This is a genomic window from Rhizobium sp. USDA 4016, assembly GCF_056279705.1.
Genome location: NZ_JBWCCY010000002.1, coordinates 227,108 through 282,853, shown reverse-complemented (window position 1 = coordinate 282,853; position 55,746 = coordinate 227,108). Strand labels below are relative to the sequence as shown.

The 55,746-nt window shown below is 58.4% G+C and carries 55 protein-coding genes, 6 pseudogenes and 1 riboswitch (2 of these 62 only partly in view); of the genes and pseudogenes, 36 read left to right on the top strand and 25 right to left on the bottom strand.

Annotated elements, in window-relative coordinates:
- Both ACZ9DP_RS02280 and ACZ9DP_RS02275 read right to left on the bottom strand, forming a co-directional pair.
- Positions 1 to 434, bottom strand: partial view of an FAD binding domain-containing protein gene (locus ACZ9DP_RS02280; protein WP_476200044.1) — the 5' portion only. 550 nt of this gene lie to the left of the window's left edge; 434 of the gene's 984 nt are visible here — the first part of the coding sequence; its start codon is at positions 432 to 434; the stop codon falls past the left edge of the window.
- Complete coding sequence (locus tag ACZ9DP_RS02275; RefSeq protein ID WP_476200042.1) at positions 431 to 907, bottom strand: (2Fe-2S)-binding protein; 477 nt, start codon at positions 905 to 907, stop codon at positions 431 to 433. The genes ACZ9DP_RS02280 and ACZ9DP_RS02275 overlap by 4 nt, the downstream gene beginning before the upstream one ends.
- A 312-nt stretch (positions 908 to 1,219) precedes the next feature.
- On the opposite strand from ACZ9DP_RS02275, the gene ACZ9DP_RS02270 reads away from it, so the two are divergent.
- The 7 genes and pseudogenes from ACZ9DP_RS02270 (at position 1,220) to repC (ending at position 6,619) form a co-directional block, all read left to right on the top strand.
- A complete protein-coding gene (locus tag ACZ9DP_RS02270; RefSeq protein WP_476202167.1) occupies positions 1,220 to 1,786 on the top strand; it encodes a TetR/AcrR family transcriptional regulator in 567 nt (188 codons plus the stop codon).
- A 167-nt stretch (positions 1,787 to 1,953) separates the two neighbouring features.
- Positions 1,954 to 2,133 (top strand): hypothetical protein, encoded by a 180-nt coding sequence (locus ACZ9DP_RS02265; RefSeq protein ID WP_476200041.1) that lies wholly within the window; start codon positions 1,954 to 1,956, stop codon positions 2,131 to 2,133.
- A 121-nt stretch (positions 2,134 to 2,254) separates the two neighbouring features.
- Complete coding sequence (locus ACZ9DP_RS02260; protein ID WP_476202165.1) at positions 2,255 to 2,446, top strand: type II toxin-antitoxin system VapB family antitoxin; 192 nt, start codon at positions 2,255 to 2,257, stop codon at positions 2,444 to 2,446.
- Positions 2,446 to 2,535, top strand: a pseudogene (locus ACZ9DP_RS02255) (type II toxin-antitoxin system VapC family toxin); the annotation flags it as partial. The gene ACZ9DP_RS02260 and the pseudogene ACZ9DP_RS02255, both read left to right, overlap by 1 nt.
- Positions 2,536 to 2,894: 359 nt before the next feature.
- Positions 2,895 to 4,109 (top strand): plasmid partitioning protein RepA, encoded by a 1,215-nt coding sequence (gene repA / locus ACZ9DP_RS02250; protein ID WP_040116398.1) that lies wholly within the window; start codon positions 2,895 to 2,897, stop codon positions 4,107 to 4,109.
- Positions 4,110 to 4,160: 51 nt separating this feature from the next.
- Positions 4,161 to 5,207: a plasmid partitioning protein RepB gene (gene repB, locus ACZ9DP_RS02245; RefSeq protein WP_476200039.1), complete on the top strand. Its 1,047-nt coding sequence runs from the start codon at positions 4,161 to 4,163 to the stop codon at positions 5,205 to 5,207.
- Between the two features lie 149 nt (positions 5,208 to 5,356).
- The gene (gene repC / locus ACZ9DP_RS02240; RefSeq protein ID WP_476202163.1) at positions 5,357 to 6,619 is read left to right on the top strand and encodes a plasmid replication protein RepC; all 1,263 of its coding nucleotides are present in this window, start codon (positions 5,357 to 5,359) and stop codon (positions 6,617 to 6,619) included.
- A 717-nt stretch (positions 6,620 to 7,336) separates the two neighbouring features.
- Here the strand turns inward: repC and ACZ9DP_RS02235 are convergent.
- The 4 genes from ACZ9DP_RS02235 to ACZ9DP_RS02220 form a co-directional block, all read right to left on the bottom strand.
- Positions 7,337 to 8,101 (bottom strand): ABC transporter ATP-binding protein, encoded by a 765-nt coding sequence (locus ACZ9DP_RS02235; protein WP_372418052.1) that lies wholly within the window; start codon positions 8,099 to 8,101, stop codon positions 7,337 to 7,339.
- On the bottom strand, positions 8,098 to 9,075 hold the full coding sequence (locus tag ACZ9DP_RS02230; RefSeq protein WP_476202161.1) for a FecCD family ABC transporter permease: 978 nt from the start codon (positions 9,073 to 9,075) through the stop codon (positions 8,098 to 8,100). Before ACZ9DP_RS02230 ends, ACZ9DP_RS02235 begins: the two co-directional genes overlap by 4 nt.
- A 59-nt stretch (positions 9,076 to 9,134) precedes the next feature.
- Entirely contained in the window at positions 9,135 to 10,175 is a 1,041-nt protein-coding gene (locus ACZ9DP_RS02225) for an ABC transporter substrate-binding protein (protein WP_476200037.1), read from the bottom strand.
- Between the two features lie 251 nt (positions 10,176 to 10,426).
- Positions 10,427 to 10,661, bottom strand: a riboswitch (cobalamin riboswitch).
- 39 nt (positions 10,662 to 10,700) lie between these two features.
- The gene (locus ACZ9DP_RS02220) at positions 10,701 to 11,915 is read right to left on the bottom strand and encodes a hypothetical protein (RefSeq protein WP_476200036.1); all 1,215 of its coding nucleotides are present in this window, start codon (positions 11,913 to 11,915) and stop codon (positions 10,701 to 10,703) included.
- Positions 11,916 to 11,939: 24 nt separating this feature from the next.
- On the opposite strand from ACZ9DP_RS02220, the pseudogene ACZ9DP_RS02215 reads away from it, so the two are divergent.
- From ACZ9DP_RS02215 to ACZ9DP_RS02185, 7 genes and pseudogenes are all read left to right on the top strand, one after another.
- Positions 11,940 to 12,336, top strand: a pseudogene (locus tag ACZ9DP_RS02215) (helix-turn-helix domain-containing protein).
- Positions 12,337 to 12,530: 194 nt separating this feature from the next.
- A complete protein-coding gene (locus tag ACZ9DP_RS02210) occupies positions 12,531 to 12,788 on the top strand; it encodes a type II toxin-antitoxin system Phd/YefM family antitoxin (protein WP_239602403.1) in 258 nt (85 codons plus the stop codon).
- Entirely contained in the window at positions 12,785 to 13,168 is a 384-nt protein-coding gene (locus ACZ9DP_RS02205; protein ID WP_194730290.1) for a type II toxin-antitoxin system VapC family toxin, read from the top strand. The genes ACZ9DP_RS02210 and ACZ9DP_RS02205 overlap by 4 nt, the downstream gene beginning before the upstream one ends.
- 6 nt (positions 13,169 to 13,174) lie before the next feature.
- Positions 13,175 to 13,534 carry a restriction endonuclease subunit S domain-containing protein gene (locus ACZ9DP_RS02200; protein WP_476200035.1) on the top strand — a complete coding sequence of 120 codons (360 nt, stop codon included), beginning with the start codon at positions 13,175 to 13,177 and terminating at the stop codon, positions 13,532 to 13,534.
- A 98-nt stretch (positions 13,535 to 13,632) separates the two neighbouring features.
- Entirely contained in the window at positions 13,633 to 13,818 is a 186-nt protein-coding gene (locus ACZ9DP_RS02195; protein WP_372418058.1) for a hypothetical protein, read from the top strand.
- 147 nt (positions 13,819 to 13,965) lie between these two features.
- Positions 13,966 to 14,140: pseudogene (locus ACZ9DP_RS02190) on the top strand (IS630 family transposase); the annotation flags it as partial.
- A 47-nt stretch (positions 14,141 to 14,187) separates the two neighbouring features.
- Positions 14,188 to 14,676, top strand: a complete 489-nt coding sequence (locus tag ACZ9DP_RS02185; protein WP_476200034.1) for a hydrolase — start codon at positions 14,188 to 14,190, stop codon at positions 14,674 to 14,676.
- Between the two features lie 229 nt (positions 14,677 to 14,905).
- On the opposite strand, the gene ACZ9DP_RS02180 is transcribed toward ACZ9DP_RS02185, so the two are convergent.
- On the bottom strand, positions 14,906 to 15,403 hold the full coding sequence (locus ACZ9DP_RS02180) for a YciE/YciF ferroxidase family protein (RefSeq protein ID WP_074071038.1): 498 nt from the start codon (positions 15,401 to 15,403) through the stop codon (positions 14,906 to 14,908).
- 229 nt (positions 15,404 to 15,632) lie between these two features.
- On the opposite strand from ACZ9DP_RS02180, the gene ACZ9DP_RS02175 reads away from it, so the two are divergent.
- The 3 genes from ACZ9DP_RS02175 to ACZ9DP_RS02165 all read left to right on the top strand — a co-directional run bounded on the left by ACZ9DP_RS02175 (position 15,633) and on the right by ACZ9DP_RS02165 (position 16,988).
- On the top strand, positions 15,633 to 15,863 hold the full coding sequence (locus tag ACZ9DP_RS02175) for a DUF6894 family protein (protein ID WP_194730293.1): 231 nt from the start codon (positions 15,633 to 15,635) through the stop codon (positions 15,861 to 15,863).
- A 17-nt stretch (positions 15,864 to 15,880) separates the two neighbouring features.
- The gene (locus tag ACZ9DP_RS02170) at positions 15,881 to 16,462 is read left to right on the top strand and encodes a cysteine hydrolase family protein (protein WP_476202159.1); all 582 of its coding nucleotides are present in this window, start codon (positions 15,881 to 15,883) and stop codon (positions 16,460 to 16,462) included.
- A 295-nt stretch (positions 16,463 to 16,757) separates the two neighbouring features.
- Complete coding sequence (locus ACZ9DP_RS02165) at positions 16,758 to 16,988, top strand: hypothetical protein (protein WP_476200032.1); 231 nt, start codon at positions 16,758 to 16,760, stop codon at positions 16,986 to 16,988.
- A 16-nt stretch (positions 16,989 to 17,004) separates the two neighbouring features.
- Here ACZ9DP_RS02165 and ACZ9DP_RS02160 read toward each other — a convergent pair whose 3' ends face one another.
- Positions 17,005 to 17,943 (bottom strand): hydrogen peroxide-inducible genes activator, encoded by a 939-nt coding sequence (locus ACZ9DP_RS02160; protein WP_194730295.1) that lies wholly within the window; start codon positions 17,941 to 17,943, stop codon positions 17,005 to 17,007.
- A gap of 233 nt (positions 17,944 to 18,176) precedes the next feature.
- Between ACZ9DP_RS02160 and katG the strand changes: the two are divergent.
- Positions 18,177 to 20,379 (top strand): annotated as a pseudogene (gene katG / locus ACZ9DP_RS02155) (catalase/peroxidase HPI).
- A 143-nt stretch (positions 20,380 to 20,522) separates the two neighbouring features.
- Here katG and ACZ9DP_RS02150 read toward each other — a convergent pair.
- Together ACZ9DP_RS02150 and ACZ9DP_RS02145 are read right to left on the bottom strand one after the other, a co-directional pair.
- Positions 20,523 to 20,773, bottom strand: a pseudogene (locus ACZ9DP_RS02150) (EF-hand domain-containing protein); the annotation flags it as partial.
- A gap of 20 nt (positions 20,774 to 20,793) precedes the next feature.
- Positions 20,794 to 21,432: a pyridoxamine 5'-phosphate oxidase family protein gene (locus ACZ9DP_RS02145; protein ID WP_476200029.1), complete on the bottom strand. Its 639-nt coding sequence runs from the start codon at positions 21,430 to 21,432 to the stop codon at positions 20,794 to 20,796.
- A 175-nt stretch (positions 21,433 to 21,607) separates the two neighbouring features.
- On the opposite strand from ACZ9DP_RS02145, the gene ACZ9DP_RS02140 reads away from it, so the two are divergent.
- Positions 21,608 to 22,069: an NUDIX hydrolase gene (locus tag ACZ9DP_RS02140; protein WP_476200028.1), complete on the top strand. Its 462-nt coding sequence runs from the start codon at positions 21,608 to 21,610 to the stop codon at positions 22,067 to 22,069.
- Between the two features lie 331 nt (positions 22,070 to 22,400).
- On the opposite strand, the gene ACZ9DP_RS02135 is transcribed toward ACZ9DP_RS02140, so the two are convergent.
- Entirely contained in the window at positions 22,401 to 23,504 is a 1,104-nt protein-coding gene (locus ACZ9DP_RS02135) for a saccharopine dehydrogenase family protein (protein ID WP_476200026.1), read from the bottom strand.
- A 138-nt stretch (positions 23,505 to 23,642) separates the two neighbouring features.
- Between ACZ9DP_RS02135 and ACZ9DP_RS02130 the strand changes: the two genes are divergently transcribed.
- On the top strand, positions 23,643 to 24,074 hold the full coding sequence (locus tag ACZ9DP_RS02130) for an Lrp/AsnC family transcriptional regulator (protein ID WP_476200024.1): 432 nt from the start codon (positions 23,643 to 23,645) through the stop codon (positions 24,072 to 24,074).
- Positions 24,075 to 24,409: 335 nt separating this feature from the next.
- Here the strand turns inward: ACZ9DP_RS02130 and ACZ9DP_RS02125 are convergent, their stop codons facing one another.
- Entirely contained in the window at positions 24,410 to 25,480 is a 1,071-nt protein-coding gene (locus ACZ9DP_RS02125; RefSeq protein ID WP_476200023.1) for an ABC transporter ATP-binding protein, read from the bottom strand.
- 99 nt (positions 25,481 to 25,579) lie between these two features.
- On the opposite strand from ACZ9DP_RS02125, the gene ACZ9DP_RS02120 reads away from it, so the two are divergent.
- The 8 genes from ACZ9DP_RS02120 to ACZ9DP_RS02085 all read left to right on the top strand — a co-directional run bounded on the left by ACZ9DP_RS02120 (position 25,580) and on the right by ACZ9DP_RS02085 (position 33,289).
- Positions 25,580 to 26,257, top strand: coding sequence for a GntR family transcriptional regulator (locus ACZ9DP_RS02120; protein WP_476200021.1), 678 nt, complete (start codon positions 25,580 to 25,582; stop codon positions 26,255 to 26,257).
- Positions 26,254 to 27,234, top strand: coding sequence for an alpha/beta hydrolase (locus tag ACZ9DP_RS02115; RefSeq protein ID WP_476200020.1), 981 nt, complete (start codon positions 26,254 to 26,256; stop codon positions 27,232 to 27,234). Before ACZ9DP_RS02120 ends, ACZ9DP_RS02115 begins: the two co-directional genes overlap by 4 nt.
- A 32-nt stretch (positions 27,235 to 27,266) precedes the next feature.
- On the top strand, positions 27,267 to 28,469 hold the full coding sequence (locus ACZ9DP_RS02110; RefSeq protein WP_476200018.1) for an ABC transporter substrate-binding protein: 1,203 nt from the start codon (positions 27,267 to 27,269) through the stop codon (positions 28,467 to 28,469).
- A 67-nt stretch (positions 28,470 to 28,536) separates the two neighbouring features.
- Positions 28,537 to 29,460 (top strand): carbohydrate ABC transporter permease, encoded by a 924-nt coding sequence (locus ACZ9DP_RS02105; protein WP_476200017.1) that lies wholly within the window; start codon positions 28,537 to 28,539, stop codon positions 29,458 to 29,460.
- Positions 29,457 to 30,290, top strand: a complete 834-nt coding sequence (locus tag ACZ9DP_RS02100) for a carbohydrate ABC transporter permease (RefSeq protein WP_476200016.1) — start codon at positions 29,457 to 29,459, stop codon at positions 30,288 to 30,290. Before ACZ9DP_RS02105 ends, ACZ9DP_RS02100 begins: the two co-directional genes overlap by 4 nt.
- 57 nt (positions 30,291 to 30,347) lie before the next feature.
- A complete protein-coding gene (locus ACZ9DP_RS02095) occupies positions 30,348 to 31,229 on the top strand; it encodes a sugar phosphate isomerase/epimerase family protein (RefSeq protein WP_476200014.1) in 882 nt (293 codons plus the stop codon).
- Positions 31,226 to 32,221, top strand: a complete 996-nt coding sequence (locus tag ACZ9DP_RS02090; protein WP_476200013.1) for a Gfo/Idh/MocA family protein — start codon at positions 31,226 to 31,228, stop codon at positions 32,219 to 32,221. The genes ACZ9DP_RS02095 and ACZ9DP_RS02090 overlap by 4 nt, the downstream gene beginning before the upstream one ends.
- A 147-nt stretch (positions 32,222 to 32,368) precedes the next feature.
- A complete protein-coding gene (locus ACZ9DP_RS02085; RefSeq protein ID WP_476200012.1) occupies positions 32,369 to 33,289 on the top strand; it encodes an alpha/beta fold hydrolase in 921 nt (306 codons plus the stop codon).
- A gap of 171 nt (positions 33,290 to 33,460) precedes the next feature.
- Here the strand turns inward: ACZ9DP_RS02085 and ACZ9DP_RS02080 are convergent, their stop codons facing one another.
- On the bottom strand, positions 33,461 to 33,616 hold the full coding sequence (locus ACZ9DP_RS02080) for a hypothetical protein (protein ID WP_476200011.1): 156 nt from the start codon (positions 33,614 to 33,616) through the stop codon (positions 33,461 to 33,463).
- A 306-nt stretch (positions 33,617 to 33,922) separates the two neighbouring features.
- Here ACZ9DP_RS02080 and ACZ9DP_RS02075 point away from each other — a divergent pair, with 306 nt between their 5' ends.
- Genes ACZ9DP_RS02075 through ACZ9DP_RS02060 form a run of 4 tightly spaced genes read left to right on the top strand, consistent with a single transcriptional unit; the run spans position 33,923 to position 39,319 of the window.
- Entirely contained in the window at positions 33,923 to 34,669 is a 747-nt protein-coding gene (locus ACZ9DP_RS02075) for a Tll0287-like domain-containing protein (protein WP_476200010.1), read from the top strand.
- Between the two features lie 38 nt (positions 34,670 to 34,707).
- Positions 34,708 to 37,380 carry a response regulator gene (locus ACZ9DP_RS02070; protein WP_476200009.1) on the top strand — a complete coding sequence of 891 codons (2,673 nt, stop codon included), beginning with the start codon at positions 34,708 to 34,710 and terminating at the stop codon, positions 37,378 to 37,380.
- Between the two features lie 14 nt (positions 37,381 to 37,394).
- Positions 37,395 to 37,760: a response regulator gene (locus tag ACZ9DP_RS02065; protein WP_074071048.1), complete on the top strand. Its 366-nt coding sequence runs from the start codon at positions 37,395 to 37,397 to the stop codon at positions 37,758 to 37,760.
- Between the two features lie 35 nt (positions 37,761 to 37,795).
- On the top strand, positions 37,796 to 39,319 hold the full coding sequence (locus ACZ9DP_RS02060; protein ID WP_476200008.1) for an adenylate/guanylate cyclase domain-containing protein: 1,524 nt from the start codon (positions 37,796 to 37,798) through the stop codon (positions 39,317 to 39,319).
- Positions 39,320 to 39,494: 175 nt separating this feature from the next.
- Here the strand turns inward: ACZ9DP_RS02060 and ACZ9DP_RS02055 are convergent.
- Positions 39,495 to 40,535: pseudogene (locus tag ACZ9DP_RS02055) on the bottom strand (IS481 family transposase); the annotation flags it as partial.
- A 65-nt stretch (positions 40,536 to 40,600) separates the two neighbouring features.
- Positions 40,601 to 41,008, bottom strand: a complete 408-nt coding sequence (locus ACZ9DP_RS02050) for a hypothetical protein (protein WP_476200007.1) — start codon at positions 41,006 to 41,008, stop codon at positions 40,601 to 40,603.
- A 315-nt stretch (positions 41,009 to 41,323) separates the two neighbouring features.
- Between ACZ9DP_RS02050 and ACZ9DP_RS02045 the strand changes: the two genes are divergently transcribed.
- On the top strand, positions 41,324 to 41,854 hold the full coding sequence (locus ACZ9DP_RS02045; RefSeq protein ID WP_476200005.1) for a hypothetical protein: 531 nt from the start codon (positions 41,324 to 41,326) through the stop codon (positions 41,852 to 41,854).
- 183 nt (positions 41,855 to 42,037) lie between these two features.
- Here ACZ9DP_RS02045 and ACZ9DP_RS02040 read toward each other — a convergent pair whose 3' ends face one another.
- Positions 42,038 to 42,607 carry a hypothetical protein gene (locus ACZ9DP_RS02040; RefSeq protein WP_476200003.1) on the bottom strand — a complete coding sequence of 190 codons (570 nt, stop codon included), beginning with the start codon at positions 42,605 to 42,607 and terminating at the stop codon, positions 42,038 to 42,040.
- Between the two features lie 522 nt (positions 42,608 to 43,129).
- Here ACZ9DP_RS02040 and ACZ9DP_RS02035 point away from each other — a divergent pair.
- The gene (locus ACZ9DP_RS02035; protein ID WP_476200002.1) at positions 43,130 to 43,732 is read left to right on the top strand and encodes a hypothetical protein; all 603 of its coding nucleotides are present in this window, start codon (positions 43,130 to 43,132) and stop codon (positions 43,730 to 43,732) included.
- Between the two features lie 333 nt (positions 43,733 to 44,065).
- On the opposite strand, the gene ACZ9DP_RS02030 is transcribed toward ACZ9DP_RS02035, so the two are convergent.
- Both ACZ9DP_RS02030 and ACZ9DP_RS02025 read right to left on the bottom strand, forming a co-directional pair.
- Complete coding sequence (locus ACZ9DP_RS02030; protein ID WP_476200001.1) at positions 44,066 to 45,064, bottom strand: hypothetical protein; 999 nt, start codon at positions 45,062 to 45,064, stop codon at positions 44,066 to 44,068.
- 323 nt (positions 45,065 to 45,387) lie between these two features.
- Entirely contained in the window at positions 45,388 to 46,221 is an 834-nt protein-coding gene (locus ACZ9DP_RS02025; protein ID WP_476202157.1) for a helix-turn-helix domain-containing protein, read from the bottom strand.
- 291 nt (positions 46,222 to 46,512) lie between these two features.
- Here ACZ9DP_RS02025 and ACZ9DP_RS02020 point away from each other — a divergent pair, with 291 nt between their 5' ends.
- Complete coding sequence (locus ACZ9DP_RS02020) at positions 46,513 to 47,418, top strand: helix-turn-helix transcriptional regulator (RefSeq protein ID WP_476200000.1); 906 nt, start codon at positions 46,513 to 46,515, stop codon at positions 47,416 to 47,418.
- Between the two features lie 167 nt (positions 47,419 to 47,585).
- On the opposite strand, the gene ACZ9DP_RS02015 is transcribed toward ACZ9DP_RS02020, so the two are convergent.
- From ACZ9DP_RS02015 to ACZ9DP_RS01985, 7 genes are all read right to left on the bottom strand, one after another.
- Positions 47,586 to 48,422: an alpha/beta fold hydrolase gene (locus tag ACZ9DP_RS02015; protein ID WP_476202155.1), complete on the bottom strand. Its 837-nt coding sequence runs from the start codon at positions 48,420 to 48,422 to the stop codon at positions 47,586 to 47,588.
- A 292-nt stretch (positions 48,423 to 48,714) separates the two neighbouring features.
- Complete coding sequence (locus ACZ9DP_RS02010) at positions 48,715 to 50,310, bottom strand: MFS transporter (protein ID WP_476199998.1); 1,596 nt, start codon at positions 50,308 to 50,310, stop codon at positions 48,715 to 48,717.
- Positions 50,307 to 50,747 carry a DoxX family protein gene (locus ACZ9DP_RS02005; RefSeq protein ID WP_476202153.1) on the bottom strand — a complete coding sequence of 147 codons (441 nt, stop codon included), beginning with the start codon at positions 50,745 to 50,747 and terminating at the stop codon, positions 50,307 to 50,309. Before ACZ9DP_RS02005 ends, ACZ9DP_RS02010 begins: the two co-directional genes overlap by 4 nt.
- 207 nt (positions 50,748 to 50,954) lie before the next feature.
- Complete coding sequence (locus ACZ9DP_RS02000) at positions 50,955 to 52,937, bottom strand: amidohydrolase (protein WP_476199996.1); 1,983 nt, start codon at positions 52,935 to 52,937, stop codon at positions 50,955 to 50,957.
- The gene (locus ACZ9DP_RS01995; RefSeq protein ID WP_476199995.1) at positions 52,937 to 53,227 is read right to left on the bottom strand and encodes a XapX domain-containing protein; all 291 of its coding nucleotides are present in this window, start codon (positions 53,225 to 53,227) and stop codon (positions 52,937 to 52,939) included. The genes ACZ9DP_RS02000 and ACZ9DP_RS01995 overlap by 1 nt, the downstream gene beginning before the upstream one ends.
- 71 nt (positions 53,228 to 53,298) lie before the next feature.
- A complete protein-coding gene (locus ACZ9DP_RS01990; protein ID WP_074071065.1) occupies positions 53,299 to 53,988 on the bottom strand; it encodes a hydrolase in 690 nt (229 codons plus the stop codon).
- Between the two features lie 107 nt (positions 53,989 to 54,095).
- Complete coding sequence (locus ACZ9DP_RS01985) at positions 54,096 to 55,028, bottom strand: VOC family protein (protein ID WP_476199994.1); 933 nt, start codon at positions 55,026 to 55,028, stop codon at positions 54,096 to 54,098.
- Between the two features lie 119 nt (positions 55,029 to 55,147).
- Between ACZ9DP_RS01985 and ACZ9DP_RS01980 the strand changes: the two genes are divergently transcribed.
- On the top strand, positions 55,148 to 55,746 hold the 5' portion of the coding sequence (locus tag ACZ9DP_RS01980; RefSeq protein WP_476199993.1) for a LysR family transcriptional regulator. 301 nt of this gene lie beyond the right edge of the window; the window shows 599 of its 900 coding nt (coding positions 1–599); it begins with the start codon at positions 55,148 to 55,150; its stop codon lies off the right edge, out of view.

Below are 55,746 nucleotides of genomic sequence, written 5' to 3'. Positions count from 1 at the left end.
ATTCCGCCGATCGCCGAACATCCCGAACCCGGCTCGCGCTTGTTGCAGGCCGTAAAGACCGCCGGGTCGCGGAAATACGGACAGCGGGTGCGCTGCAGGAGGTTGCCACCAATCGTCGCCATGTTGCGAAGCTGGGCGGATGCCGCCAGCGACAGCGATTGCGAGATCGCAGGGAACGCTTCTTTTATGACCCGATGCTCGGCGACCGCGCTCATCTTGGCAAGCGCGCCGATGGTAACGCCTGTCTCGGTCGACGAGATTGCGTCCAGCCCGGAAAGAAATGTGATATCGACGACCGTTTCCGGCGCGGCAATGCCGCATTTGGCAAGATCGAGCAGGGTGGTGCCGCCTGCAATGACCATCGCCCCTTGCCGGGCGGCCGCCTCACGGGCTTGATCGGCCGACGATGCGCGCAAATAGGAAAACTCTTTCATCGCGCCATCTCCGCAGCTTCGCGCACCGCCGCTACGATGCTGTTATGGGCTCCGCACCGACAGAGATTGCCGGACATATATTCACGGATCTCGCTATCGGAGCCCGTGTGACCCTCGCCAATGCAGGCAACCGCCGACATGATCTGGCCCGGCGTGCAATAGCCGCACTGGAAAGCATCATGCTGAAGAAACGCCGCCTGCACCGGATGAAGGGTGCCGTCTGCCGCGGCGAGGCCTTCGATTGTCGTGACTTGCCGCCCCTCGGCCTGGGCCGCAAGCGTGAGACAGGCAAGGACGCGCCTGCCGTCGATATGGACGGTGCAAGCGCCGCACTGCCCGTGGTCGCAGCCTTTCTTCGTGCCGGTCAGCGCCAGATGTTCACGCAATGCATCGAGCAGCGTCACGCGTGGATCGACAGCAAGCGCGTGCTTTGCACCGTTGATATCAAGCCTGAGGTTGATTGTCCGGGTCATGGTTTTCTCCTGCCTCGACGGAGGAATTTTACGCCGTCATTGAAAATAGCCGGGTCTTGAATTGCAAAGCGCCTGCGCCAGCTAAAATCTGGTTTCGGTCTCTGCGGGATTTGCTTTCACCTCGTGGCGCCTGCGCAATTGAGACATGACATTCCGCCTCTTTCTGCGATAACAGGTGCAAGGCGCTCAAGTTAAACGGAGGCGCCTCCGATTAAACTAGCGGCTTGCGCGGCAGCGTCAAGTCCCCATCCGCAGGAGAGGCTTTTGACCGGAAAGGCAATAGCCGGAAGCGAGACGAAGCCCGAAAGACGCATGCGTGCCGATGCGTTACGCAACCGCGACAAACTCATTGCTGTTGCCGCCGACGTCTTCGCCGATCATGGCGTCGAAGGTTCGCTGGAGGAGGTCGCTCGGCGTGCCGGCGTCGGTATCGGAACGCTCTACCGGCACTTTCCGACGCGCGAACATCTGGTCGAAGTTGTCTATCGGCGGGAGCTGCAGAATTTGGCGACGGCCGCCAGCGATCTGGCGGCAACACATCCGGCGGACCAGGCCCTTGAAGAATGGATGCACCGTTTCGTCAACTACATTGCCGCCAAGCGCGGTATGGCACAAAGCCTGCGCATTTTGCTGAATTGCAACTCGGAGCTCTTTGCCGAAAGCGCCGGCATCATCTCCGGGGCTCTTCGACAGTTGGTGGACAACGCTGCTGCAAAGGGCGTGATCCGCAGCGACGTGGAGAGCACCGACCTCTTGCATGCGCTTTCCAGCATCTATTCGATGCCCGACTCGCCGGAATGGCGGGAACGCTCGCGCAGGCTGATCCGCCTGTTGATGGATGGACTTAAATGGGGTGTAAAAATGGGGCCGGCCGATTAGGTCGGAAGCGACTCGGTTAAGTGGGGCAGAAACAGGTGGCAAGGGGAGACCTTTGCATCGCTGAACGATGCTGTGGGTAGCGCCGATCCTCGATTGCATTGGCCGGATTTCGGAGCGACGATTGACCTGGACGGGGCCCTAAAATGCACGGGACAGACCCTGGAGACTTGAATGAAGCAGAGGTGATCGCATCGCACGATGCGGTCGTTGATCGGCTGCACTTTCTGCATCAGCAAAAGACAGCGCACGCCCTGCTCGAATTGGCGATCGGCGAACGCGTGGTGTTCGAAGACAATTACGGCCAGCCGCGGGCCGGGATTGCAATGAGCGCCGCCGCGGAGTTTTGACAGCGATGAAATTTAGGGTAGAAATGCCTCAAAAGGTAGAAATATCGGAGCTGTCATGTCGCTCAATATCAAAAACCCCGCCACAGTCGCTCTCGTTGACGAGCTTGCGCGGCGGTAAGGTATCAGCAAGACCGCAGCCATTCATCAGGCTTTGACGGAGCGTCTACATCGCATGGGATACGGCGATGTGGCGCAGGAGCGTCTGCTCACCGAGATGCAGGCGATCCGTGGGCGAGTGTCGCGATTGCCCGAACTCGACAGCCGAAGCGATGAAGAAATCATCGGCTTCGATGAGCATGGAATTCCGAACTGATGGTGATCGATACCTCTGCGATTGTCGCGATCCTGCGCAGTGAACCAGAGGCCGCAACGCTCGAGAGAACGGTCGTCGCCAACCCTATTTATCGGGCTCAACGTCGGGCGCGACCAGACCGAGGACGGGCGCGGCTGGTTAATTGAAATCCGAAAGCAAAAGCGACAGCCACCTTATCTGCCCGCGTACCCGATTCGGCTGGTGCAGAACCTTGGCGCTTTCCAGCTAATGCGCTGATATGATTTGTTTCCCGTTCATTACTGAAGTTAAAAAGAGGTTCATTTCCGCAAGCCATGTTTCGGTGACTCGGGTAAGTATTGCGCGAAAAAGCCCGTTTAGAAGGTGCTTAACCGCCTGTTAAGCCAGCGGCCTTGCAAGAAAATGAGAATCGGCGCTAAATGCGGTTTCATTGGCCTCACGGCGTTAAAATCGCATTTTCGAGATTTCCATGAATATGGCACCTACAATTGGTAAAGCAATTTCTGATGTCGACCAGCTGATCATCGGCCAGGCACAGGAACTGTCCGACAAGTTGAAGCAGCATCGCCTGGAAATGTTTCCGCCCCGTGCGATGAAAAGCCTGCGCGAATTCCAGCTTGCCGAGGTGGCGCGTTTCCTTGGCGTCACGAGCGGCTATCTTCGCAATCTTTCGCTGGAGGGCAAGGGGCCCCTTCCGCAGGTGACGCCATCCGGGCGCAGATCCTATACCGCCAGGCAGATGGATGAAATGCGGCTGTTCTTGGATCAGAATGCCAGAGGCAGCACGCGTTACGTCCCGCACCGCACGGGCAATGAACACCTGCAGGTCATCGCCGTCGTGAATTTCAAGGGCGGCAGCGGCAAAACCACGAGTGCTGCCCATCTCGCCCAGCATCTGGCGCTGACTGGCCACCGCGTTCTTGCCGTCGACCTCGACCCGCAAGCCTCGCTTTCGGCGATCCACGGCTTCCAGCCGGAATTCGACGTCGACGAAAACGAGACGCTTTATGCGGCAATCCGTTACGACGACGAGCGGCGACCGCTTAAGGAAATCATTCGCAAGACCAATTTTCCCAATCTCGACCTTGTTCCAGGCAATCTCGAATTGATGGAATTCGAGCATGATACGCCGCGCGTGCTTGCCCAGGGCAAAGCGAGCGACTACGGCCGCATCTTCTTTGCCCGCCTTGACGAGGCGCTGTCTTCCGTCGCCGACGACTATGATGTCGTCGTCATCGACTGCCCTCCCCAGCTCGGCTTCCTGACGATGAGCGCCATCTGCAGCGCAACCGCCGTGCTCATCACCGTTCATCCGCAAATGCTCGACGTGATGTCCATGTGCCAGTTCCTGCAGATGCTGGGCGAGGTGCTGAACACGCTGAAAGGCGCCGGCGGCAACATGAATCTCGACTGGTTGCGCTATCTCGTGACGCGCTACGACCCGCAGGATGGGCCACAGACGCAGATGGTCGCCTTCATGCGCTCGATGTTCCGCAATCACGTGCTCACAAATCCCATGCTGCGAAGCGTGGCGATTTCGGATGCTGCCATGACAAACCAGACCCTCTACGAGGTGGAGCGCAATCAGTTTACCCGCGCGACCTATGACCGCGCCATGGAGGCCATGAGCGCCGTAAATGGCGAAATCGCCGAGCTCATCCATAAGGCATGGGGGCGCAGATGACGGCGCACCGATTGACAGCAACCAACCGTTCAACCGCCAGGAGGAGAAAGAATGGCACGTAAGAATATCCTCTCGGGCCTGATGGACGATTCCAAGAAGTTTACTGCCGTAAACAGCGAGCCCGTAAACGACCCCGATAAGCAGCAGATGAACTTCAAGGGAATTGGCGCGCTCGGTGCCGTTACCCGCAGTATCGATGCCCTTGCTGCAAGGGCTGACGCTGCGCGCGAAATCGAAGAAAGGCTCGCCCATGGCGAAACCGTGATTGATCTCGACACGGCACTCATCGAAGATTCCTTCGTCAGCGATCGTCTCGGGCACAATGATGAGCAGTTTCAGGAATTGGTGGAAGCCATCCGCCTGCGAGGGCAGGATTCACCCATTCTTGTCCGCCCGCATCCGGAAAAGGATGGAAAGTTCCAGATCGCCTTCGGCCATCGCCGCGCGCGCGCTGCCAAGGAACTTGGGCGGCCGGTTCGCGCCGTCGTCAAGAAGCTTGCCGATCGTGATCATGTAATTGCCCAGGGACAGGAAAACTCCGCACGCGCGGATCTCTCCTTCATCGAACGGACGATGTTTGCCGACAAACTCGACAAGCTCGGCTTCGATCGGGAGACGATCATGGCAGCGCTCAACGCTGACAAGACGACCATCTCCAAGATGCTGTCGGTCACCCGGCGCATTCCGGCCGAGATTCTTTCGGCAATTGGCGCAGCACGCGCAACCGGCCGCGACCGTTGGCATGACCTTTCGGCGAAATTCGAAGAAGACAACGCTGCCGAGCGGGCGATGCTGTTTATCGAAACGCCAGCCTTTGAAGCTGCCGAGCCGGATGCCCGGTTCGACATGCTTGGCGCATTCCTCAGCAAAAAGCCGGCATCAGCCGTCCAGACCGCAACGCCGTCCTCGGCCGTGACCCAGTGGCAGCACAGGGACGGCTCCGTCAAGGCGAAGATCAAGGATGACGGGAAGCAATTCACCATCGCGCTGAGGGCAGGGAAGGCGTCGGCCTTCGGCACCTATATCGCGGATAATCTCGATCGGCTCTACGAGGCGTTCGAGGATAACAGGACGACAGGAAAGAACGGAGATCATTAGCAAAAGAAAAGGCCCCCGAACGTTGCCGTAGCGGAAGCCCTCTCTGATCTAGACACCCAGAGAATCACATTTCCGCACAACATAGTCAAGAGTCTCCGGCACCTATTTTCGGTGAGCTGATATCTTTTGCCTTGAAGAAGGCGAAGAAAATGGAAAGCGGAAGTGTGACGACGCCTTTTGGGCGGCGGCCGATGACACTTGGCATGCTCGCAAGTCAGGTCACCAGCCAAAAAATTGAGCCAGGCGCCTCAATCGATAAATGGAAAATCTATCGTGCGCTTTGTGAAGCCAAGCCTCTGCTCGATATATCCGACAGAGCGCTCACGGTATTGAACGCGCTTTTGAGCTTCTACCCGAAAGGCGAGCTTGCTGCAGATGACAGTCTTGTCGTCTTTCCCTCCAACACGCAGCTCTCGCTTCGCTGCCATGGCATGGCCGAGCAAACGATCCGGCGGCATATGGCCGTCCTCGTCGCTGCCGGCCTCGTGATCCGCAAGGACAGCCCCAACGGAAAGCGCTACGCTCGCAAGAACCGCAATGGCGGGATCCACGAAGCTTTTGGCTTCTCACTCGCCCCTCTGCTTGCGCGCGCCTGCGAAATCGAACGCCTGGCCGCGAAAGTCTCTGCCGACCGCCTCTACATCCAAACGCTCAAGGAACGTCTCACGCTCACCCGCCGCGACATCTCAAAGCTTGTCCACGCAGCGATCAGTGAAGAGCTTCCCGGAGACTGGCAAGCGGTCAACACACGCTTTCACGATATCCTGAACCAATTGCCGCGCGCAGCTGGTGCCCATGCGGTTGCGTCCACCTTGGATCTCCTCGACGCATTGCGCGATGAAATCGTCAAGCGACTGGAAATACAAATTAAAACGGACAATCTGAGCGCCAATGACTCACAAAATGAGCGGCACATACAGATAACAGAATCCGAATCTAATCTTGATTCTGAAGCCGATGTTGAAACTGGAACCCCTGAGTTGACTGCAGTAAACTCGCCAATGATCGATCCGGCAAACGACAGCGACACTGAACTCCGTCAACCTCAGGCAAGAACCAACACCGTATCGACGATATTTCCGCTCTCCCTCGTCCTGCAGGCATGCCCGGAAGTGCGTAGCTATGGTCCTGCCGGAACTGTCAGAACCTGGCAGGACCTCATTGCCGCAGGAGCTATCGTCAGTTCAATGCTTCATATCAGTCCCTCAGCATACAGAGACGCTTGCCGTGTCATGGGTCCGCAAGCTGCCTCAGCCGTGCTGGCCTGCATTTTCGAGAGGTCGGGGACGATCAATTCAGCCGGCGGTTATTTGCGCGACCTCACGCGGCGCGCCCAACGCGGCGAGTTTGCGATCGGATCGATGTTGATGGCGATTGCAAGGACACGGGAACATCATGACGCCCATCATTGAGTTGACTGCAGTAAACTCACACTTGACCGGCCCAAAACGACAGCCCCGCAACCTTCGTCAACCGACGCCGCATCCACGTTACTTTGGCTCTTCCTCGTTTGCCGGCACGCCCAACGCTGCGCGTTACGGCCCGGTCGAAACGATCAAAGCCTCGTAGGACATAATGCCCGCCGACGCGCTGATCGGCCAGACGCTGCAATCAATACTTCAGATCCAACCATGCTGCTTCCTCGGGTCTGCAATAGGCAAGTGTACCCGCCTCCTTGATGCGGCAGGAGCGATCAACGGAGCCGACGGTGCGACCCTAAACAGCCTGAGGCACCTGATGGAGTTGCGATAGGATCGAAATTCGGAAGTCCGGCAGGGGTCGAGAAGCCGCAGGAGGCGCGTCACTCGTTTAAGCCCGAGAAATCAAGGCATCGCAAGGCCTGAAACAGGGGCCGCAGTGACCGAACGAAATGTCGTGATTGTTTCCGTTAGATGTTGAATAGTCTGTGATAACAAACTGTTAGAGATCGACTAAACTTGATCTGATCTCCCGGAAATCATGCTGCTATGGTACCTAAACGGCGCCTTATGGTCAAGGAAAGCATGTCGTCCAGCGCCGGAGATCGGCAAGATGCGACATCGAAGTATCCTTGCGGCAAAACCGTGCGGGATGGATGGACAGGTCGGCGCCAGCCTGGAAGCGGACATCGCTTCAGACGAGGGCCGTCCTTAACGGGTGAGATATTGGATGTAATGCCTGCCGTGAACCGCCGACTTCTCGATATGAGCCCGAACCCCGAATACATCCCGAACGAGCTCTTCGGTCAGAACCGCTTCGGGCGGCCCGGCAGCAACCACGCGGCCGCTATGCAGGACGGCCAGGCTATCGCAGAACATTGCCGCCAGATTGAGATCATGCAATGCGATGACGCTGGTGACCGGAAGCGTCGTGACGAGATCCAGCAGCTCCAACTGATGCTGGATGTCGAGATGATTGGTTGGTTCATCAAGCAGCAGTTCGGTCGGCGTCTGCGCAAGGGCGCGAGCGATGTGCGTGCGCTGACGCTCCCCACCTGACAGTGTGCGCCACAGCTGTAAAGCCTTGGCCGTCATGCCGACCTGTTCCAGCGCCGCATTGACGGCGTCTTCGTCCGTCCTATCCCAGGGGGAGAGCGCGCCTCGATGCGGTGTTCGCCCGAGGCGGACAACATCCTTTACCGAAAGGTCCGCATCGGTTGTCGCTTGCTGTTCGACCAGTGCGATACGCTGGGCAATCTCGCGACGCGCCATTGTGCTGATATCGCTCTCGCCCAGTCTGATGACGCCGCTCTCAACCTGCCGCAGCCGGCAGATGAGACGCAGCAGGCTCGACTTGCCAGAGCCATTGGGTCCGAGCAGACCAAGCGTCTTGCCCGGCGCAACATCAAGGCTGACGCCATCGACGATCACTGTGCTGCCGGCGCACCAGGCGACGTTGCGCATCGATATACTCATACCGGCCTCCTTGCCTTGTAGAGGATGAGGGCGAAGACAGGCGCGCCGAAAAGTGCCGTGACCACGCCAATTGGAAGCACCTGCTGCGGGATGATCGTGCGCGAGACGATATCGGCAAGTACCATGAAGATCGCCCCGATCAACGCTGTTGCCGGCAGTAACCGCTCGTGAGCGGGTCCGACCAGAAAGCGCGCCGCGTGCGGAATGACAAGACCAACGAAGCCGATCGAACCGACGATGCTGACGACGGCAGCGGTCATCACCGCCGTCAGTCCAAGAAGGGTAAGACGCACGCGCCGCACCGGTACGCCGAGCGCTGCGGCAGAGTCCGTACCGAAGGCAAAGGCATCCAGCACACGTGCGTGAAGCATGCAGATAACAAAGCCGCCGCCGGCAATGGGGGTAACGAGAAAAACATCCGTCCAGCGCACGCCGCTGAGGCTGCCGAGCAACCAAAACATGATACCCCTTGCCTGCTCGGCATCGGCCGAGGTCGTGACGATGTAGGACGTCAACGCATTGAAGAGCTGCGAACCAGCAACGCCTGCCAGGATGATCCGATCGGCGCCGCCGCCTGCGCCTGCGGCCAAAAGGGAGACGAGACCGAAGGCTGCCACCGCACCGAAAAAAGCACCGGTGGAAAGCGTCAGCACGCCGGACCCGATGCCGAGGATCATGATGGCGACCGCGCCGGTCGAGGCGCCCGCCGAAATGCCAAGCACATAAGGTTCGGCAAGCGGATTGCGAAGCAGGGCCTGCAGCATGGCGCCCGTCATCGCAAGAGCCGCGCCGGAACTTGCAGAGACCAGGGCGCGGCTCAGCCGATAGTCCCAGATGATACCCTCATGGATCGGCTTGATTGCGAAGGAGGTGCCGAACATTCGATTGGCAATAGCTTGCGCAATCGTCCGCAGCGGTATGACGATCTCGCCGATCGACACGGCGAGGCCTATCGCCAATGTCAGTGCGGCCATTGAAAGCAGGGACAAGGCGGCAAAGCCGCCCCATCCGTTACGTTGCCCGGCGTCTTTGCTCACTTCGCCAGTCCAAACTGCCGTATGGCTACTGCAAGCGTCTCGATGCCGTCGACAAGGCGGATCGATGGGCTCATTGCCTGCGAGTCCATGACGACCACCTGCTTCTTTTCCACAGCGCTGATCCTGCTTGCCACAGGATCGGTGTTCAGAAACGTAAGCTTGATGGCCGGATCGTCGGCCACGTAGCGGCGACGATCCATCCCGGCGATGACGATGATTGCGGGATTGAGGCCGGCGACCGTTTCCCAGCCGACCAACGGCCATTCCTCGTTCGTGGCAATCACGTTCTTTGCCCCAAGGGCCTGCATGATATAGGCGGGCGCGCCGTTGCGGCCGGCCATGAAGGCTTCCCCGTCGACTTCCTTGCTGGAGAACCAGAATACGACCGGGATATCCCTTACCCTTGCCCCGGCAACGGATGCAATCGCCTTATCCTCACGTTCCTTCAGCCTTGCGACCAATGCCTCGCCGCGGTCCTGAACGTTAAAGATCGCGGCAAGTTCGGCGATCTCCTGATAGATGACCTCGGTCTTCAGCATTTCCTTGCGGACACCATCACCACCCGTCGTATTATCCTTGGCGGCGCAATCGGCCGGCGCGACATAGGTGTTGATGCCAAGCTTCGAAAACTGATCGTAGGTTCCAACCGAGCCGTTCGGGCCGACATGCCACTCGAACTCGGCAGCAACCAGGTCGGGGCCGGTTCCGACCACCGCCTCGAAGCTCGGATCATTGTCGGCGAGCCGCTTGATTTTGCTGTTTTCCGCATCGAATTGTTTGAGCACTGGGCTGAACCAGACAGCCGTGCCGGCGATGCGATCGGCAAGGCCGAGCGACAGCAGGATTTCGGTCATCGCCTGGCCGATCGATACCACCTTGTCCGGCACTCTATCGAAGGTGATGGATCGGCCGCAATTGGCAATTGTCAGGGGGTAGGTGGTCGAAGCGGCAAAAGCAGGTGCAGAAATCGCTGAGGTTGCCAATACCGCGAAGGCAAGGCGCAGAATGAACCGCCGAAGTTTTGGATCGGATGACATGAAAACACTCATAGGGAATTGAGGATGCGTCGGCACGGCGGCCTGATCGCTTCGATGTTGATGGGAAACGCTTAAGGTGGTCACCGGCCATACGCGCGGGCGAGCCGTCCGGCACGACGGGCTTACCTGCAGCGACTATGGTTTATTGAAAAGAGCGATCTGTTCCGTCTCACGCGGAAGGGGGCTGCGCCGATTAGGGGCGTCAAAAGAAATCATCTCGTCTCCTGTTCCGGGCAACCCCGCCCGTTCAATTGGATCTCTCTTTGACGGCAGGTCTCCTGGCTCGCGGATATACACCGGACCATCTGCCTTCCCATGAGAACGAGCTCACAGTGGCATGGCGCTTGGCGCCACGAGGATGATCGGCAATCCGCTTACAGTTGCGGGGGCAGCCACGGTCTTGGTCCCTTTTTGGGTCGTCCGCACCGTGTTCCCTATTAATCCCCTCGGAGTTTACTTCGGGGAACCGTCGCGCTCAGTTATGCCGAGCGCAACCGTCTCGTCAAGCCGTTGAGACAAGAGCGATCAATGGACGGCGCCTGATCCCCCGACGGCGACGATGCCGAAAGGCAGTCCCTCAACTGGAAGGGTTCGAACCTCTTTCATGGTCTCAATATCGATCATCCGCACAACGCTATGGCGAGGATCGGTGATGGCAATCTGATCGCCTGCAACTGCGAGCCGGGGGCGCGGATCGCGCCAGTGACCATCCTTGCTGTAAGGCTCGGTGACGCTTGCCGACGTCGTGATCTGACCGCTTAGAACGTCGACAAGATGCAATTGCCCGTCTTCGGTCAGTACATAGGCATTCTTGACCCGCGTAGGATCGAGCGCGAAATCGATACGTCGGGTCGGCAGGTCGACCAAGCGATACGGTTCGGTGCCGTCTGGGTCGATCAGGGCAATCTTGTCCTCGCCGTAGTTGCCCAGGAAAAATTGCATCGCCTTGCTGCCGAGCAAGGTCGTCACTTTTCCCTTCGGCAGCTTGTCGCCATATTCCAGCATTTTAAGTTGCACGGTTTGCTCCTTGCCAGGGCGGGCAATCAGGACACCTTCCTCGCAGCCGAAGGCAACGAGCTTTGCCGAGAAGGCTTCTCCGTGCAGCGCCGTGCAGGGCGTGACGTCGCCGACCTGTCTTCCGTTTGCGCTTAGAACACGTAGGCCCAGACGTGGCGGCAGTTCATCCGGTTTGGTTTCCGCCTTGGTATCAGGAACCGAGACCAGCATATTCCGCCCCATGGGCACGGCGACACCATGGTGAGGTGCCGTCGCGTCTATAAGCTTTTCGGATGCTGCGCCTTCCAGAAGACCTTCTTCGGAAACGAGCTTGGCTTTGCCTTCCCGATCGTAAAACAATACCACGTCGTCGCCATGCATGACGGCGTGGACCGGCCGTTTCCCGTCGAGTGTGGCTTGCAGCAGCAAAGGTGCGGATGTTTCCAGATCGCGATGCTCGCCATGGTCGGAAAGCGTCACACCGGTTTTGATCACCTGGACGGTATTAGCTTCTGATTGAACGGCAAAAACAGTCTGGCCGGAATGACTGGCGGCCAGCGCCGCATAACCCTTTAGCCCAAACTCGCCGATCTGCTCACCGGTCTTGACGTCGAATGAACGAACCATGGGAGCCGTGTGGTCGGCGATGAACAGGCGCCATGTCTGCTTTTCCTCTTCAGCGGAGGCCGGATTCACCAAGAGGCTTGCTGCAAACGCTCCGGCCATCGTCAATCTGGGTATCATCGGAAATCCCTTTTCTGATATGTAATAACATTACACGCTCTAGCGGAGTTCCAGAAACATGTCCAGGCCGTCGGGGCCGAAGGCGATGTAGCGCTCGAGCTGCCCCCCACAAGCCTGCACCGCGAAACCCGTTTGCTGGCGCTGCTCGCCGCCATCATCGCCGCGGCCGAGCTTGACCTCAATGAACACGATCGGCTGACCCTTGCCCGGCAGTCGATGGAGCGGAGGCTCACCGGACGGCGGACGTCGTCAAAACTGCCGCAGCTGATCGAGCTGGTGATGACGAGGCCGCTCCTGTCAACCGGCATGGTCGCAAAGGCGATCGACGTCACGCCGCAAACAGCGGTCAGAATCGTCGGCGAGCTGGGCTTGAGGGAGATTGACGGGGAGGGGGAAGTTTCGGGCGTGGGGAGTGGTCTGAGTGGTCGGCATAGGGGCGTGGGCAACGCTGTGACAACCGTGAACAGTGAGTTATCGAGCTGCAGGCTGAACATGCGTAGCAGTACCAGAGCACCCTAAACTTCTAAAAAGAAAGGGCATTGATTCTGGACCAAGATATGGTCTAGATATCTTACGTTATTGGACCTTTAAGTGGTCCGGAATAGGAAGCAGGCGATGCAGGTGTCCGTTACTGAAGCGAAAGGTCAATTGACAGAGTTGGTTCGGCGTGCCGAAGCGGGAGATGAGGTTATCTTGACCCGGCATGGCCATGCGGCAGTTCGTCTTGTTCCCGTAAAGACGGGGCCTGACAGAAGATCTCGTCGGGCGCTACTCGAGGCGGTTCGTACCGCCGCGTCCATGAAGGCGACGACCGGACCCAACGCAGCGCGTAGCCAGGATTTTCTCTACGGTGCTGATGGCCTTCCGGAATGATCGCCGTAGATACGTCGGCGCTGATGGCGATCGTGCTAGATGAACCTGAAGCGAATTTCTGCATCGGTGCGCTCGAAACCGAAGCCGACCTTCTAATCTCCGCGGGCACAGTCGCGGAAGCTCTCATCGTGTCTGCTCGGCGGAATGTTGGGGAGGAGATGGCACGCCTTATCGACGGGCTGGGCTTCGAAATTGTATCTCTTACGCCCGCTTCCGCTAGGCGGGTCGCCCATGCATATGAAATGTGGGGTAAGGGCGTCCATCCAGCGGGGCTGAATTTCGGGGACTGTTTCGCCTACGAAGTGGCGAAGGAACATGCCTGCCGCCTGCTCTTTGTCGGCGATGATTTTACGAAGACCGATATTGAAAGAGTTATCTGAGGGGCGATGGTGACAGAAGCGATGATATTGCCAGAAGGGTGGGTGATGACTACCGTCGCCAAGATTGGGGCGGTGCGTCTGGGCCGACAGCGTTCGCCGGACCAACACACCGGACAATTTGCCACGAAGTACGTTCGTGCGGCCAACATCACGGCTAACGGAATTGATGTTACCGACGTATTGGAAATGGATTTTTCGCCAGCGGAGCGTCAGGTATTTCAGTTTCAAGTCGGCGACATCTTGCTTGGCAGAGGCGGCCGGCAGCCCCAAGCAGGTAGGGCGCGCGCCAATCTGGCAGGGCGAAATACCCGACGGCTGTTTTCAAAACACCGTTATTCGCGTTCGTCCTCACGCCGTTGTCCCTGAATTCGCCCTGCTCGTTTTTCGGCGTATGGCGGAAGTGGTGCCTTTGGGGAAGTGGCCCCGTGGGGTAGCCGACGGCTCCTCATCATAGACTCAGACCTTTGGCGACGCTGAAGGAAGCCGAAGTCGACATTCATCCAACATTTGTAGGCGTCAATAACAGCAAGCGCGGCAAAACCATCTTTGAGCGATGGTCCCAAGACATCGCTCAGGAGCCGTTGTTCATCGATGATCCCGTGATCGTCGGCCGCGCGGGACACCCCTTCGGAACAGATCGCCCTCGATAAACTGCATGAAAGCGATCGGTTAACTAGGGTGAGGTGCCTTGCAAATCCAGAAGATATGGATAACTGATCGTTTTGAAAACGTCTCTTATGAACCCACCGAAAGGTTAAGAACTCCAAGTCCGACGACTGAATTTTGCTGTTTTCTCGTCCGGGAAACTGACGCCCCTTGCCTTGCAGGCGCGTGCCGATATTGCCCGTCGCTGGAAAGGATGGCAGACACGCCTCGATCCGGCACGACTTGTCTGTATTGACGCGACTTGGATCAAGACGAACATGGCCCACTCGATGGTTGGGCCCGAAAGGCAAGCGTTTGCGCGGCTTTTTGCTGGGCACTTTGACTCTGGCCGCCGCCGCTCCATTGTTCCATTCATGATCTACTTTACGAGTGACACCCATTTCGCCGACCCACGTGTGCTGCGGATCGATCGCAGGCCGTTCCCCGATATGGCAGAGCACGACGTTGCGCTGATCAGTAACTGGAATGCCATCGTCGGAAAAGACGACGACATCTGGCATCTCGGCGACTTCATGTCGTCGAAAGGGGGCGACTGCGATCAGCTTCTTTCGATGCTGAACGGCCGCAAGCACTTGATTATTGGCAACTGTGATCCCGAGACGACAACGAAGGCTGAGAACTGGACCAGCGTTCAGCATTATGCCGAGCTCGTTACAGACGAGCGTCTTGTCGTGCTATGTCATTTTCCGTTCCGCACTTGGCACAAGATGGGCAAGAACTCGATCAACCTTCATGGGCATTCGCATGGCCGGCTGAAGCCGATGCCCCGGCAATATGATGTCGGCGTTGATGCGCGGGCTCTCCGACCGGTCACACTTGCGCAGCTGCTGTCATTGCCGTGACACTTGCGGTCTCGATCATTCGATGGCGACTGACAATGCCGAAAGGCGCTGCGTTCCCCATCCCTGTTGCGACCGCGTAACACGGATTGCATTTGGACAGAGCAAATGGTCGTAGCGCATAAATGTCCCGCCCGGGCCTGGTCGATGAAAGAGCAATCTCCAGCCCGACGCGGGGGCATGCTGGAAGGCCGCGGGAATGGCGGCCCTCCAAGCAATCAGAAATAATGACTCATGCAGCCTTCGTTGCCTTCACATTTGCCGAAGTTTGCGCAAGCTGGGTGAGCTTCTTGTCGGTGGCTTCCTCTTCCGCGAGGCTTGCCTGAAGGAGAGGGATCGCGTCCTTCAGACCCAGCTGCTTGGCCCAGGCGATCAGCGTGCCGTAGCGGGCGATTTCATAATGTTCGACAGCCTGGGCCGCAGAGATCAATCCTGCGTCGAGTGCAACAGAGCCCTTGAACTCTTCGATGATCTCTTCGCTTTCGGCGATGATGCCCTGGATCGCCTCGCAGGTCTTGCCACGAGCGGGCTTGCCGATGATCTCGAAGACTTGCACGAGCCGCTCGATCTGACTTTCGGTTTCGTCACGGTGTTTCAGGAAACCCGCTTTGCCTTCCTCCGATTGCGCCGCGCGCGCCATCTTCGGCAAGGCTTTGAGGATTTGCTTCTCGGCGAAGTAAATGTCCTTCAGCGTGTCGACAAACAGGTCGTTTAGCGTCTTTGCAGCCATTCTGCTCTCCTATGGTAGGGGGTAAGTGACCAACCTGAACGCGACGCAGCGCGGGATGTTCCGATCAGCTGACAACAAGCCCATTGCGCACCGACATGCGAAACGCAAAACCTCTGCGAGATGACCCGATTGCCCGTCGTCTTCGGAATGATTGTCCAAGGGCATCACGTTTCCAAGCGGAACCAGCGCTCACGCAAAGTGTTTCACTGACAACCCATGGAGAGCTCAGATGAAATACTTTTACAGGGTCGTCGGCGCGAAAGGGGAATTGGCAGAGACGAGCTGCGAGTTTGACGGGGTGCAGGCTGCAAAGGCCGAAGCCCGCAACGCTCTTACCGAGACTGCCGCCGGCGGATTGCCTGAAACCCCCGTCCACATGTTGTCGGTCGAACTGTTCGACGAAAACCGCCTGCCAATCACTGAGCTGCGATTAATCCTAGAGGAAATTAGCAAGGAGTGACGCCGCTGAGCGAGCATATGCACAGTCTTGGCGAATGGCGTCACTTGTGCGTGGACATGCAGTGCCTGTTCTTCGAGGCGACGCCATGGCACGTCGAATGGATGAAGCGCGTCTTGCCGCTGGTTGAGGAGGTCGCAGGCCATCATGCCGAGCGGACGGTCTTTACGCGATTTATTCCACCGGAAAACGCAGCCGACATGCCAGGCACGTGGCAACACTATTATGAGAAATGGTGGATGATGACGCGCAAGCAGCTGCCGTCCGGTCTGATAGAACTTGTCCCTTCGCTTGCCCGCCTTGTGCCGCCTGCTCGGGTGTTCGACAAGCCCACTTACTCACCTTGGATCTGTGGACGGCTCCATGCGACGCTTGCCGAAGAGGGCGTGTCGACCCTTGTTATCAGCGGTGGCGAGACGGACGTCTGCGTATTGGCTGCGATCCTGGGTGCAATCGATCTCGGCTACCGGGTCATTTTATTGACGGATGCTGTCTGTAGCGGTGCAGATGAATCGCATGAGGCGTCATTGGAACTCCTGGGCGAGCGATTTTCAGTGCAGCTTGAGCTGACGGAAACCGATCGATTTCTGCAGTGCATCTAGTCGACGCTCCTCGCGCCCCGGCCGTACATGCACAGGAACACGCAAAGGCTGACGTCGATGCCACGGCTTCTAGTCAGGGGGTTTCGTCGTTCTTTCGGAGAATGGCGCATCAGTTCCGGGATCATGCATTGCCATGCTGCCGCACCTTTTTCAACGGTGGGGCCCAGGGAGGGGGAAACTTGGCCTTTTCGCCTCGCCGGTTGTTCTGGCGCGGTCAAATTTCTTCCCGCCATTGGGTCGTTTCGCGAAGTTGTGCGTTTACCATCGTAGAAACAGAGCCCGCCAGGAGAGAATTATGACCAAGACCTTTGACCTGTCCGACTTGTCCGATGAGGAACTGGCCTCCCTCATCGACGAGGCAACAACCCTGCGAGACACCAGACGTGCCAGCCGTGAAGGTGAGCGTCGAGTAGCTTCGGATGGTTCGATGGGGCAGGATGTGAGGGCCCCGGATCATGGCGTTATCCCCACGCCCACGCCGCGGGAAGTCAAGGATGAAGGTCAGGCACATGGCGTGCCCAAATAATGGCGCCGGGAGCCAGTTATTGCTCGGCACCCACGTCCACGATGCTGGATTTGTATTGCTTGCGCATCGCATCGGCTGACTGACGAACGATTTCAGAAACCTTCAAGAACTGTTGAGCTAAGGGGCTCGTCTTGCGCCAGATCATGCCGATCGTTCGTGAGGGTTGAACGCTCTGAAAGTGAGCGACAGAGACTGACGCCGAGCGCGTCTCTACTCTAACGGCCATTTCGGGGATCAAAGTGACGCCAATGCCGGCGCTGACCATTTGGACCAGCGTCGACAAAGAGCTGCCGTCCAGCAGCTCTCGCGGCAGCGCCGAATGAATGTTGCAGAATGACAAAGCCTGATCGCGAAAACAGTGCCCCTCTTCCAGTAGAAGCAGCCGCATTTCACGCAGGGCCTCGCGGTTGGGTACAGGCTTACCTTCATCCTCGCTTGGTCGGACCAGCACGAAATTCTCCGAAAACAATGGAACCTCGGTCAACGAAGGTTCGGATACCGGCAACGCGACAATTGCAGTGTCGAGCCTGCCTTCCGCCAGTTCATGAACCAGCTTGGAGGTCAACGTCTCGCGCACGTGGATCTCAAGCCCGTCATTTATGCGGGTGAGGTTGCCGATGATCGCAGGCAGCAGGTAGGGCGCGACCGTCGGGATCACGCCTATCCGCAACCGCCCCACCAGCCGGTCCTGCGAAGCGCGAGCCAGGTCTGCCAGTTCATCAACAGAACGCAGGATGTCGCGCACGCGAAGCGCAAAGGCTTCCCCGAAGCTGGTCAGCCGGACTTGACGCGCGCCTCTTTCGAAGAGCTCTGTCCCCAGCGTTTCTTCGAGTTCCTTGATCTGCATGGACAAGGCGGGCTGGGAAATCGCACAGACATCTGCCGCGCGTCCAAAATGGCCTTGTCGGGCCAGCGCCTCAAAATAGCGAAGCTGCTTGAGCGTCAAATTTGTCATAACCTCACCTTATCGCTGCAATCAGAAAATCCAACTTAAATTAATGAAGCAGCTTGGATATAGTGCCCAAAGCAGAGAGGAGATGCGGCCGCTGTCTGACCCGTTTGTGATCGACGGCGGTCTGCAGCGTGTTGATGTCTAAATATCCGCAACGCCTAACGCCGTAAGCTCTTTTCCTGCAGGGCCGTCTTCCGCTGGGTCACCCAGTACAAGTTATCGCAAGGGATAAAAACATGGATTCAAAAGTCGAGACCGCGGGCAAGTGTCCGGTTGCCCATACACATACGGCCCATGGCGGTCGGTCGAACCGGGACTGGTGGCCGAACCAGTTGAATCTCAAAATTCTTCATCAGAATTCCTCGCTATCCGACCCTATGGGCAAAGCATTCAACTATGCCGAGGAGTTCAAGAAGCTCGATCTGGAAGCCCTGAAAAAGGATCTCTTCGCGCTGATGACTGATTCGCAGGACTGGTGGCCGGCGGACTTCGGTCACTATGGCCCGCTTTTCATACGCATGGCATGGCACAGCGCGGGCACCTACCGTACCGGTGACGGGCGCGGCGGCGCGGGAGCCGGTCAGCAGCGATTTGCACCGCTCAACAGCTGGCCGGACAACGTCAACCTCGACAAGGCGCGCCGGCTGCTATGGCCGATCAAGCAGAAATACGGCAACAAGATCTCCTGGGCCGACCTCATGATCCTCACTGGCAACGTTGCGCTGGAGTCGATGGGCTTCAAAACGTTCGGCTTCGCCGGCGGTCGCGCGGATGTGTGGGAGCCAGAGGAGGACGTCTACTGGGGCGCCGAGGACACTTGGCTTGCCGACAAGCGCTATTCTGGCGAACGAGACCTCGAGAACCCTCTCGCCGCTGTGCAAATGGGCCTCATCTACGTCAATCCGGAAGGACCGAACGGCAATCCCGATCCGCTTGCCGCCGCCAGGGACATTCGTGAGACCTTCGCGCGCATGGCCATGAACGATGAGGAAACCGTTGCGCTCATTGCAGGCGGACATACCTTCGGCAAGACGCATGGCGCAGGCGACGCCTCACATGTCGGCGTAGAGCCCGAGGGGGCTGGCATCGAGGAGCAGGGCCTCGGCTGGACAAGCAGCTTCGGAACGGGCAAGGGCGGTGACACCATCGGCAGCGGCCTGGAAGTCATCTGGACCACGACACCGACGAAGTGGAGCAACAACTTCTTCTGGAACCTGTTCGGTTACGAATGGGAACTGACGAAGAGCCCGGCCGGTGCGCATCAGTGGACACCGAAGCACGGTGCGGGTGCTGCTACCGTACCGGACGCGCACGACAAGTCCAAGCGTCACGCGCCCTCCATGCTGACCACGGACCTTGCCTTGCGCTTCGACCCTGCCTACGAAAAGATTTCGAGGCGCTTCTTCGAAAACCCGGATCAGTTCGCCGATGCATTTGCCCGTGCATGGTTCAAGCTGACCCACCGCGACATGGGCCCGCGGGCACGCTATCTCGGCCCGGAGGTTCCGGCAGAAGAACTGATCTGGCAAGATCCTGTTCCCGCCGTTGATCACGTCCTGATCGATACGCAGGATATCGCCGATCTCAAGGACAAGATCCTCGCATCGGGACTGCCCATCTCCCAGCTGGTCTCGACCGCCTGGGCTTCGGCGTCGACCTTCCGCGGCTCCGACAAGCGCGGCGGCGCGAATGGCGCGCGCATCCGTCTTGCGCCTCAAAAGGACTGGGAGGTCAATCAGCCGGCCCAGCTGGCAGCCGTGCTCGACACACTCGAAGGCATCCAGAAGGCGTTCAACGATGCCCAGCCTGGCGGCAAGAAGGTGTCGCTTGCAGATCTCATCGTGCTCGGTGGCGCAGCGGCCGTCGAGAAGGCGGCGGCGAACGGCGGTCATCACATCGGGGTTCCGTTTACACCCGGCCCGCACCGACGCGACGCAGGAGCAGACCGATGTGGCCTCCTTTGCCGTTCTCGAACCGATCGCCGATGGGTTCCGCAACTATCAGAAGGGCGAATATTCCATTTCGCCCGAGGAGTTGCTGATCGACAAGGCGCAATTGCTGACGCTGACCGCGCCGGAAATGACGGTTCTCGTCGGCGGCCTGCGAGTGTTGAACGCCAATGCGGGACAGTCCCAGAACGGCGTCTTCACCACGCGCCCTGAAGCGCTCACCAACGACTTCTTCATCAACCTGCTCGACATGGGCACGGTTTGGAAGGCGGCTCCAGGATCAAAGTATGTGTTCGAGGGACGCGACCGCAATACGGATGAGCTGAAGTGGACCGGTACCCGTATCGACCTCGTCTTCGGCTCGAATTCTCAGCTTAGGGCGCTTGCCGAGGTTTACGGTCAGAGCGACACGCAAGAGAAGTTCGTGCACGATTTCGTGGCGGCCTGGACGAAGGTGATGAACGCCGATCGCTTCGATCTCGTCGCTTGAGATGAAACGCGCTTGGGCGCGGCTGAAGTCCAGCCGCGCCCAAGCGCTAAACAGGGGCAAAATGCCTCCGTGCAAATCTGCGCGCCGGCGTGCACCAATACAGACCGGGACCTGGTGCACGATTTTGCTGTCGCAGTCGGCCGTTGTTGCCGCATGAACGCCTGCATCTCCTCGGGTATGACCTTGCCGTCCTTGTTTGCATCGACCTTGTCAAAGATCCGCGTGCGGATCGCGGTTACCTCCCGCGTCAGCGATGGCGAACATGATCTTCATCATATGACCACGCATAGGCGCTATCAGCAATTCCAACCATAATGCCGGACGGCATCATGTCTCGACCCATCATCCCGCGAGGCATCGTCCCTGGTCCTGCCGGCTGGATCGCCTCGTCCTGACACGCCGAAAGTTGAGATATCACTGCTGCTCGAGCGGCCGGGCGGACCGGCCGGTGAGCGTTTGAATGTTGATCGCATAGTAGATCGGGCTGGTTTCAGTGTCCGAGCGCATCGCCTCCGGCTTCAGGGCGCCAATATCCCACCAGTCATTATGCTTTTGCAGAAGTGACCATGCGTGCATCCGCTGGGCGCGCCATGACTCGATGTCGGGCAGCTCCTGGAACTTGCCCGTGGCGATGACGCAGTTCCAACCCTTGCCTCCGCCCTGTTCCTCCGCTTCAAAGCAGACGTTTGGATTATCCCGCATCCATTCGATCTTCCTGCCCGCCAACGAGAAGCTATAAATGGTGTTCGCTTCGTAGGCGAAATAGATCGGGACAATGTAGGGACTGGCCTCCCTGCAGCATCCAAGCCGGCCGAAATGTGCTCGCTGCAGCAGCTCAACGCATTCCTTGTTGCTCATTTCATGAACTTCAAACACGCAAATACCTCCCTGTGATCTAAAATAGCGTTCCGCGCCCACATTGGTAGCGAGCATACCTGCAAGGAAGGCCATCCGGCTTGATGTCGGTCTTGCGCTAGCTTTTACATCCCTCTGCACCCTCCGGAAATTTGACGTCAGGACGCCATTGTCGGGCTGCAGGGTTTCGAGCGACATTTTCTTTCTCCTCTGCAGGCTTGCAATGGTTGCCCGGTGACAGGAGCTTAGGACGACGATGGCGGAGTGAAACTATGATATTCGTCAAACTGCAACGGCGGAGTTTCAAACGCCGTATAGTCGGATCTTGTAGAGTAGGAGCTATTCGTTCCTGCCTCCCAAGGAGGCTCTTGTCATGCCGAAACGTAGCGCAGGCCTTTTGATATTCCGGCAGATCGCCGGATATCTGGAAGTGTTTCTGGTCCATCCGGGTGGGCCGTTCTGGGCGCAGAAGGACGAAGGAGCCTGGTCGATCCCGAAGGGCCTTATGGACCAAGGTGAGGATGCGCTGGAGGCTGCGAAACGGGAGGTGTTCGAGGAGGTGGGGTCCAAAATCGAAGGCAACTTCAACTGGCTCGGCGAATACCGGCAGCCCGGAGGTAAAGTCGTGCTGGTATGGTCAATAGAGGCCGATATCGCCGCCGACTCAATCGTCAGCAATACATTCCAGATCGAATGGCCTCCGAGATCAGGGAAAATGAGGGCGTTTCCAGAGGTTGATCGAGCCGGATGGTTCCGTCTTGACGAAGCCGAACACAAGATATTGAAAGGTCAGCAACAGGTGCTTCTCGCTTTTGGAGCACGCCGGCAACCCTAGCTGGGCGGCTTTCCACCGGCTCGAGCCAACAGGAACAAGGCGATCATTGCGCGTGACCATTTGGCGAACGGCAGAAGCGCACCCCTTGCTCGCAGTTCGCACGCCTTGCGCCGTCCGTGGCGCGGAACGAACGGCCGGCGTCGATTTCTTTCTCGTATTCGCTGCGGCGTTGAAGGCCCTATGCTTCAATTGGCATGGCTCTTCACTGCATCTTCAGCAAACAGGAGCTTAATCCGGTCAATCGATGTTCAACGGCTCTTCAAACAGACTGCGCCGGTGCAAACCAAAAGCGCGGCTCTTCGGAGCAGCCGGGACCTCATGTTCCAGGATTTCAGACAGCTTCTTTCACCTTGATTGCGTCCGGATTGTAGACCTGCCCGAAACGGTTGTTCAGGAGAGTTGTAAGATCGACCTCCTCTTGGCGGACGAAGCCCTTGGTGGGCAACTTACCATGCGACAAAAGGTCGAGAACGGTGGCAATGCCGGCTGCGGTGGTGATCTGGATGGCACTCATCTTCTTCCCTCCAACAGTCCCAGCATAGACCTTGTTGGCATAAGTCTCCTGCATGTAGCGGCCTTCGCGCCAGCCGCAGACAGTGACGAAAATAACCACGACGTCTTGCATGGTGGCCGGCAGGGCGTTCTCGAACAGATCCTTCAAAACGTCACGCCGGTTCTTTAGATTGAGGTCGTTGAGCAACGCCTTGATGATCGCCTGATGCCCGGGATACCGAATCGTGCGGTAATTCATCGTGCGCACCTTCCCTTCCAGCGTCTTGGCGAGGGTTCCCAAACCTCCCGAGGTGTTGAAGGCTTCATAGGTTACACCGTCGAGCGAAAACTCTTCCCGCTCCTCCAGGGCCGGTACGGTCACCAGCTTTCCTTCGACGATTGCCTCGCAAGGCTCGATATATTCATTGATCAACCCATCCGTGCTCCAAGTCAGATTGTAGTTCAACGCGTTGGAAGGATATTGCGGAAGCGCTCCCACCCGCATGCGAACACTGTCCAGACTGTCGAAGCGCTTTGCCAGATCGTTGGCGACGATGGAGATGAAACCGGGCGCCAATCCGCATTGTGGGATGAAAGCCGTCCGTGCGCCTTTGGCCAACGCCTCCACCTTTTTAGTCGTTGCCACGTCCTCCGTCAGGTCGAGATAATGTACGCCGGCATCGAGGGCAGCCTCAGCCACCAATCCCGTAAGATCAAAGGGTGCAGCGGAAAGCACGGCGACCTTTCCCTTAAGAACAGTGACAAGACTCTCGCGGTCTGAAACGTCGAGGACGACCGTGCAAATCCCGAGGTGACGATCGATCTTTGAAAACTGCGTCTCGCTACGGTCAGCCACCGTAACCCGATAATCGCCTGTCGCTGCAAGCATTGCCGCGACCGCACCACCGATCTTGCCTGCCCCAATGATCACGATTTCCTTCATAGACGTCCCCTGGTCGTTTGCCTTCGATGAACGTAGATGATGTCAACGCAAGGTCGAATCATAGCTATGAAACGAGCATTTCGCTGTATAATATTATGCAAAACGACGAACCAGTTGAGCGAAATGTAGGTGGGAACGATGCAAATCACAGGGAAGGATCGCGATCTGCTGGCGTTGCTCGCGGAGAATGCCCGCCTGCCGGTGGCGACGCTTGCCAAGCGGCTGTCGCTGTCTCGGACGACGGTCCAAGCACGGCTTGAGCGATTGGAGCGGGAAGGTGTGATCGAGGGCTATGGCTTGAGGTTGTCGGAACGCTACACGGCCGGTCTCGTCCGGGCGCATGTCCTGATTACCATCGCTCCTAAAGCGCTTTCGCAGGTCACCTCGTCCCTTGACAAGATCCAGGAGGTGACGACGCTTCATTCCGTAAGTGGTTCATTTGACCTGATCGCAATCATTACAGCGCCATCGATCGCCGAACTCGATCAGTTGATCGACCAGATCGGAACAATTGACGGCGTTGAACGAACGCTCTCCTCCATTATTCTCTCGACCCGCATCGCACGATGAAAATGCCAGAGCGTCGCCTTTATTCGCCGGTGCCCGGAAAATATCGAAAGTAGGGACGTCTTCGCCGCTTGGCGGGCAAAGGTTTCGCTGTGGTCGAACAGGAAGTCCGCGAGCTTGAACGTCTTGAGCTCCCGCTCTGATGTTCGCTGAGCACAGCAGATCTGCTCAAAACATTTGCGGCGGATCTTCGGTTCTAACTCCCCTTAAAGGGTGTCCGGCCCGGAGATTGCAACAGTTTGGCCCTAAGACATGGGCGACAACCTCATGCGGAGCGGGTTGTCGATGGTTTACAACTTCATAGAGTGGGGCCGCTCTCACTTCGGGCGAGCTGAAGGTCAGTTTACGCGCCGGCCGGTGGATGTGTTGAAAAGATGGATTGACGCGGGATTGCCGCGCAGGTGAATTTTTTCTCCAACCGTGATGCCGGTGTCTCGTGGCAGTTCTACCGCAAGCATTCGAGCGTCGCCGATTTCAACGTAAGCGTAGGTCTGGCTACCGAGCCGCTCGGCGACTGCAACTTCACCGGAAAACCATGCGTCTTCAGGTGAACAGCCCACCAGATCTTCCGGACGGATCCCGAAGGTCACGGACGAAGCAACGCTGCGTTCGCCGGCAACTGCCGCCACATCGATGGAGCGCCCGAGAACACTTAACCGGTTGTCGTCCGTCCATGGGGCAGCGATCGTGTTCATGGTCGGACTGCCGATGAAGCGGGCGACGAACAGGCTCGCTGGCTTGCGGTAGAGATCCAAGGGCTTGCCGATCTGTTCCACCACGCCGGCATTCATGACCACGATCCGATCTGCAAGCGTCATGGCTTCAACCTGGTCATGCGTGACATAAACTGTGGTCGCTTTCATCCGATTGTGAAGTTTGGCGATCTCAAGGCGCATCTCGACGCGCAACGCGGCATCGAGGTTGGAGAGCGGCTCGTCGAAAAGGAAGGCTGCCGGTTCGCGAACGATCGCGCGGCCCATGGCAACACGCTGGCGCTGGCCACCGGACAATTGCGCCGGGCGCCGCTTGAGGAAATCCGTGATCTTGAGGATGTTGGCGGCGTTTTCGACGCGCCGGTCGATCTCGTCCGGCGTCGCACCTCGCATCTTTAGGCCAAAGGACATGTTGTCCTCGACGCTCATATGCGGATAGAGCGCGTAGTCCTGAAAGACCATGGCAATGTTGCGATCGGCCGGCGACAGCGTGTTTACTTTAGTGCCGCCGATGGCGAGCTCGCCTCCGGTTATATCCTCAAGTCCGGCAATCATTCGCAGGAGAGTTGACTTGCCGCAGCCGGAAGGCCCCACAAGCACCAGAAATTCACCGCTGGCGATATCGATGTCGATATCGTGGATCACCTGCAGTTCGCCGTAGGACTTGCGGATCTTGTTGAGCGTGATGGCCGCCATCTGGTTCCTCCCTATCTTTTTCGACCTTGACGGCCATTATCGATATCATTATTGATAACGATAAGACAAAAGAGACGCAACCGGCAACAGGCTCGATCAATGGCATATTTTTCAGCCAGACCCACTGTCACGAAGCCCCCAAAGGCGTCTGTCGCCTTCAATGCCCTGAAGCGTGACATCATGCTGGGGAACCTGGCGGCCGGAACCGGGCTGACGGAACTTGAACTCGCGGCGCATTTCCAATGCAGCCAGGGAACAGTGCGCGAAGCGCTTTTGCAACTTCAGGAAGAAGGCCTCGTTCGCCGTCAGGGCCATCGCGGGACGCAGGTTTCTGAATGTACCGCGGATGAGGCGGTGGAGATGTTCCGTCTGCGTACCCACATCGAGTGCACCGGTCTTCCCCGGACAATGCGGTCGCCGGGCAGGGCGTTGATCTCCGATCTGAACGCCATGCTCGACGATATGGTAGCCGCGGCCGAGGCAGATGACGAGCTCCATCTTGCCGCAATCGACCGGGATTTCCATCGCCGCATTCTGGAAGCCGCCAATCTCCCGGCTCTCGATCCGATCTTGCACCGGTGCCTCGTTCACAACCACCGCTTCAAGATATCGAGGAGCCGTTCGGCGCGCGACCTTCGCGCGACGGCATTACGCCACCGCAGCATCATCGACGCCATCGAAAGCGGCGACGTCGCCAATGCGACCGCCGCCATGCGCCACCATATCGCGACGATCGTCGATTTCGGGCCCGACGTTTTTCCGGATGCAAACCAGTGAGCGCGGTCGGGGCAGATCCCGGAGTGCTCTCCGGGGAGATGCAGGCCCTCATAGAGAGCGTTGCGGCCGAGACGGGCCCGCAGACCGATCCGACGCTCATGCCTCCTGCCCAGGGGCGGGCCCTGTCGGCACGTAACAACGCGCGCTGGAACGTCAACTTGCCGCCGATGGCGGTGGACAGGGAAGTCTGGATCGCCGCCGACGGCGTCCTTGGTTCTCAACGCTGCCGGTTACGCATTCTTTCGCCGTCAAATGCCGAAGGCGGCATCATCTTTTTCGTGCATGGCGGCGGCTTCGCCTTCTGTAGTCCGGAAACCCACGAGCGTTGCGCACGCGTCCTGGCCGAGGAAGCCGGCATGACCATCGTCATGCCGGATTACCGGCTGGCCCCGGAAAATCCCTTCCCTGCCGGCCTGCTTGATACGGTCGCGTGTCTTCGGGCTGTTCTTCAGGGCAAGATCGAAAGGATTGATTGCCGGCCGCTTTTCGTCTCGGGAGATTCCGCCGGCGCCAATCTAGCACTTGCAGCGATGTTGCATGAGTTGCGCGAGGGCCGCGCCCTTCCGGACGGCGGCCTGCTGTTTTACGGCAATTATGCATGCGATCTTTCCGGCGAGTCCTATCGTCGCTTCGAAAACGGCCCCGGCCTGACGACGGAGCGAATGCGCCGCTATTGGAATTGGTATGCCGGTGATCGAGCGATCGCTTCCGACCCGCTGGCCTGTCCGCTGGCGGCACAAGATGGCGCGCTGTCGAAGCTGCCGCCGCTCTATCTGATGGCTGCGGGTGTCGATCCGCTCTTTTCAGATACGACGACACTCCATGCGCGCCTGACGGCGCTTCACCGCAATGACCACATCGACATCGTCAAAGGGGTCACACACGGGTTCCTGCAGAACACAAACGAAATTGAGGCGGCGCGGGAGGCGCTGCGCTCGGCCGGTTTGGCGGCAAGGGCAATGAAGAGAAGACCTTAAACAAATTGCTGAAACTGGAGGAGATAGAGGCAATGAAACTTTTGAGGAAACTGACCCTGGGTGTGGCGATCGCCGCATCCCTGGCATTCAGCCCGGCGCAGGCGGCCGAAACAGTCCGCTTCTGGTACCACTTCGACAATCCGGAAAATCCGATGTCAGATCTGGTGGACAAGTTCGAAAAGGCCAATCCGGACATCAAGATCGAGGCTGAAAACGTTCCCTGGAACAGCTACTACGACAATCTCTATACAGCACTTGTCGGCGGCAACGCGCCGGATGCGGCAATGGTCAAGCTTTTCGCGCAGCCGCGCCTCCTTGAAATGGGCGCGCTGGAACCAATCGGCGATCGCATCGATGCATGGCCGGGCAAGGCCGATCTGCTCGACAATCTGCTGGAGCTGAACAAGGGGGCCGACGGCCAGCAATATTATCTGCCGATCCAGTATGTGGTGCTTTATCTCTACTACCGCGCGGACCTATTCGAGGCCGCTGGCCTGAAACCGCCGGCAACCTGTGAGGATTTTCGCGAAGCGGCGATCAAACTTACGAAAGCGCCGGACACCTATGGTTTTGGTTTGCGCGGCGGCAAGGGCGGCTGGGATCAGTGGGGCGCGTTCGTGCTATCGCAGGGAGCCGAGCTCAAGCCTGGCGGTTTGACGACGCCTGCGGCAGTTGCGGCCAATCAATGGCTGATTGACTTGTTCCAGAAGGACAAGGTCATCCCGCCCTCGGCGCCGAACGATGGGTTCCAAGAAATCATCGCGGCCTTCAAATCCGGAAAGACGGCGATGACGATCCATCATATCGGCTCGTCCAAGGATCTGGTAGCGGCACTCGGCGACAAGGTTTCCGCCGTGCCGGTTCCCAAATGCGGCGACAAGCAGTGGACGTCTTATGGCGATGAATCATTGGCGATCTTCTCGTCCTCTTCCGTCAAGGATGCGGCCTGGAAGTGGATCTCGTTCCTTGCCGAGGGCGAAAACAACGTCGCCTTTAACGGCGCGACCGGCCAGATGACCGTCACCAAAAGCGGAGCCGTAAACTGGAAGCTGCATGAGCGCCGTTTTGTCGACGCCACCGTCCAGTCATTGCCGTTCGCACATGTCCTGCCGCAAAGCTCGAGCACATCCGAGTTCGTCAACACCGCCTGGCAGACGGCCATGCAGCAGGCGCTGACCGGTCAGATAACGTCGCAGCAGATGATGGAACAGCTCAACGCGCTCTTTGCGCAATGAGGCCTTTGCCGTTCCGGCGGCAAGTCCGCCGGAACGGTTCGAACGCAATTCACCTCAGAGTTTCCTCATGACGACGATCGTTTCAACGCCCGACGCCAACAAGGCGAAGCCCTTCTGGCAAAGCCAGAGACTCATGCCTTACTGGCTCCTGGCGCCGGCCGTCTTTGTCACGGCCGTTATCGTCTTCATGCCGATGCTGCAGGCTGTCTTCACGAGTTTTTACGATCTCGTCCTGTTCAAGCCGAACGCCAGCCGTTTCGTCGGGTTCGGCAACTATATTAAGCTTTTCAACGATCCGGTCTTCTGGACGGCTCTTTGGAACACCGTCATCTGGATCGGCCTGACCGTTCCCTTGCAGATGGGGCTGGGGTTGATCACGGCGCTGCTTTTGAACCGGGACTTTCCCTGGCGGGGCCTTGCACGGGCTCTCATCATCATCCCCTGGGCGCTGCCGAGCGTCGTCATCGCGTTAATGTGGCGCTGGATCTACGACCCGAATACCGGCGTCCTCAATGATATTCTTTTCTATCTTCACGTGGTTCAGACGGCGGTTCCGTGGCTTGCCGATCCCGGCGTCGCTCTGTACGCGATCATTGCGACACTGACCTGGCAGGGTTTTCCCTTCTTTGCGGTGATGATCCTTGCAGGACTGCAGGGGATCCCGAAAAGCCAGTATGAGGCAGCCTCCATCGACGGCGCATCGGCATGGCGGCAGTTCGTCCACATCACGCTGCCTGGCATAGGTCCGGTCCTGGCGACCGCCGGCCTGCTGCGGGTCATCTGGGTCGCCAATTCCATGGATGTGATCTTCGTCATGACAGGCGGCGGGCCGGGCTATGCCACCCATACGCTGCCGCTCTACGCTTTCGTCAAGGCTCGCCAGAACCTCGATTTCGGCTATGGCACGGCCATCGCGGTGACCTTCACGATTTTCCTCGGCGCCTTCGTCGCCGTCTATCTGGCACGCACAATGCGCGAGGTTGAACGATGAACAGGCAAAGCACACTGCGGCGTATGCTGACTACGGATCTGCCGGTTCTACTGATCGTCTTCTTCGCCATGGCGCCGTTCGCCTGGATGATCCTGACATCGCTGACGCCGACCGCGGCACTCAGTGCCACCGGGGTTTCACTCTCGCCCTCCGGCTGGAGCCTTGACAATTATATCAGGCTTGTCGAACAGACTTCGTTTCTCAAGAACATGCTCGACAGCCTTATCATCGCGGTCGGTACCGTGATCGTCGGACTTTTGGTCTCCGTGACAGCTGCCTATGCCTTCTCGCGTTTCCGCTTCGCCGGGCGCAAGGTCATCATGTTGCAGTTCCTGTTGATCAACATGTTTCCGATCGTGCTTCTCATTCTGCCGCTCTTCGTTCTGATGCGGAAGCTGAACCTGCTGGATACGCACTTTGCGCTGATCCTTGCCAATGCCACGGCAGCCATTCCCTTTGCTGTCTGGATGCTGACAAGCTATGTCGGCGCAATTCCAAAGAGCCTCGACGAGGCGGCAATGACGGACGGTTGCTCGCGGCTGACGGCATTGCGTCGCGTCGTGCTGCCGCTGATGATGCCGGGTATCATTTCGACAGGCATCTACATCTTCATCACCGCCTGGAATGAATATCTCTACGCGCTAACCCTTGGCGGCCGCAACGTCCGGCCTGTCACCGTCGCGATCCAGACGCTGATCGGCGAATACCAGATCGAATGGGGCCTGCTCGCTGCTGGCGCCGTCGTCGGCGCTCTGCCAGCGACCCTGCTTTTCCTTCTCGTGCAACGCCGCCTGATCGGCGGACTGACCCAAGGTGCCGTGAAAGGCTGACCGCAATGCCGGCCAAGCCCCATGCCGCGCGGCCGGCTGAAGAAAGAGGACTGATACATGAACCCGATCGGGTTGATCTCGATGCAATATGCACGGCCCTTCACCGCCGAGCACTATCCGCTCTTTTCCCGCATGCGCGAGCATGGTTTCGACTTCGTCGAGCTCCTTGTGCCGGAAGTTGGCGAAATCGACATGAAGGACGCGCGCAGGGCGCTTGACGATGCAGGCCTCGGTGTCGTTCTGGCCGCGCGTGTCAATCTCCAACGCAATCTGTCCTCCGCCGATGGCGACGCGCACCGGGCGGGCATCGATTATCTGAAGTATACCGTCGATTGTGCCAAGGCACTTGGCGCGCAGATCGTTGGCGGTCCCCTGACCGGCAACCCGCTGGTTTTTGCAGGCCGACCGCCGCTGCCGGTCGCAGAGGAGGAACGGCTTGCGCGCAAGGCGCGGTGTGTCGCCGGGCTGCGCGAAGCGGGCGATTATGCCAAGAATGCGGGCATCCTTCTGGCCGTCGAGCCGCTTAACCGCTTCGAGAGCGACGTCTTGTGCACGACACAGCAGGCGATCGAACTGCTCGATGCCGTCGATCATCCGGCCGTCCAGCTGATGCTCGATACGTTCCACATGCATATGGAGGAAAGCTCGATCGCCGAGGCCATCCTTCTTGGTGGACACAGGATCGTGCACTTCCAGGCGAACGAGAACCACCGTGGCTTTCCAGGCACCGGCGCTACCGATTGGGTGTCAGTCTGCCGCGCGCTCCATGCGGTGGGCTACAAGGGGCCGATCTCACTTGAGCCGTTCCGCCGCACCGACGACCGTTTCGGCGTGCCCTTTGCGCAGTGGCGTGCCCCGCACGAGGATGAAAGCGATCGATTGAGCGCCTCCAGCGCCTTCATCAAGTCCCATCTCACACTGACGGAATATCGCCGATGACTTTGAAAATTGGATGGATCGGGTGCGGCACTCACGCCACCCAGATGTTGCTTCCCCAGCTTGTCCGCCATGACGCCCAGATCGCAGCCTTGTGCGATATCGACGGAAAGCGGCTTGCTGATGCAGGCCGCCAGTTTGGCGTCTCCGCCATGACCACTGACGTCGAGACGCTTCTTCGAACGCCCGGCATCGACGCCGTGGGCATGGCCGTCGGTCCCGATCAGCATCTCGCTTTCGGCAAGGCGGCTCTCGAGCGCGGCCTCGGCGTGTTCATGGAAAAGCCGCCATCGGGCTCTGCGGCCGGCGCTCGCGAGCTTCTTGCCGCATCCGACAAGGCGAAAAAACCGCTCTTGCTCGGTTTCATGAAGCGCTATTCCGTCGGCAACAAGATCGCGGCCAATATCGTCCGCTCAGGCCGGTTCGGCGATGTGCTCGGACTGACTGGTTACTATATGACAGCACCGGGTTACTTCGTCGGAAACGTCGACTATACCGGTTTTTTCCTGCACCATTGTGTCCACTATATGGACCTGGTGTCCTTCCTTGTATCGTCGGTGCGCTCGATTTCGGCGCGCAAGGTCGAAAAGTCCCCCGGCCGTCTTCTGTTCCATGTCGGGTTCGAGTTCGAGTGCGGCGCCATTGGCAACATCGCCATGGGCACGATCCAGTCGCGCGGCACACCGGTCGAGCGCATCGAACTGATGGGGGATCATCAGCGCATCGAGGTAGAGGATGTCATCGAGGTCCGCTGGCATCGCAATCCTCCCTTCAAGATCGATGATCCCGCAGCCACGCTTTTAGAAGACGCCGACACGCTGACCTGGAAGCCGAATTTCACGGCGGCGGCGAATGAAGATCCTAAGGGATATCATTCCTTGCTGGCAGACGTGATCCCGGCGCTGGGTGGGGTCACAACCGCGGCACCTGATATCGCTGACGGGGTGATTGCCATGGAACGGCTGGAAACTATGCGGCGAGAACTGGGACTTTGATGGTCGCGCGCGTAGGGCGCCCGAACTCTCCTGTTGAGAAAGCCTTCGATGCGGCCGGCACTCGCCGTTGTCAGGTCGCGGGGAACGAATGGATGTTTGGGGGATTAGGAGAAAATCAGCAGCGCCGGATCAGCCAGGAGGCACGCCATGCCGCCGACTACTCATCGATACGTGACCATCAAAGGCATCGACATTTTCTACCGCGAGGCAGGGCGCGAGGGCGCGCCCGTGGTTCTACTTCCGCACGGTTATCCCTGCTCATCGTACGAGTTCCGCAATCTCATGCCTCGGCTGGCAGATCGCTGGCGGCTGCTCGCGCCGGACTTTCCCGGCGCCGGTTACAGCGCGACGCCGGACGACTTCGACTACAGCTTCGACGGCTACGCCCAGTTTCTGGACGACTTCGTAAGAGCGCTCGGCGTGGAGCGTTTCGCGCTCTTGCTTCATGACTTCGGTTCACCGATCGGCGCTCGGCTGGCTATCAAGGCGCCGGAACGCGTGGTGGCGCTCGTCATCCAGAATGGCGATATCCCCTACGAAGATGCACTGGGGCCAAAATATGCCGAGATCGAGAAGACCTGGCGGCTGCCAAGTTCCGAAATGAGGGAGGCACTGGATGAGGCGGTCAAAGAGGAAATATTCAAAGAGGAATTCCTGAACGACGTCAGCTCTAAGCTCGCCGAACGGATTCCTCCCGATTTGTGGAAGCTGCACTGGTCATTGATGTCACCAAAGCGCAAGGAGATTGCGGTCGAACTGATCGCTGGTTTGAAGGCGAACCGCGCCTGGTTCCCGCAACATCGGAACTACCTCGCCAAGCACCGTCCGCCGACGATGATCATCTGGGGGCCGCAGGACAGATACATGCCGGAGCGCTCGGCGCGTGCCTATCTTCGGGATCTCCCCGATGCGGAGCTCCACCTGCTGGATGGTGGTCATTGGCTTCTGGAGACCAACCTAGACGAGGTGGTCTCGCTCTTTCGCGACTTTCTCGGCCGAGTTCACCCATCCAACGAGCCGGCATTTCTTGTTGCTGGGCGAACGTACTCATCTTTTGAGCGCGAGTGAGGGCGCGCAGGAAGGGCAGGGGCTCGTGGCAAGTGCCGGTCATCGACGCAACCGTGAGCCCACTGCCAACCACATTCTTCGGGTGTTTCGCGCGAAGACCAAGACGAAATCCAGACGAGAAGGTTTGGCAAACGATTGCCGGCAGCAGTCGTGCTTTCCGCCACTTGATGCTTACTCGGCGGCCTGCGCTAGAGAAATGATATCGGCCTTCGGCAAGGCAATCCGGACCAGATATTCGTAATCGTCCACCATGTGGTGGACATCCGATCCGGTTCTGGCGACGGTCCAATAGTCGCGGCCGGCGCCGAACACCGTTGAAATTTGCACAACCTCCCAGGCGCCACCCGCCCCTTTTCGTCTCGGAGAAGGAACGACAGGTTTTTTCGGGATAGCCTGTTGAAATGGTCCGGGCCCCCGTTTTCACCCCCGATTTTGGCCCGTCTCGGAGCGAGTCGCAGGGCAAACGATAGCGCCGTATATTCTCCGTGGAAGCAGGCTGACGACTTGGCGCAATATGCATCGTCGTCGCGACGTGAAAGGGGCCTTAGGCGTCACTGACTGTTACTAATGACTTTTGAAGTTTAGCATAAACTGATATTATCGCAGCGCGGCTACTATACGACGAGGCTCAACATGCGGCGTGGCCTGATATATGGTGTCTTTTGGGCATGGGCCGCGATCTGCGTTTTGGCGGGCTTTGTTGTTGCCGACGAAGATGACATGACTACAGGTGAACGGCTCGCTACATTATTGCGCGCCAGCCGGACTGTCATCTCGGGTCATCAAAAGCTTATCAACGACGAATCCCTAGGAAAAAAGGATCTCACGGGCCAACGTGTCGTCAACGAAGCGTTGCAGATCTTTGCCCAGCGCAAGGGCGATTCCGTATCGGATCAGAATTTCAACCCTCTCGATAAGCAATTGTTCGATGCGCAGGTCGCCGCGATAAAGGAAGTTGTCGACGAACATCAAAGCATGATCGATATGAAGGGAGTAGGCTTCAAGGGGTTCATTCCCTCGACCTTCGGCCGGTTGGTCAATGAACGTTTCGAGGAAAAGGTCGGCGACAAGGCGAAGATGAAGGTGACGGCGCCGGAAGAGCTGATCCGCAATCGCAAGGCGCGGCCGGATGATTGGGAGCAGCGCGTCATAGAGAGCAATTTTCTGTCTCCCGATTGGCCAAAAGGCAAATCGTTTACCGAGGAGGTGGAGGTGAACAGCCGCCAGTCTTTTCGCATGCTGATCCCTGAATATTACTCGGCATCCTGCCTGACGTGTCACGGGGGACCCAAAGGCGATGTCGATGTAACGGGCTACCCGAAGGAGGGTAAAGCTGAAGGCGATTTGGCCGGTGCGATCAGCATCACGCTGTTCAAATGAGAGCCTCCGTTCCCATTCCAATGCGGATCGGCCGCTTGATGGATCGAAAGATTCCGCTTCGCCTTATCTGCCTTTCGGCCGCGCTTTTGGGCGCGCTGCTCCTTAGCGTCGCCTTCATGGCGCATGATTTGCGTGAAAATCAGGGGCGTGTTGAGGAGGCGAATGCGCGCTTCCATATGTTCGACGATGCTGCCAAGGCGCATCGCCATTTTGGCGAGGTCCGCTATTGGCTGACGGATCTATCGGTCAGCCTGTTGACCCTCTCGGAACGGCGCGCGCAAGAAGCCCGCAAAGCGCTGGAACAAGATCTGGCCCGCATCAAGGTCTTCGCGCCTGATGAAGCGAACACGATCCTACAAGGTTCGAACGCGTACTTTGAAAAGGCGATGGAGGCCGTTGACGCCTACACCAATGACAACAGGGTCATAGGCAACTCCCGGCTGGCGGCCGCCAGAAGCTATAGCGATCAAATCGATTCCGTGCTTATGTCACTCGAACAGCGTCTCGAGAACGAAGCCGATCTGGCGCGCGACGCTGCCGATGCGACGGCGCGCAACACCTATATACGAGCTCTGATCGCAGCCGGCGTGACGACATTGGCCTGCATTCTGATGACCTGGCTGGTGCTGCGCTCCATCCTGGTGCCGCTCGGCCGGATCGACAGGGCGATGACGCAGTTGACGAGGGGGCAGGAGGATGTCGAACTGCCGCCCGAAGGCAGCGATGAATTCGGAAAACTTTCAAAGACGTTGCGATTGCTGCGTGACAGCCAGGCCGAGCGTCGAGAGCTTGAAGCGGTTGCCGAGCGCCAGCGCAATACGGTGATGACAGCGATCGAGACCATTCCCGATGGGTTCGCGTTTTTTGACGCGGACGACCGGCTGGTTTTGGTCAACCAACGCTATCTTCAACTGTTTCCGGAGACTGCGGACCTGATGACGCCTGGAAGGGCCTTTGAAGATATCGTTCGTGCGCAGGCAGAACGCGGCACGACCGATATCGGAAGCGGCAGCATTGAGAGTTGGGTCGCTGAGGCCATGCAGCGTCACCGCCAGCCGCAGGGCATGATCGAGCGGCAATTCGCCAATGGAACATGGCTGCGCATTGCCAAGCGAAAGACGCCGGAGGGCGGCACCGTGGCGGTCTACACGGATATTTCGGATTTGAAGAACCGACAGGCGGAGCTGGAGGAGGCAAGGCGTGGCGCAGAGGTCGCCAGCGAAGAAAAGAGCCGTTTCCTCGCCTCCATGAGCCACGAGCTGCGCACTCCTTTGAATGCGATAATCGGTTATAGCGAAATGCTCATCGAGGATGCCAGCGATCTCGGACAGACCGGATTCATTGAGGATCTCAATAAGATCGAGGGCTCGGGACGCCATCTCCTGGCGCTCATCAACGACGTTCTCGATCTCTCCAAGATTGAGGCGGGCAAGATGGAGCTTTACATCGAGCGCCTCAGTCTAAGACAGCTTCTTGCCGACGTTCAAAATACCGTAGCGCCGTTGATCGCAAAGAAGGGCAACCGTCTGATGGTGAGTGCCTCCGTCGAGCAGGATCAGATCGAGACCGATAAGACCAAGTTGCGGCAAAATCTGTTTAATCTTCTCTCAAATGCCGCCAAATTTACGGAGAACGGCGAGATTAAGCTTGCGGTGCGGCGTTACGAGGACGGAGTTGGTGAATGGCTCGAATTTGCCGTCAGTGATAGTGGAATCGGCATGACGAAGGAGCAGCAGCAAAAGCTGTTCCATGCATTCGTACAGGTGGATTCGTCGACGACGCGCAATTACGGCGGGACCGGCCTCGGTCTGACCATCACGCAGCATTTCGTCAAGATGATGGGTGGTGCCATTTCCGTCGAGAGCGAATTCGGAAAGGGCTCGACCTTCCGCTTCACAATCCCTGCGATCACCAGAACCGATATCGTCCAGGAAAATGCGCCGCAAATCGATACCTTGGACGGTGCGAGCGCGCATCCAACAGTTCTCGTGATTGATGATGAGGCGCGGGCTCGCAATTTCGTCTCCGACGCCGTTCGCGGCGCAGGCTTTACCGTGATCGAGGCGACGGGTGGAGAGGAGGGCTTGGCAAAAATCCGTAGATTGCACCCGGACGCAATCGTCCTTGACGTGATCATGCCGGGTCAAGACGGTTGGTCCGTTCTGCGTGAAATCAAGTCGGACAAGGCGATCTGCGATATTCCCGTCATCCTCGCGACGGTTGTCGCCGATCGCGAGATGGGCCTGGCCTTCGGTGCCGTGGACCATCTGATCAAGCCGATCGACCCTCAGCAACTCGTCGATACCCTAAACGCAGTCGCCGGCGAAGCACGCCATGATGTGCTTATCGTTGATGACGACCCCGCAACCCGCGATCTTTTCCGCAGGGTGCTCGTCCGCGAGGGTTGGCGGGTTCGGGAGGCGGCCGACGGTCGCCATGGTCTTGAACAACTCGAGGCCGGACGGCCGACGATTATGGTTCTCGACCTGATGATGCCGAACATGGACGGTTTCACGCTACTTCAGGCGATCAAAGACAGGCGCGACTTGGCAGATATCCCAGTCGTTATCGTCACTTCGAAAGATTTGACGCGAGAAGAGCTGGATTGGTTGGGCGTTCGCGCGAATGAAGTAGTCAGAAAGGGAACCAAAGGTCGCACCGATCTGATTGCAGCTTTAAAGCGGCATCTTCCGCAAAAGGAAGAGGCGTGAGGAGAGATGTTCGGATGGTCAAGATTCTTCTTGTCGAGGACAATGAGATGAACCGCGATATGCTCACCCGCCGCTTGGAGAAACGTGGTTACGAAGTTGTCAGCGCAACGGACGGGCTCGCCGGCGTCGAGGCGGCCGTGACCACGAAGCCGGACTTGGTTCTGATGGATATGAGCCTTCCTGTCATCGACGGCTGGGAAGCAACGAAGCGGATCAAAAGAAATCCCAACACTGCTGCCATACCGGTGATCGCACTTACCGCCCATGCCATGGCCGGCGATCGTGAAAAGGCAATCGAGGCCGGTTGTGACGACTACGACACCAAACCGATCGAACTGCTGGGTCTGCTCGACAAGATCGCCCGTTTGACCGGAGGGTGACGATCGTGGCTCAATCTCGGGACATCGGGCATCGGATGTATATCGCCAGAATCGCCCAAAACATCGTCGATCCGGCCCAGGCCATTCTGGGCTATCAGGAACTGATTACGGAAGAGGTGCGTGAAGCGGGACCCAGTGATGCTTTGCCGGACCTTGAAAGGATATTGAGCGCCGCCCGGGAGCTGAATACATTGATCAAGCGGCTTCTCGACATCGAAACGCCGGAGAGTGGGAATGCCCCCTCGCTCGATAGGCTTTTACGGCATGATCTCAGAACGCCCCTGAATGCCATCCTCGGCTATTCCGAGATGTTGATCGAGGACTTCGCCGATACCTTGCCGGCGCGTCTGCTGGAGGATGTGTCGAAGGTCATTCGTGAAAGCCGCAATTTGCTTGCGCAGATTGACGAAACACTTGATGGGTCGCCTCCTGATGCGGATCAGGAATTTCAGCCTAAATTCGATGGAACGATTGCCGCCGATCTGGCTAGGACAATGGCGACCCGTTCTTCGGCCGTCACGGAACGCGCAGGACGTATCCTCATCGTCGACGACACGGCGTCAAATCGCGATCTCCTGTCCAGACGACTCCGCCGCGATGGACACACCGTCGTAGCGGCAAGCTCCGGCGAAGAGGCGATTCGTATCTTCGATCAGCAGGAATTCGACCTCGTATTGGCCGATATCCTGATGCCGGACATGAACGGTATAGAGCTTCTCGGCCAGCTTAAATCGGACCGACACTTTCGCGAGATCCCGGTCGTGATGATTTCCGGCCTGAAGGATGACGACGCCGTTGCCCGTTGCATTGAGGCGGGGGCCGAGGACTATCTCCGCAAACCAATCAATCCCGTCCTGTTCAAAGCCCGCATTGCCGCCTGCCTCGAGCGTCGTCGTTGGCGAACGCGCGAAAAGCAATATCTGGCGCAGATAGAATTCGAGAAGGAGCGGGCAAACGCCCTACTTCATGCGATTCTTCCGAAGCAGGTGGTGAAGCGGCTTGCGGACGGAGAGGAAGTGATCGCCGATCGCATCGATATGGTGACTATTATTTTCGCCGACATCGTCAACTTCACGGAATTTGCAGCGCGAACGCCGGCTGCAGCACTAGTCCGGAGACTGGGAGACCTGTTTAGTCGTTTCGACGAACTTGCTGATCAATATGGCATCGAAAAGATCAAGACCATCGGTGATGCCTATATGGCCGCGTCGGGACTACTGGACCCTCGCGTGGATCACGCCGTCGCCGGCGTTGCGTTTGCCAAGGCACTGCTGGCCGAAATGTCTGGACGAGTCGATGATGGATCAGCGCTCACCTTGCGGATTGGCATTCATAGCGGGCCGGTCATCGCTGGCCTAATCGGTCGGAAACGCTTTGTCTATGATGTCTGGGGACATACGGTGAATGTTGCAAGTCGCATGGAGTCTTGCGGCGCACCAGGTCAAATTCAGATATCGCAAGCGACGTTCGATGCAATTGGCGAAGGGCGTATGCCCGCCCGCCGGGAAATCATCAATATTCGCGGCATCGGGAGATGCACAACCTACCTTTTGGAATAACGCATCCTGTCGCGGTTCCATGCGTCCCTGTTGCAAAGAACGACGGCTGGTGCACAACGGTTCGTGGTTGCTGTTTCAAGCCGTGTAGACGCCGAAATAGGTGCTGATGAGACGCACATCCCCATCACGCTGTGGACGAAATGCGTATCAGGCTTCCCTATAGGCAACCGTTGCGAGCCAGCACGGTCGATATGTTGATCTTCTTGCGATAGATGCAGATGCGGCCGCAATTGGTCACCAGCGCATCCCGATCATGGAAGGGGTAGTCGATCTCCGGCAGGCCTTGATAGAGGCGTGACGACGCGGCGTAGAGATCTGCCGGCACCTTCATGTTGAGCGCTTCGTGCGGCCGCTCCTGATTGAATTCGCTGACGAAAGCGTCGAAGCGGGCCTGCTGCTGAAGGATGTTTTTGCCGGGTGGTCTGGTCGCCTCTTTCTTCAGCGTCAGGTGCATGCGCTCATGCCGGCCGTTTTGTTGGGGACGGCCCGGCCTGATGCGCTCCAGCGTGATCCCGAGCCTCAGCCACCACACCGACAGCTTCGACAGATTGTAGAGCCCGTTTGGACTGGCGAAAGGCAAGCCGTTGTCGCTGCGGATCGCCTTCGGCAGGCCGCATTCGATAAACAGCCGGCGGAACGCGTCGAAGACAGCCCGTTCTCGCGTCGACTCAAAGGCTTCGCAGGCGAGAAGATAACGTGACGCCTGGTCGGTGACCGTCAATGGGTAACAGTATTGACCATTGCCAAGTTTGAACTCGCCCTTGAAGTCGGCACACCAAAGATCGTTCGGCAGTAATGCCTGTGACAAGGCTGTCCCTTCGGCTCGATGTCGCTGCCGCTTGCGGGCATGGGCGACCAGGCCGTGCCGGTCGAGAACGGCATGCACCGTACTCTTCGACGGCACGCGCACATCGCCGGCCAGGCGCTTCACCAAAAGCTCCCTGATCTTCCTGGCACCCCAATGCGGCTTGCTCTTCTTGCACGAGACGATCATCGCCTCGACCGGCTCAGGCAGCTGGTTGGCATAACGCACCGGCCGTCGAGACCGATCCGTCAGCGCCTCCAGGCCGTCGTCCTTATAGCGATTGAAGATTTTGTAGCCGGTCTTGCGCGAGATGCCGAATGCACGGCACACATCGCTCATGCCTTCGCCCTCTAGTAGCCGGGCGACAAATCGTAGACGTTCCTCCATCACCGAAGTCTCTTTCCACGGCATCAACACCTCCCGCCCAAAAGCGAAAAGTGTTACCCATGTCTCCGGTACGAAACGTCACCTATCTCTCAGGTCGGGCATTCGACATCAGCGGTTCGTCGATAGAGATTTTGTGAGAACTTGTCGTGCATGACGAACGCGAGATGATTGCCGAAGGAAATGCGCAGCAGCAAGACGCTTCGATCGTCCCGCTCTGTGTCAGTGGATGATTGGTCGCCTCCAAGGAATCTGGCCTGGTCTGTCTCGGACAGCTCAGCCCAGAAGCCATCTGTGGCAAGCAGGAGGCAGCCCGAAAATTCCTCGCGCTCCAGGGTTTCGAGAGGCTCCAACTCCCGCGCGCGGAAGCTTTTGGTCAGCAAATGGCGGGTCGGGGATGTTGCGATATCCTTCAAGGGCATCTCGGCCAAGGCATTGGTCAAGGTGTGTGGGCTGGTTTGCCAGGAGATCAAACCATCCGTGTCGACCTCTCCGAGCACGCAGTCTCCCGAATGGAGGACAGTGATAGAATTCCGCCCTTTTGCGTGGATTATGAGGATGCTCGCGGACCCTCGCGGATACTGCTCGCGCAAAATCTCGTGCACCTGCTTGAGAGCCTTCACCATGACAGCTGCTGTTATTGCCTCGCTGGATTCGACAAACCAGTCCACCAACATTCTTACGATTGCCCGGGCGAAGTCGCCGTTGGCTGGTCCACCACAATGCTCAAGAATTCACTGCGACGTATGCCGATCCCGGCATGATCGCGATTGTCGGAGGTCGGGGTACCTTGTTGGCTGAGCCAGAGAGCTTCAATGTTCATCTGCGATGTCATCCGCACTTTGGCCTATAGCGACGAAGCGGTCCCGCACGATATCGACGCGGCCGGCAGGACCGCGGATATTGCCCTCAAGGAAATCATCGAAGTCAGCGTGCCCCAGCAGTGCGCGAAACCGGCTGGCGATGAACTCCCGAACGTCGCCCTCGGCAGCGGTGATTTCGTCGAGGAGGCCCTCTCTTCCGTCGACGACAAGAAGGATGTCTTCCGCATCCCGGCTTGTGAAAAGATCGTCGTTTCCGCGGCCGGCGAAGGCTTCAAGTTTCGTCGCAAGAAAGAGCGCAGGCGTCAGCACTTGAATAGTGAGCTCTTCCGAAAGCTGGTGCTGCGTCGCCGTATCGATGCCCTTCGCGTACCAGCGATTGCTGAAGCCCAGAATAGTTTCGTCATCAGGCATGAAATCGACTTTAAGCGCACCGAGGCGCATGCGGCATATTACGGTTTCGTCGGCAGCCTCCCTGAACCCTCTCTCGCGAAGCTGTTCGAGAAGCTGAGCCCACTCCGCTAGGCCGGCAAAGGTCCACGATCAGGTCGATATCATCGGTGGCGCGAACATCCTCGAGCGTTACTGGATCGGTGATGAATAACGCAGTTGTGCAGCCACCCACAAAGACCAGGCGTTCACGCAGGTCCTCGCCAAGCGCGGCTGCAACGAATTTGAGCATTTCCAGTAGTTGATCGCGGATCGGGGTCATTTGCTCAAGATCCTCGATTTCAGGCGATCGGTGGCGCGACCTACTTCCCGCTGATTACCAAGCCTGATCGCATCCACCAGTGCAAGGTACTCATAAAGTCGATCGTCTTTCAAAGCGGCCTCCGGCACGCTCTTGAAGAGGGGATCGATCGCCTGCCCCATCTCTCGTCCGGCGGCGTAGGGCCACACGTAGTTATAGGTCCCGCCGCTGACGAGAAGCTGCTGGAGCATCGGCGCGGCAAACGCCGTTGGAATACCCCGTTGCATGGGCCCGACTTGTGCCGGAAACACAAACCTCAGCCCATGGGTAACGAATTCGAACAGATTTCGCCGGTGTGGCCGGGGTTCATTCGAGCGAATATCCTTCCGCGCGATCCCGGAAGTGACGCTTCTCTTTATCGATTGCGAGATTTCGGTCTTGCTAATCCCGAGCAATGCTTCAAGATTCCGCACTGAGTAAGGGTCGCCCCCGAGAGATTCAGATCGCAGTTGATCTGCACCCTTCGCGAGTTCTTGGTCTTGCAGGCTCAGCAGCTTCAGCAGGACAACTATGTCTTGGCTCTTCACAGTGACTGTCCTCTGTCCTGGGACTGAGGACAGTAAACACACTTTTCCGATCTCTGTCAAAGCCAGAGGCGCTGGCATTACATCAGCTGTCGCTAAGCAAGAAAACGACACTCGTGATTACGGCAACGCAAGTGTAGAGCCGATCAAAAAAGTGTCACATGCCGCGGAATAGCTCCGGCGCCAATCCGTTACCCAGCCGTTCCAACAGGAGCGACGGCTATACATGCTTGCGTTTACTAAGCCCACGAAAGCCTCCATGCGCGCGCTGCGCGCGCCGAATATACGCAGCTGAAACGTTCTGAACGCCAACGTTATTGGTCAGCCATTCGAGGGATCACTATGTTTATGACAATCAGATGACACGGTAGAGCGTTGGAAAATCTCAAAATTCGCACAGAAGACATGGATGACGTTGCCACGTTTACACGCTTTGGCTTTGCCGATCTGCTACGGCAAATCAGTCAATATCGCTGACTCATATGGGCCATAACGGTGATCGCGCTCTGCACGGTGGGCAGTGCCTTGACGGCCGTCTTCTTGCCAGGTGCCCGAGGCGTTCTTCTCGGCGAAGACGGCATCATCGAAACCGGCGGCGCCGTATGCTTGGCAAGCGTTGTGCTTTTGGCAGGTTCAGCTGCTGTCGTATCTGGGCCGCGTGCGGCTTTATTGCTGGGCGGCCTGCTTGGCCTCGTCGAGTTGATGGATGAGACAAGCTTTGGCGCTCGCATCCTTGGATTTCAACCGCCAGCTCTCTACGGTGGAGGCGAACTCGATGGATTCCACGATTTGCTGATCCTGGCCTACCGGCTTCTCGGCGATCTGAGCCCAAGTCTTGGCTGGGTATTGATTGGACTCATTCTTGCCGTTTCTCTCGGCACACTACTCTTTGCGCTGAGAGTCGTATGGAACACGCGCATTGACGCAAGATGGCCGCGGATTTCGAACCACGTTCTGATTTTCCTCCACGTCGGATTGATCGGCGTGGCGCAGGTTGTCGATGTAGCCACGACCACCCGCACACTCTCTGCGGTGGAAGAACTACTGGAGTTCAATGCCGCCGTCTTGCTGTTATTCTACGTCGCTCAGCAGGTCGTGGAAACCACGCGGCGAACGAGATCGGGTTGATCTCGCCCCTAAGCGCGATGGCGGGGCGATAGAACGTGCGGCAGGTAATCCCCTTTGGATGCCTCAATGACCAGAGAGACAGGCGCGTTCGGAACCATAGTCATCTTCTGCAGAGACTTACGCTAATGCGGCTGAGACCCCGCTCATATTTCTGGAGCTGCTGGGGGCGTCACTCCGACAGTGTCAGGCCGCCTCCCATACTTTGCGCCACTCGGCGAACTCCAGGGGGCGAATCTGATGCCGCGCGAAATTACCTCGCGGAGCGTCGTTAGCACCGCTTCAGATCTCGACGCCAGGAGAGCCTTGTCGGGTCGTTGCAGTACCCTCTTGTCATCAGAGATGGTCAAACAGCCGCAAAAAGCCTCCGACGTCTGGCGGAGACCTATGTCGAGCTAGGAACTGCACTGTCGCAGTAAGCCTTCGATGCGGCTTCGAGCGTCGAGGCCAATTTACCTTGGCAAAATCAGCGGCCGCTAAGGCGACCAGCAATGCCATGTTGACAGTTTGAACACTGACATTGGTCTCGGCTTGTCGAGCCATGACTAAAGAAGCCTCGGTATTGCCAACGCGCGCCAGGCAAGTTGCGGCGTCTGAGAGACGGCGCACTCCCACCCGGACAGCGAAATGAATGAGATGGTCCAGCAGGTTATCACTCACACCCTCTTCGATGAGTGTGGCAAGGCGAAGCGCGGCGTCAGCATTGCCAAGGCTGCCTTCTGGGACGTTTTGGGCAGTCTCCATCAACAGCCATTCGATAGCGGCGGGGATGGAGCTGCGGATGATCCCCTCTTCGGCAACCTGGCGCACTTGCCGAAAATTGGTCCGCATCGTGTAAGGCGTCCCATAGTCGAGCGTTTCAGCTCGCCACCCAGCCATGAAATCGGAGAGCGGCAAGCTAGCGTAAGGGAAACCTTGCGGATCGTGCATTTCCACGCGATCGTCCCGCACGTCGAGGACGACGAGATAGTGATCGGCGCCGATCGGCCCGCTCATTCCGGGCTGATGACGCAAATGACCCATCTCGACCGGACCGGTCCAAACCGGCCCGTGCCGAAGTGCCGTCTTCAGCCGATGGAGTGCGCCGGATTCGTTCCCGCCCGCCGACACGTCCGACTCCCAACCCATCGCCTCTAACGCTTTGTCAAAGCCTGCCTCCGGCGTCCATCCATAAGGATCGAAGAAGGGTAGCCTACCGCCCACCAACTGCATTCCAAATGGACTGCCTGTCGCAAATTCGATCACTGCAGTAGATGGAGCGCAGTCACCGAACATCATCGCAAATGAGTTTGCGTAGCAGTAAGGGCCAGAGCCAATATAGGGGAAATGCTTCATCCGAAATTGTCTCCTTGCTTGCACATAGAGACACGCCAAGAGCGGCATTTTCTTCAAATTTGTCAAGAGCCGGAATAATTCAGCGGCTTATAAGGTCACACCTTCGTCGCCAGCATCCTCGAGCGGACCTACTTTCTGGACAGACGCCCGTATAATGTGGAAAAACGTTCGGGGATTGGAATTTCTGCGTCGCCGTTAAGCGGAGCCTGAGCCACTGACGGCGATGGCGTCCTGCGGATGCGACCGAGGCGGCGAGGCTTATGCGAGACCGGTTCAAAGGACAGCTGCAACGACATCGCATCCACAGGGCCCAAAATACTAACTCAGGAGTTCCGGCGCCAATTGCCAGGCGTCAGGCCGGCGATACTCGAAAAAACCCGCGTGAAATGGCTCTGATCCGCGAAGCCGCAGGCGATGGCCACCTCTGCAAGCGGCGCGTTCGAGGCCCGAAGCAACTCCCGGGCGCGATTTACCCGCTCGCTGAGAAGCCATTGATATGGTGTCATCCCGGTCGTTTCCCGAAAAGCGCGAATGAAATAGCCGCGAGACAGATTGCAAACCTTCGCGACCTCCGAAATCGAGATGTTGCCGTCGAGGTTTTCGAGAAGCAGACTTTTCGCCAGATGCTCATGCGAACGCGACAGGCTTCGTGATCTGTTGGAGGTTGCGATGGGCCGACCGCCATAGCGTTGGACCAGATAGGTCCCGATGGCAGTCGCCATTTGGTCGACGAACAGCGCGCTTGCTTCCTCGGGTTTTTCGAGTGCCGGGATCAAGGCGCGACAAAGATTGGCAAGCACGATATCTTTTGAAGCGGTTTCGGCTGCCAGCGACGTCACACCGGGAAGTTCAGCGCCTTCGGCAATCCTGATGAGAGACGCAGGCGAAATTTCAAGCAGAAGGAAATCGAAAGGACCGCTAAGATCTGCCTTGTAGCCTTCGGAGAGATCGCGGATATAGATCGAGTTTTCCGTAAAATCGTGGTTGGTCGCATGATGTTGATGATAGATGCGCCGCGTATGGCCACCGAGCGAAGATACGCCGACAACGAAACCTCGATCGCTTGCCGATGTCTTGACCTGGTCGAGCTGCATGACGCTCGTTCCCTTGCGGAAGACCGCGATATCCGATCCTGCCAAAGCCTGGTTGATCGACAACTGCTTCAGAGGACATCCAAAACCGTCCGTCGCCGGTCCAGCGGGTGATTTGATGTGACGGTCGGAAATAGGAACCAAGACGCACAGCTTTCATTTTGAAGTCGCTGGAGCTGGGTTCTGACCCACTTTGGTGGCTCAGGCCTTCCGCGCTGACTTCTGGTAGGTCGCCGAATCTCTTCGACGAGGATGCTTTTGTTCAAGATAGACGTTTGAAAGGTGTATAGGAACCTTCAAGGCGTGGCATTTCAGCGGACGGCTATACAGTCCCCAGCCCGGATGATCGAGACACATGTGAGTGAAGCGTTGGCGGCCAGTGAGAGAATTGCGGCATGTTTTGGTGTCGAGGCAGCGAGGGCGCTGGCGATCAGGCCTCTTCGCGAGGCGAAGCTCTCTGTCGTTCATCTTGACCACTCCTATGAAGACGGCGAGCATCCTGTTTTCCTTCCGGCCGATGACGCCTTCCTGGTCATGCTTTATCTCGTCGATGTCGACCATTCCGACATCTGGCCAGGCCGACCTCCGGCACCTTTCAAGAGGTATCCCAGGGGCTCGATTTGTCTAATCAGCCTGAAGGATGGAGCCGCAATCTCCATTCGCGGTCGGTTTGAGGCCCTTGCGTTTCATATCCCGGGCTCGCATTTTGCCGAGCTGGCGAAGGATGCAGGAGAACCTCGCGTCGATGACCTTGCGACCTGTCGCGGGGTTGACGATCAGGTGATCCGCAATATTGGTGGAGCACTGATGCCGATGTTCGATATGCCGGAAGAGGTAAGGGATACGCTGCTTCCGCATATCGGGCTGGCGTTAAACGCCCATCTCGCGCACCGTTACGGACGGTCGCCCGCCCAGCGCCTGTTGGCCAGCGGTCAGCTGTCTCCTATGCAGGAAAAGCGCATCAAGACGTACATAGCTGCGAACTTATCGGGCAACATACCGGTCGATAAGATTGCCGACGCGACCGGTTTTTCATCGGATGAGCTCCGTTCCGGCTTCTTGAATACGACTGGGCAGTCCGTTCTCGAATGGATTTCGGCGTGTCGAATGAACAAGGCCCAATCACAACTGAGCCGGACCGGTGAGACCATCGCCCAAGTGGCTGAAACGTGCGGTTTTGCGGATGAGCACACATTCGTCGAGACCTTCACGAAGGCCGTGGGAGTCACTCCGGGGGAGTGGCGCTCACGCAACCGGCACTAAAAGAATTCACGATCGAGCGGCGCTACGCTACGATCTTTCCCACGTCCATTCCCGTCGATCTCGGCTTTGAGGAAGAAGCCCAGGAATGTTCTGATGAGGACCATTTTGGATGGGATTGTTTCGCGCGAATCCGGATGCGGCGCTAACAGCCGCACCCGGCTCACTAATCAGCCCTCGACGAACTTCAAGAGATCGGCGTTCAGGACATCGGCATGGGTTGTCAGCATGCCGTGCGGATAACCCTTGTAGACTTTGAGAGTACCGTTCTGCACCAGCTTCACGGACAGTCTGCCGGCGTTGTCGATCGGCACGACCTGGTCGTCGTCGCCGTGCATGACGAGGGTCGGAACGGTGATTGCCTTCAGGTCTTCCGTCTGGTCGGTCTCCGAGAAGGCCTTGATCCCATCGTAATGCGCCTTGGCGCTGCCCATCATGCCCTGCCGCCACCAATTCTGGATGACGCCAGGATAGACCTTAGCGTCGGGACGGTTGAATCCGTAGAATGGACCGGTGGGAAAGTCGACGAAGAGCTGCGCGCGGTTTTCGGCAACGCCCTTGCGAATGCCGTCGAAGACTTCCATCGGAAGGCCGCCGGGATTTGTCTTGGTCTTCAGCATCAGCGGCGGAACGGCGGCGACCAGAACAGCCTTGGCGACGCGGCTGGAAGGCTGACCGTATTTTGCGACATAGCGGGCGACTTCACCGCCACCTGTCGAGTGCCCGATATGAACGGCATTCTTCAGGTCGAGGGCTTCAACGAGAGCGAAGGCGTCGGCGGCATAGTGGTCCATATCGTGACCGTCTGCGACCTGCGCGGAGCGTCCGTGACCGCGTCGGTCATGGGCGACGACGCGATAGCCCTTGGTTAGGAAGAACAGCATCTGTGCGTCCCAATCGTCCGACGAGAGCGGCCAGCCATGGTGGAAGACGATCGGCTGGGCATCCTTCGGACCCCAATCCTTATAGAAGATTTCGACGTCGTCCTTAGTGGTGATGTAGCCCATTGTATTGTCTCCTTTAATTGAGGCGGTGGTGGAAGCAATGTTGGCCGCAAAGCCGAACGACGAGGGGAGCACCATGGCCGCGGCGGCGGCAGCTCCGGAAAGCAATGCGCCGCGGCGCGTGATGGAAGGGTAGTTCTCAGTCATTTTCGCGTCCTGCGATCCCTGTCTTGTGCCCTCAGGCTGTGTTCGTCCGTTAGCGCGATATGCAGTCGAGAGCCAATGCCGACAATTGCACCAATAGCTTCGAATTGATTGCGATTTTCGCAACAATGGAGGCTCTCTGCTGGCCATCTTAAGCCGCGCCGGGCCGGTTGATTGCCAGGAAATGCCGGACGACAGGCTTGTCCGTCCCTGAATGATAGGCAAGCATCTGACCTTGAAGATCGGCGTCGGCGTTCGACACCCGCTTGTGCTGTCGGAGATGTTCAGCCCAGGATTCCACCATGAACCATTCGACGATCTTTTGCGGATCGGCAGAGTCTTCCGTCACACCCCATCCATAGGCACCGTCACGCCGCCGCTCGTGGGACATTTTGTCCAGTGCATGCAGGAAGGCGGCGCGATGATGTTTTTCGACATTGTATTCGATCAGGATCAGGACCGGGCCTCGATCATGCGGAACCGGTTCTGCGACGAGTGGTTCGGGCCAGTGGTTTGACGGGACCAGATCGGCATCGCCCGACGGCAGCTTGATACGGTGCATGATCAGTCCAGCCACGAGCAGTCCGCCCGCACCGATCACCAATGTGCCCGACACGCCGGCAACTTCGCCGACAGCACCCCAGCCGAGGCTGCCAGCGGTCATCGCACCGTTGAAGACAGTCAGATAGACGGCAAGGCCCCGCCCCCGCACCCAGTTCGGCAGGATCGCTTGCGCGGCGCCGTTGAGAGTAGTGAGGGCGGTGATCCATGCTGCACCGAGGAACAGAAGGATAACGACCGCCAGCCATTGGGGTGGAGCCAGCGACAGCGCCGCCATGACCAACGCCGTCACGAGCGCAGATCCGAGTAGCAGGCCGTCGGCATCGAGACGCTGCCGCAGCCGCGGCATGACGAGCGCACCGCCGATTGCACCTGCACCGACAGCGCCGAGAAGGATGCCGTAGAAGCTGGCGTCACCGCCCAGGAGTTGGCGCGCGACCAACGGAAGCAGCGCCCAGACAGCACTGGCGAACGCAAAGAAGATCGTCGCTCGAAGCAGCACGACATGAAGCGTCGGGCTGGCGCGGGTGTAACGCAGTCCTGCCCGGAAGGCGCCGAAAAACCCTTCCGACAACGCGTCGTTGGCATCCTTGGCGCGCGGCCACCAGATTAACGCCGCGATGACGAGGACGTACGTCGCAACGTCGACGCCGTAGGTAACGGCGGCACCAAAAGCGGCAAGCAGCAAGCCACCAGCCGCAGGACCGATTGAGCGCGCAATATTGATGCCCAGCGAATTCAGAGCGACGGCACTCTTCACATCTTCGCGAGGCACGAGTTCGGGCACAACCGCCTGCCATGTCGGTCCCATGAGCGCCGCACCGATACCACCAAGGAAGGTCAGTCCGATCAGTGAACTGACGGTGAGCAATCCTGTATGGGCAAGAGCCATCAACGTGAGACTGACCGAGGCAAGCAGGATCTGCACGGCAATCAGGAACTTACGACGATCGAGGATGTCCGAGAGAACGCCTGCCGGGATTGCCAATAGGAAGATCGGCAGCGTGCCGGCCGCCTGCACCATGGCGACGGCCGCAGGGGCAGCGGAAAGATCGGTCATCAGCCAAGAGCTGGCGACGTCGCGCATGAAACTGCCGGTGTTGCCCAGAACCGTGGCCGCCCATAGCACCGCGAAGACGGAGTGACGGAGCGGTGCGAAGCTACCGGAGGATTTTGTGACGCTCATTTACTCGTTCCCTTGGCGATATCGATTGTTGCTACGATCACGAACGCGCCAGCGAGACCGAGATGTTCGAAGAAGGCGTTCATTGCCATCATGCGATCCATCCCGGAAGGCATTTCCCAGAATCGAAGCGCAACGAGGGTCGCGAGAAGGGTGAAACCGGCGAGAGCCAGAGCACCCGCCCAGCGCCCGAAGCCGGAAACCACCATGGCGGAGGCCGCAAGCTCGAAGGCAATGACGGCACCGGCGAAGAACGTTGTCGGGTGAAGCCCGAAATGCTCCATTTCGGCAATGGCGCCGTTAAAGTCGAAGATCTTGGTTAGCGGCCCCTGGATGTAGGCGGCGCAGAGAGCAAGAAGCGCTAGGGACCGCGTTGCCGGCGCCGCGACGGCACCCGCGAGAAGCGCGCTTAGGCGGCCCGTGGACGAAGAATGATCAATCATGTCTGCTCCTGTAGTGTTGGCCGGTCGAACCGAGCGGCACTGTTTCGGCTTGTGGAGCGATATTGGCCGGAAAGATTGCCGCCAACAATTGCATCAATAGTTTTGAATTAATTGCGATTATCGCAATAAATCTGCGCTCGTAGGTCGAGCGGGCAGCGCAATCCGCTACCCATTCCATTCGCTGAGCACCATGCGGGCGTCGCTTCACACCGCCCAGCACGAGCAACCGAGAGCTCCGAAGAAGCCTTTGAGGTCGGCTATCGGCAGTTTCGATGTCCAGGCGCTGGCATGGTCGTGACCATGTACGCCGCAATCGCTGGCACAGCCACAGGAGGCGATTGCAGTACGACGCAGGGAATGGCGACCAGCCCCTTCCGGTTCGCCCCAGCCGGCATAACCGCCGAACTTGCGCACCGGCGACCAGTCCGGCATGGCGGGTGGCACGTCGTTTTCGTCCAGCGTCTTGAAGTCGCCGGCGCCGTAGACGATCTTGCCGCCGACCATTGTTAGGTCGGAGGTGAGGAAGGAGATCTCATCCTCGGCGCAGGAGAGGAAGTCCTTGTCCGGCACGATCAAGTCAGCGAACTGGCCCTTTTCGATGCGGCCCTTCTTGCCTTCCTCGTTCGAGAACCATGTAACCTTTTCAGTCCACATGCGCAGCGCCGTTTCACGGTCGAGGCAATTGGCACGCGGATAAAGCTGCATGCCGCCGAGGGTCTTGCCAGTCACCATCCAGGAAAGCGAGACCCAAGGATTGTAGGAAGCGACACGCGTCGCGTCCGTGCCGGCCGAAACGTTGACGCCCTTGTCGAGTATGCGCCTGATCGGCGGCGTCGCCTCGGCGACCCCGTGGCCGTATCGCTCGACGAAATATTCGCCCTGATAGGCCATGCGATGCTGCGTGGCGATGCCGCCGCCAAGGGCCGCGATGCGGTCGATCGAGCGATCGGAAATGGTCTCGGCATGATCGAAGAACCAGTTCAGGCCTTCGAGCGGGATGTCCTTGTTGACCTTCTCGAAGACGTCGAGCGCGCGGCTGATCGTTTCGTCATAGGTCGCGTGAAGACGCCAAGGCCAACGGTTCTCGGCGAGAATGCGCACAACACCCTCAAGGTCCTCTTCCATTTCCGGGGCCATGTCCGGGCGCGGCTGGCGAAAATCCTCGAAATCGGCGGCGGAGAAGACCAGCATTTCGCCGGCACCGTTGTGACGGAAATAATCGTTGCCCTGCTTGTATCTGACCGTCTGCGTCCAGTTGAGGAAGTCCTCCTTCTCCTCCTTCGGCTTCTGCGTGAAGAGATTGTAGGCAAGCCGGACAGTCAGCTGATTTTCGTCCGACAGCTTCTGGATCACCGCATAGTCGTCCGGGTAGTTCTGGTAACCGCCTCCGGCATCGATGACGCCGGTGACGCCGAGCCGGTTCAGCTCGCGCATGAAATGGCGGGTGGAATTGACCTGGTAGTCGAACGGCAGTTTCGGCCCCTTGGCGAGCGTCGAATAAAGAACGCCGGCATTCGGCTTTGCCAGCAGCATGCCAGTCGGGTTGCCATCGGTATCGCGGGTAATTTCCCCGCCCGGCGGATTCGGCGTATCGCGGGTGTAACCGACGGCACGAAGTGCGGCGCCGTTCAGGAGCGCCCGGTCATAGAGATGGAGCAGGAAAACCGGAGTATCGGGCGCGATCGCGTTGATCTCTTCGATCGTCGGCAGGCGCTTTTCGACAAACTGATGTTCGGTGAAACCGCCGACGACTCGCACCCATTGGGGGGCTGGCGTGATCGCCACCTGCCGCTTCAGCATGTCCATGGCGTCGGCAAGGCTGCGGATGCCATCCCAACGCAGTTCCATATTGTAGTTGAGACCGCCACGCACGACGTGGGTGTGGTTGTCGATCAGGCCGGGCAGCACACGTTTGCCCTTTAGATCGATCACCTTTGTATTCGGTCCGGCAAGCGCCATGATCTCGCTGTCGCTGCCCACTTCCATGAACAAGCCATCCTTGATGGCGATCGCCGTGGCATTCGGGTTGGTGCGGTCGAGCGTGGTGATCAATCCATGATGAAGGACGATATCTGCATACATTGGGGCGACTCCGGTCTTGACGGGATCGGCGGCATGGGCCGCAGAAAACAGATTTGAAAAGGCGAGGCTCGAAGCTGCGCCCAGGAAGGTGCGGCGCGTCGTCATCAGCTTTTCCCCGAGGTCGGAACTTTGTGGGGGGAGGTCACCTCCACCACGTTCGGACCGCCTTGCGGGAGGTGGCCGAACATGTGCGGCTTTACCTGATGAAGCCAGGAAAGGGCAGCAGGCTCGCGAGTCCAGATGCTTTTTGCCAGCGGCACGAGCTGCTCGCCGAGGAGGATCCCAAGCAAACCGATGAGAGCGACGACAGGCGGGGCGGGCGAACGGACATTGAGCAGGCTGTAGATCACGCCCACCAGCAGGCCGGCACCGAGTGACAGGAGATAGATTTTCATGGAGGAGACCCTTCGCTTTGGAGGAAGCAATTCGCTCCGGCAGGTGGCGTCCTGCCGGAGCGATGCCGGGTTTACTTGGCTGGGTTCGGCCCGATCCGCTTGCCGTGGCTCACCCGCTCGGAGCCGCCGTGAACGTGGGTGACGGCATAATCGATGCCCATGCCGTAAGCACCGGAATGCTCCTTCACCAGAGAGGTAACCGCCTCGTAGGTTTCCTTGCGGGCCCAGTCGCGCTGCCATTCCAGCAGGACCTGCTGCCAGGTGACCGGAACGACACCCGCCTGCACCATGCGGTCCATGGCGTATTTGTGCGCATCGACAGACGTGCCGCCGGAGGCATCCGCGACCATGTAGATTTCATAGTCGGTATCGTTCATGCAGGAGAGGGCGAACGTCGTGTTGCAGACCTCGGTCCACAGGCCAGCGACGACGATCTTCTTGCGGCCGTTGGCGGCGTTCTTGGCAAGTGCATCGCGGACGTTCTGATCGTCCCAGGAGTTCATCGAGGTGCGCTCGAGAATGTCGTTGTCGGGGACGACGGCGAGCAGTTCGGGGAAGGTGTTGCCCGAGAAAGAGTCGGTCTCGACGGTGGTGATCGTGGTCGGGATATTGAAGATCCTGGCTGCTTTGGCAAGGCCCACGACGTTGTTCTTCAAAGTCTGGCGATCGATCGACTGGACGCCGAAGGCCATCTGGGGCTGCTGGTCGATGAAGATGATCTGGCTGTTCTGCGGGGTCAGGACTTGAAGCTTGTTAGACATCTCGTGTTTTCCTTCTAGTTGGATTGAAGATAGCAAATGGGGCAGGGATCGCTGCGCGTCTTGAACGTTGGGACGCTGGATTGTCGGAAAGCAACCTGGCTGGAACATTAGGCCGCAAGTGGCGTAAGCCCGGCCTCGATTTGGGCACGGTAAGGCTCGTAGCGGCCCGGTAGCTTCAGAGCCTCGCCAAGGTGCGCTGTGTCTTCGTCGCGGTTGAAACCGGGTTCGTTGGTGGCGATTTCGAACAGCACGCCGCCGGGGGTGCGGAAGTAGATCGCCCAGAAGTAGTCGCGGTCGATGACCGGGGTGACCTGGTAACCCGTATCCATCAGCACCTTGCGGACTTCGAGCTGTTTTGCGCGATTCTCGACAGCGAAGGCGATGTGGTGAACCGAACCCGCGCCCTGCCTTGCGAAGGGCGTCTGTGGAAGGGCCTCAAGGTCGATCGTGTCGGCACCATTGCCGCCGGGGATAATAAACCGGGTGACGGCACCTTCGGTCTCAGTGCGCTGGTAGCCCATGAACTCGAGCAGTTCAGCGGTGGCGGCTGTGTCGTGCAGGCGGAAACGCGCGCCGGAGAAACCACGGATGGCGACGCTGTCGGCGATGCCGGATCCGTTCCACGCAGTACGGACGTCACCGGCCGTTTCGATCAGGGCAAGACCTTCACCATCCGGACCGATAAAGCGCAGGCGGTTGGCGCCGAAGGTTTTATCTGCTTCGAGGAGGTTCGTATCTTTCGCGGTCAGGCGATCCTGCCAGAAGGAGAGAGAGCCTTCCGGAACGGCGAACTGTGTCTCGCTGACTTCGCCAACGCCGGGGCGGCCGCGCATCACGTCGGGGAATGGGAAGTAGGTCATGACAGTGCCGGGGGTACCAGCCTCGTCGCCATAGTAGAGGTGGTAGACGTTCGGATCGTCGAAGTTCACGGTCTTCTTTACGCGGCGTAGCCCAAGGGTGTCCGTGAAAAACGTGTTGTTCTGACGGGCATCAGTTGCCATCGACGTAATGTGATGCAGTCCGTTGATTTCCTTGATCATGATGCTTGTCTTTCCGTAGCTGCGTTGTTCGTGTGGTGTGATTGAAAATCTACGCCAGTTGATCAGCCGTCGGAATTGCAATAAAACTTGCGAGTGAATTGTCCGGGATGAAATAATAGATGAACGACTATAAGGCTCTGAGAACCTTTCTTCTGGCTGCCGAGAAGCGAAACTTTGCGCAAGTCGCGCGCGAACTGGACATGACGCCCGCAGCGGTCACCAGAGCGATCGCCGCCTTGGAGGAAGACCTTGGGGTGCAGCTCTTTGTCCGGACCACGCGTCAGGTGTCGCTGACGACCGACGGGGCGATCTACGCTGCGCAGATCCAGCCGGCGATGGCTGCGCTGGAGAACGCCCGCAAGGACGTGATGAACACGCACAAGGCCGATTACGGTCGGCTGCGGATCAGCGCGCCGACCTGGTTCGGTCAGCAAATTCTGCCACCTATCTTGTCGGGCTTCAGGGAGCGCTATCCGAAGATCACTTTCGAAATCTCCCTGACGGACGGTCTCGTAAACATCATCGATGACGACTACGACCTCGCTGTCCGCATCTCGGCCGCACCGTCCGACAAGTTCACGATCTGGCGGAAGATCAGTGTCGTGCGCCGTATCCTCGTCGCCGCTCCAGGGAGCCGATTCGCAAACATGAAGCATGCCAGCGAGCTGACCCCTGACGACTGCCTTGCATACAGCGGCGCGAGCAAACGGGAGAACTG

Coding starts and splice junctions, on each gene's coding strand:
- ACZ9DP_RS02230 (WP_476202161.1), bottom strand. CDS start 9,075: ATGGCCGCACTGACATTGGCGATAGGCCTCGCCGTGTCGATCGGCGAG.
- ACZ9DP_RS02095 (WP_476200014.1), top strand. CDS start 30,348: ATGAACCCGATCGGGTTGATCTCGATGCAATATGCACGGCCCTTCACC.
- ACZ9DP_RS02165 (WP_476200032.1), top strand. CDS start 16,758: ATGACCAAGACCTTTGACCTGTCCGACTTGTCCGATGAGGAACTGGCC.
- ACZ9DP_RS02235 (WP_372418052.1), bottom strand. CDS start 8,101: ATGAGTATATCGATGCGCAACGTCGCCTGGTGCGCCGGCAGCACAGTG.
- ACZ9DP_RS02110 (WP_476200018.1), top strand. CDS start 27,267: ATGAAACTTTTGAGGAAACTGACCCTGGGTGTGGCGATCGCCGCATCC.
- ACZ9DP_RS02275 (WP_476200042.1), bottom strand. CDS start 907: ATGACCCGGACAATCAACCTCAGGCTTGATATCAACGGTGCAAAGCAC.
- ACZ9DP_RS02135 (WP_476200026.1), bottom strand. CDS start 23,504: ATGAAGGAAATCGTGATCATTGGGGCAGGCAAGATCGGTGGTGCGGTC.
- ACZ9DP_RS02015 (WP_476202155.1), bottom strand. CDS start 48,422: ATGGGCTACATCACCACTAAGGACGACGTCGAAATCTTCTATAAGGAT.
- ACZ9DP_RS02120 (WP_476200021.1), top strand. CDS start 25,580: ATGGCATATTTTTCAGCCAGACCCACTGTCACGAAGCCCCCAAAGGCG.
- ACZ9DP_RS02130 (WP_476200024.1), top strand. CDS start 23,643: ATGCAAATCACAGGGAAGGATCGCGATCTGCTGGCGTTGCTCGCGGAG.
- repC (WP_476202163.1), top strand. CDS start 5,357: ATGGAAAGCGGAAGTGTGACGACGCCTTTTGGGCGGCGGCCGATGACA.
- ACZ9DP_RS02060 (WP_476200008.1), top strand. CDS start 37,796: ATGTATATCGCCAGAATCGCCCAAAACATCGTCGATCCGGCCCAGGCC.
- ACZ9DP_RS02200 (WP_476200035.1), top strand. CDS start 13,175: ATGGTGACAGAAGCGATGATATTGCCAGAAGGGTGGGTGATGACTACC.
- ACZ9DP_RS02270 (WP_476202167.1), top strand. CDS start 1,220: ATGCGTGCCGATGCGTTACGCAACCGCGACAAACTCATTGCTGTTGCC.
- ACZ9DP_RS02000 (WP_476199996.1), bottom strand. CDS start 52,937: ATGACGACGCGCCGCACCTTCCTGGGCGCAGCTTCGAGCCTCGCCTTT.
- repB (WP_476200039.1), top strand. CDS start 4,161: ATGGCACGTAAGAATATCCTCTCGGGCCTGATGGACGATTCCAAGAAG.
- ACZ9DP_RS02070 (WP_476200009.1), top strand. CDS start 34,708: ATGGATCGAAAGATTCCGCTTCGCCTTATCTGCCTTTCGGCCGCGCTT.
- ACZ9DP_RS01995 (WP_476199995.1), bottom strand. CDS start 53,227: ATGAAAATCTATCTCCTGTCACTCGGTGCCGGCCTGCTGGTGGGCGTG.
- ACZ9DP_RS02100 (WP_476200016.1), top strand. CDS start 29,457: ATGAACAGGCAAAGCACACTGCGGCGTATGCTGACTACGGATCTGCCG.
- ACZ9DP_RS02160 (WP_194730295.1), bottom strand. CDS start 17,943: ATGACAAATTTGACGCTCAAGCAGCTTCGCTATTTTGAGGCGCTGGCC.
- ACZ9DP_RS02185 (WP_476200034.1), top strand. CDS start 14,188: ATGATCTACTTTACGAGTGACACCCATTTCGCCGACCCACGTGTGCTG.
- ACZ9DP_RS01990 (WP_074071065.1), bottom strand. CDS start 53,988: ATGTCTAACAAGCTTCAAGTCCTGACCCCGCAGAACAGCCAGATCATC.
- ACZ9DP_RS02225 (WP_476200037.1), bottom strand. CDS start 10,175: ATGTCATCCGATCCAAAACTTCGGCGGTTCATTCTGCGCCTTGCCTTC.
- ACZ9DP_RS02065 (WP_074071048.1), top strand. CDS start 37,395: ATGGTCAAGATTCTTCTTGTCGAGGACAATGAGATGAACCGCGATATG.
- ACZ9DP_RS02105 (WP_476200017.1), top strand. CDS start 28,537: ATGACGACGATCGTTTCAACGCCCGACGCCAACAAGGCGAAGCCCTTC.
- ACZ9DP_RS02140 (WP_476200028.1), top strand. CDS start 21,608: ATGCCGAAACGTAGCGCAGGCCTTTTGATATTCCGGCAGATCGCCGGA.
- ACZ9DP_RS02180 (WP_074071038.1), bottom strand. CDS start 15,403: ATGGCTGCAAAGACGCTAAACGACCTGTTTGTCGACACGCTGAAGGAC.
- ACZ9DP_RS02030 (WP_476200001.1), bottom strand. CDS start 45,064: ATGAAGCATTTCCCCTATATTGGCTCTGGCCCTTACTGCTACGCAAAC.
- ACZ9DP_RS02075 (WP_476200010.1), top strand. CDS start 33,923: ATGCGGCGTGGCCTGATATATGGTGTCTTTTGGGCATGGGCCGCGATC.
- ACZ9DP_RS02220 (WP_476200036.1), bottom strand. CDS start 11,915: ATGATACCCAGATTGACGATGGCCGGAGCGTTTGCAGCAAGCCTCTTG.
- ACZ9DP_RS02145 (WP_476200029.1), bottom strand. CDS start 21,432: ATGTCGCTCGAAACCCTGCAGCCCGACAATGGCGTCCTGACGTCAAAT.
- ACZ9DP_RS02170 (WP_476202159.1), top strand. CDS start 15,881: ATGCACAGTCTTGGCGAATGGCGTCACTTGTGCGTGGACATGCAGTGC.
- ACZ9DP_RS02090 (WP_476200013.1), top strand. CDS start 31,226: ATGACTTTGAAAATTGGATGGATCGGGTGCGGCACTCACGCCACCCAG.
- ACZ9DP_RS02205 (WP_194730290.1), top strand. CDS start 12,785: ATGATCGCCGTAGATACGTCGGCGCTGATGGCGATCGTGCTAGATGAA.
- ACZ9DP_RS02175 (WP_194730293.1), top strand. CDS start 15,633: ATGAAATACTTTTACAGGGTCGTCGGCGCGAAAGGGGAATTGGCAGAG.
- ACZ9DP_RS02085 (WP_476200012.1), top strand. CDS start 32,369: ATGCCGCCGACTACTCATCGATACGTGACCATCAAAGGCATCGACATT.
- ACZ9DP_RS02125 (WP_476200023.1), bottom strand. CDS start 25,480: ATGGCGGCCATCACGCTCAACAAGATCCGCAAGTCCTACGGCGAACTG.
- ACZ9DP_RS02045 (WP_476200005.1), top strand. CDS start 41,324: ATGTTCATCTGCGATGTCATCCGCACTTTGGCCTATAGCGACGAAGCG.
- repA (WP_040116398.1), top strand. CDS start 2,895: ATGAATATGGCACCTACAATTGGTAAAGCAATTTCTGATGTCGACCAG.
- ACZ9DP_RS02010 (WP_476199998.1), bottom strand. CDS start 50,310: ATGAGCGTCACAAAATCCTCCGGTAGCTTCGCACCGCTCCGTCACTCC.
- ACZ9DP_RS01985 (WP_476199994.1), bottom strand. CDS start 55,028: ATGATCAAGGAAATCAACGGACTGCATCACATTACGTCGATGGCAACT.
- ACZ9DP_RS02210 (WP_239602403.1), top strand. CDS start 12,531: ATGCAGGTGTCCGTTACTGAAGCGAAAGGTCAATTGACAGAGTTGGTT.